Here is a 57,671-nt window from a genome sequence, read left to right on the forward strand (position 1 = left end):
GCGGCTGCCATGCAGGACGCACAAATGCCGCGTAGGACAGGAGTCCGAGAGCGGCTGCCATGCAGGACGCACAAATGCCGCGTAGGACAGGAGTCCGAGAGCGGCCGCAAGGGACGGCCTCCGAGTTGGTCCTGTAATTAGATAGACAGCCCCCCATGCCCGGGTGGCGAAATTGGTAGACGCAAGGGACTTAAAATCCCTCGGGGGAAACTCCGTACCGGTTCGATTCCGGTCCCGGGCACCAATAAAAACAATAACTTATAGAGCTTATAAGTTTGTCCCTTCCCCGTCATATTTTTATGTAGACGCAATGTAGACAGTAGATAACGCGTTCAATTTGCTCTGAACTCTTACAAGAGGATGATGGCATAAAGTCCTCGAGGGGAGCTCCGGACCGGTTCGATTCCGGTCCTGAGCGCCATAAAAACAATATCTTACGAATCTCTATCGCATGCCATGAAAGCGCCTGTAGTTTCGTGCAAGGCATAGCGCTGGCGTCCAACTATGTCTCATTTACTTGGTTTTCAGCTATCTGTACTTCTCATCGAATATCCCCTTTCCAGATTGTGACTCCGTTCTGAGCCTTGTTAGCTTTTAAAAGTTAAAGTTGTGGGCGAGCGTGGCGTTATCATTTGATACAAGGTATTTGTAAAGGTGGCAAAATACCTTTGGTATGATGTATATTTACATCATATGATCCGTTTCGGGGTAATTAACGCTTGTCGACTCTTGAAGAACAACGCCAAAAGTTGGCAGATCTTGCCGAGCATAAGGCAACCCGTACAAATGCTTTTAGCAGGGAGCTGCCGTGCGACTGGAATCCATATGCTATAGAAAATCCTATAACTGGCATTCCGTTCACAGACGAAAGCGCATGGAGTTTAATCGCTAAATTGTTGCGCAGTGATCACAAAGTAAATGTTGTCGAGTTGAAAAAACCTCCTGGGCTTGAAGCCTTGGAATTATTGTATGACGTTGGGCCAAGTGTTTCATTTGTATATATAAAGGTTCATATGGGTGCGAAAGGTAAAGTTATAGGAAGAAGCTTTCATTACAGCACCAAAGGTAGGGAGCGTTAAGAATGGGAAATTTTAGTAATTTACCAGAAGTTGAGATTTGCGAAAGTTGTGGTGAGACCGATGTTTCTGTCGAATTAGTCGATTCTAGATTTGAATATAACCACCATGGAGCTTTGGTAACTTTGGTGGCACGAGTGCCTGTTTATACCTGTGGTGCCTGTGAGTTTCAATATATGGCGGCTGATGCCGAAGATGCTCGACATAACGCAGTTTGCGATTATTTAGAGCTATTACCTCCTAAGGTTGTCAGACAAATCAGAGTTACCATGGGTATGACAATTAGAGAGCTTTCTGCGGTGACCGGTATCGGGTCGGCGAGTTTGTCTCGATGGGAAAATGGCTCGGGAATTCAGAATCGTGCATATGATAACTTGTTGAGACTAGTGAGAGATCCTGCGAACTTACAATTCCTATCCAGCTCTCGAAGTCTGGAAGTCCCGAGCCATGAGCAAGCTCCAAATTTTAGATCTTTGAAAGTAACAGCTTCTGTTATGGATCGCGCTAATGCATTTAGCTTATAAGAGAAATATCTAGAATGTATACGGTAACGTTTTATTCTTTTAAGGGTGGTGTTGGTCGATCTATGGCATTAGCAAATGCTGCCGCAGAGTTGGCTATGCGGGGAAAAAGAGTCCTTGTAGTCGACTTCGATTTAGAGGCCCCAGGTCTTCATACCTTTGGATTCTGTCCAGGTGAACCTATGGCCGGTGGGGTTGTGGATTTCGTAAGTCAATACTTGGAAAGTAATGAGTCTCCTAACGTTAAAAATCACATCATAAAGTGTGAGTTAGACAAACAGTGTGATGGAGAGCTGTTTCTGATGCCGGCGGGCGCACTAGATGAAAATTATTCTTCGAGACTTTCAAAAATTGATTGGTTTGATCTATATGAAAATCGTTCTGGTTATTTGCTAATTGAAGATCTAAAAGCGCAGTGGCTTCAAGAAATAAACCCTGATTATGTTCTTATTGATTCGAGAACTGGACACTCAGACGTGAGCGGGATATGCACAAGGCAATTGCCGAATGCAGTCGTTTTTCTATTTTTCCCAAATGAGCAAAATCTATTCGGATTAAAGAATATTGTATCTCAGGTTGATGCTGAAAATTTATCTAGAACCGATATTTCAAGCAAGATAGAAAAACATTTTGTTAACTCAAATGTTCCCGACTTGGATGATGAGAATAGAATTCTTTCGGATAGACTGGATAATTTCGCTAAATTTCTAAAATATAAAGATCTTACGGCAACGATACATAGATACGACAGCTTAGCTCTTCTTAATCAGGACATATTTACACTTAATCGGCCTCATACCAGATTGGCACAGGAGTACAGGCAGCTAGTAGAAAAGATAGTTTTCAATAATATTGAAGACAGAGACGGTGCTGTCGCATTCTTGAAAGATACTTTAAACTCCAAGAGAAATCTGAAAGAGGGTGGCGATACAGACGTAAGTACAGAGAACAAGTTGGAGAAGATTGCTAACAGGCACGAAAAAGATGCTGAGGTACTCTATATTTATAGCCTAGTCAAAGAAAGACATGGCGATTTTGAGTATGCCCTTGCTCTTATGGAATTAGTTGAGGAAGTTGGAGGTTATAAAGAAATCCCATTGCTAAGGAAAGCGAGACTTCTTATCTCTTCCGCAAGACTAGATGAGGCGGTAGTAGAGATCAGGAGAGTGCTTTCTATCGCAGACGTCGGCTATTCAGAAGTGAGACTTGCAATTAATTTTCTTAACAGGATCGATAGGGCCGAAGTAGACCGAGCTATATTTAGTAGCGCGGCACTTTCACTGGAACCTGAAGGATTTCTTTGGATACTGTCTAATCACTATATGGGATCAGTTTCTGAACTGGTTGTTGCTGAGAAAGCCACTTACAGATATTTCGAGAATAATTCAAGGCTAGAATCTGTAGGCTATGCTTTGTTAAAGTCGAATTTGGCATTAATAGAGATTGGTTTAGGAAAATTTAAAGAAGCGTGTGTTCTAATATCAAAAACAAGACCAACTAAGGTCTCTACGCTAGAAAAATTGTTTAATTACGCAATGGCTGAATGGGGTTTGAATGGGGTGGTGCCATCTGACCTGATTGATTTAAGTCTTCAAAAGCTGTCTACCATAGATTTTTCTAAAGCTACTCCAAATGTGAAGCAGTGTATCTCTTTGTGTTATTGGGTCAGGGGAGACAAAGAAAAAGCCGAGGAAATTCTTGATATAGCTAGGAGGGAGGTGGGCATCTCTTCTCAATTGAATTTTAGTTGTTGGTCTTATACTTATCTTGATAAAAAAGGTTTCATAGATGACTTAAATAAAATGAGTAAGCTTTTCGAGGGTGATGATATTGTTCCAAAATATATATCGACAAAGTAGTGGGTGAATCGCCACCAGTTCTCTAGACACTTTCCAGCCTAATGAAGCGTAACCGAGTAGCATGCCGATGCGCTGGCTGTCGAGATGCCGACCAGCAATACGCTAGTCGGCATCCTGATCAATCAGAAGTTCAGGCGAACTCCCGCTTTCCAACCGTCCGACTCGTCAGCGACGTTGTAACCAACGCCCACGCTGATGACTGGCGTAATGTGATACAGCGCACCAATTTCCAGGCCGGTTCCGTCAGCGCCTTCAAAATCGCTGTAGGTCACATTGCCAGCCAGCTCCAGCTGCGGTGCCAGCAAGTGACGCAGACCAACGCTCAGGTCATAGCCGGTGCCTGAATAACTTCCCAGACCAAAGTTGTTCCCATCAATCTCCCCACGCATCCAACTGGCAGAGAAGGTTGCGTCAGTGACATCGCTCAATCCAGCCCGGTAGCCAAGACCAACGGAATATGTTTGCAGATCCAGTTTGGCGCCGAAAATTTCGTCAGACTCCAGATCCTGAATGCTTGAGATCAGAAAAATGTCATCTGTCAGGGATACAGAAAAATTTGCACCGATGCCGTCTACTTCGAGCCCGTCAGCATCCATAGCTGTGTAACCAACTTCAATGTAATCATAGTTCAACTCTTGTGCTGATAGAGTCGTAGTGCCCAGCGCTGCGGCGATTGCGATTGCAAAAACTGATTTCTTCATAAATCTCCCATTCGATTATATCGAATTATTTTTTTAGTCCATTGTAAGCGGCGCCTGAACAATAAGGCGCCGGGCGGCATTATATGTGCTCCATTAGCAAGAAGCATCTTTTATCGCAACCTGGTTTGCGAGAGACTTTTCCATCGGACGAGTATTCAAATGTCAACTGATCCGGGCTGTCACGGATATCAAATTCATACTGAGGGGGCAGTGTAAATCAGAATATATCGGTGTGGGGTTCCATCTTGTTTAAGCCCCCAACATCCTGCATCCCCGCCACCGCCATGGAATAATCCATCCGTTCTCCGCGCCACCGGGTGATGGCAGTGAACTCATCAATATCCAGGCCCATGTGTTGATGCTGGCGTTCAATCGCCAGACGCTCGGCATCAGTCGTCTGTTCACCAAGCTGCTCACTGAACTGTTTACCAAATTGAGGAAACAGCGCCTGCGGCAATACCTGTTGACCCGGTCGACGAAACTCAATGTTGCCTGAGCCATGATTGATCAGTTCAAAATTCTGTTCATGCACCAATCGATGATGACGTCGGCACAAGAGCACCAGGTTCTCCAGGCGGGTCTCGCCGCCATCGCACCAGTGATGGATGTGGTGCGCGTCAACAAATCGTGTTTCGGTGCAGCCTGGAAAGCGACAGCCACAATCGCGGCGGGTGAGTGCGCGCCGCATCGCTGGTGAGATACTGCGCGTCTTGCGGCCGACATTGAGCACATTGCCTTCTTTGTCTTCCAGCACCGTCAGTAGCCCTGTATCACAGGCCAGTCGGCGGGCGATGGCGGGGGACAGGAAAGGGCCCTGTTCGATGCTGCAGTGGTGAGCGGCGCCCTGGTTGAGTGAATCCTTTTCAATATGGATTACCAGCTGATGGCGCTGTGGCGGTGACAGTGGCGTCAGGTCGCTCGCGCTGTTCAGAAAGCTTTGTTCTGCCAACAGCATCAGTGCATCAGCACGTTTCTGGGGAAAGGAGTCTGCTTCTGGCGTGAGTGAATCCGCAGGCGTATCTGCAGAAACGTTTTGTTCTGACAACGGTGCCTGTTCGGCAGAAAACGTTTCCGCTGAAACGTTTTTCGGGTCGTTTTCAATGTCCTTTTCGATGTCTCTTTCAAGGTTTCTTTCAAAATCGCTTTCAAGGTCATTTTCTTCATCCGATGGTTGCAGCTGCGCAAAAGCCCCATCCAGCGCCTTGATAAACATCGCACCATCCTCAGGTGTTAACCGCCCACGAATCACCAGCATGCCATCGTCGTCGTAGTGCCAGTGCAGCTCCCGACCGGCAAACTGGGCAGCGGCTGTATCCCCATCGGTATTCTTTCCCTGGTTCTGCATCAGCCGTTGTGATCGCTGATATTTGCGCACCAGCATTTCCATATGTTGCGCGGTACCGTGACGGGCAATGTTCAGCAGGTAAGCTTCGTTTTGCGGCGTGGCGCTGCGGGTCATGGCGCGTACCTTGGAGTAACTGATGGCGCCGCTGGCGAACGCCTGATCTATCTGAGGCAACTCTGCCAGACATTTAGCGACCCGCACCTTTTCTCGCGCGGCGCCCAGATCAATGCCGCAATAATAGTTGAGCCAGTGCGCTGGCGACTTGATGCCACCGCCATCGCCCCAGGCGTTGCGTTCAACAAGCGCGGCCAGCAGTTTCAGAAAGCGATGCTGGGCGGCGTTGATATGACCGGCCAGATTGGTGATGGCGGCGACCAGTTCGTCGTCGTTGGATGGAATGTCGGAAGGAATGTCGGCGGCAATGGCAATGCCGGTTTGGGTGGCGCTCTTGATGTTATCGGAGCTACTGGCGTTATTAATATTCATGTCCGTACTCCCGGGAAGCAATGATACTGTTTATACATACAGTATTATAGTCCTGTTACCTCGGATTTTCATGTGTTTTTGCAAGCATAGGTAATTGCTTTTACTGCGAAATTTAGAGTTTTAGGAGTTCAGGAAAAACCCGTGTTGTCAGTCAGCAAATCATCGCGTAAGAGGTTCCACCCAGCTCTCCAGCCTCACCACACAATCACCGGAAGATCTGGTATGCTTTTCCCACAACAGTTGGCAATTAATCAGGCGGTGACAAAGATGGCGAAGATAATCGCACGTTATTTCACGCTCGTATTACTTTGTGCGGGTCTGCTACAGGTCCCATCACACCTTTTTGCGCAGGGCAGCTATCAGGTACCCGGCCCGGAGCTGGTGGCCCTGGTTGACGGGGCACGCACACCGTCCGTGAATCTGTCACCGGACCGGCAGACATTGCTGATCATGGATCTACCCGCACTGCCGTCCATTGCTGAACTGGCCCAGCCGGAACTGCGACTGGCCGGCATGCGTATCAACCCCGATACCAATGGCCCGAGCCGACCGGGCACCATTTCCGGGCTCACCCTGCGTGATCTGGCCACCAGCAACGACAGGCCGGTAAGCGGATTGCCTGCCGACGCACGAATCACCAACGTCAACTGGTCTGCGGACAGTCAACACATTGCCTTTTTGTTGAACACTGACGACGCGCTGGAGCTCTGGGTGGTTGATACCAGCGCAGCGTCAGCGCGCAGGCTCACTGAACGCAGGGTCAATGACACCTACTACAGTGATGCCTACATCTGGGCGCGGGACAGTCAGTCGTTACTGGTAAAGGTGGTGCCAGCGGGTCGTGGCGATGCACCCGCACGTGTTGCGGTGCCAACCGGGCCCACCATTCAGCAGAACATCGGTGCGGCGACACCGGCACGTACCTATCAGGACCTGCTGTCGGACAGCCATGATGAGGCGCTGTTTGACTATTACTTCACCGCCCAGCTGATGGAAATCGCACTGGACGGTTCGGAGCGCCCCGTGGGTGAGCCGGCCGTGTTCCGCACCATCAGTCTGTCACCCGATGGCAACTATCTGCTGGTCAGCCTTACCCAGCGTCCTTATTCCTACAGTGTGCCAGGTTACCGGTTTCCCGAACTGATTCAGGTCTGGGACACAACCGGTAACGCGGTGCGCACCATTGCCGACCTACCGCTGGCAGATCAGGTACCGATCGCTTTTTCTGCCACCACCGAAGGACCGCGTTCATTGACCTGGCGTAATGATGCCCCGGCCACCCTGTTCTGGGTGGAGGCGCTGGACGGCGGTGACCCTACCGTGGACGTACCCATGCGTGACCGGATCTTCTCGCTGCCTGCGCCGTTCACCGCAGAGCCGATGACACACCTGGACCTGGAATACCGCTACTCCGGCCTGCAGTGGAGTGAAGACGGTTATGCCCTGGTCAGTGAGTTCTGGCGCGACACCCGCCACAGCCGAACCTGGAAGCTCAACCCGGATAATCCGGCGGACGCCCTGGACATCGTGTTCGACCTGTCCACCGAGGACCGCTACAACGATCCCGGCTCACCGGATATGCGACGCTCGGCGTTCGGCACCTGGGTGCTTAACACACAGGAAGACGGCGATGTGCTGCTGATGCGTGGTATTGGCGCTACGCCCGAAGGCAACCGGCCCTTCCTGTCGCGCTTCAACATGAGCACAGGGGAGACCACCGAACTGTGGCGCTCACAGTCCCCGCACTACGAGCGCATTTCTGCACTGCTCAATAATGAGGGCACACAATTGCTGACAGTCCGGGAAGCGGTGGACACACAACCGAATTATTTTCAGCGCGACCTGCAAAATGACCAGGTGCAACAGTTAACATACTTCGAGCATCCGACCCCACAACTGCGCAACGTGCACAAGGAATTCATTCAGTACCAGCGCGCCGACGGTGTGCAGCTTTCCGCCACCCTGTACCTGCCGCCCGGGTATGAGCCCGAGAACGACGGCCCGTTGCCCGTGCTGGTGTGGGCATACCCCAGAGAGTTCAGAAGTGCTGATGCGGCAGGGCAGGTTGCCGACTCCCCCTATCGTTTTGCCGCCATGAGTTACTGGGGCCCGCATTTTGCCCTGACCCAGGGGTTTGCCGTGGTGGAGAACGCCACCATGCCGGTGGTCGGTGAAGGTGACGAGGAACCGAACGACACATTTGTGGAACAACTGGTACTGAGCGCCGAGGCGGTGATCGACGAACTGGCTGCACGCGGTGTGGGTGACCCGGAACGGGTTGCCATAGGCGGGCACAGTTATGGTGCCTTCATGACCGCCAACCTGCTGGCACACTCGGATCTGTTCCGCGCCGGTATTGCGCGCAGCGGTGCCTTCAACCGCACACTGACACCTTTCGGATTTCAGGCCGAGCCACGCAACTTCTGGGAGGCCTCTGATCTGTACTACAGCATGTCGCCGTTCATGCATGCCGACAAGATCCGGGATCCCATCCTGTTTATCCACGGCGCTGAAGACAACAACTCCGGTACTTTCCCGATGCAGAGCGAACGCATGTATGCGGCGGTCAGCGGGCTCGGTGGTACGGCAAGGCTGGTCATGCTGCCGGAGGAAAGTCACGGCTACCGGGCACGGGAATCGGTGCTGCACATGTTGTGGGAGCAGGCCGAGTGGATCAATCAGTATGTCCGTGGGCTGGAAGGTTTCCGGCCAGACCAGGAATAACACCCCTTGAATGGTCACCAGTTCTATGGACACTTTCGACACATTCCAGTGTCATAGAACAGCTCTTTTCATACTCGGCTGGCGTCAACAAGCGCACGCACCATTCCAGTCTGATATTCGGCCTCAGAGACGACCGTCGTCGCCTCACAGCCCTCGGCAAGCTCCCGGACCCTGTGCAGCATGTGCATCAGGTGCCGGGCTGATTCCGGGTCCTGGGAGGCCTGTCCCCTTATGCGTTCCACACACAATTTCAGGATGTCGGCGGCGGTCCAGCCGACCTCATCGTAGACACAGCGGCCATCCTTGTCTTTGTCGTGCAGCCGAGGCAGTCCCCGGGCAACGATTTCCTCGAGCACGGCCTCAAGGTGGACCAGCACCCCGTGGGCAGTTGAAGTGTCACTGCGCGCCTGCAACGCGAACACCCCGACGTCTACAAGTTGACTCACGGCGAACATGAGGTCCAGGTCCGGGCTGCGCGTGCGGGCGAGGTTGCACGCTTCAGACAAGGCGTCGAAGTCAACTTCTGCGTTGACCTTGATGGAGGAAACAAGCGCGACAGGGCTGCGCGGGGTGACAAACTCACCGACCCGGCTGCGCAGATGGACAACCCCGCCGACCGGCAGCGCGTTACGCATCCGGTCGATGTCGATGCGCGTAATCCAGCCGGTCCCTGGCGCCAGCACTGTCTGCGCATTGGACGCTGGTGGCGGCACCTCGATAAGTTCAAGCCGTTCCTTGGGGAGGCGGTCGAGCACCTTGAGGGCGTCTTCGGCGAGTCGTCTGACCAGTTCCGGTATTGAGAGGCTCCGCGTAGCATCCTGTATCGCCAGCAGGACACCCGCAATCCCGGCTAGCGCGATCAACACCACCAGCACAATACTCAGAAGAGGAGCGGTCGCCTGTTCGTCGGTGGGCATCCTCAGCAAAATCACCAGCACGGCCACGATGCCCGCCGACATGAACGCCAGCAGATTGCGCTGGAATGGGTCATCCAGAAATATAAACAGCGTGCGTGGCGAGAAGTGCGCAGCCATGATGCCAACCACGACTGTGCGCATCCACAGACCGAACACCGCGACCGTGATCAGACCACTGATCACCGATCCCATCACGATCCGCGCGTCAGCCACAGTGCCCAGCTCGATGGGCGGAGGCGACAGCCACGCTGCGTCCACGGCCAATGCTGCCAGGCCTACGCCCAGGCCAGCGACGATCGCGACGCCAATCGCTGCCGTGATCTCGCTCAGGCGCAGGGAGGTCCAACGCGACTGGGGCCTGCCAAGATTCGTCTGCCTCATACCGTACGCGTTTCCTTGTCAAGATAAGAGCTCACGTACGTTTCGCGCACCATGGTCAAGCCCAACGCGGCCAGCGGCGTTGCCAGCGCCAGTCCGAGTAGTCCGAACAGCACACCCATCAGCAGTTGCATCGAAATGATCAGCGCCGGCGGTAATGATACGCGCTCCTGTTGGATGAGCGGCGTAATGGCATAGCTCTCCAGGGTCTGGACCGCCATGTAAACACCAATAACCATCAACACGGTCGTAGGCCCATCGGAAAACCCCAGAAGAATGGCTGGGATAGCAGCAATGATTGGACCGATATTGGGAATGAAGGCGAGTAGCGCGGCGATCAGGCCCAGAACCGGGGCGAGCGGCACGCCGATCAGCCATAGGCCAAGCCACGTCAACACACCAACCACCGTCATCGCTATCAGCTGGGCGACAAGCCAGTTTTTTAAGGTGTCCGTGGCCTGTTGCAGAACCTCTCGGCCGGCGGGGCGGAAAGAGGGCGCTAGCATGCTGATGAGACCGCCGCGATAGGTACCAGGATCGATCGCCACATAGAGTCCGATGAATATCATGATGACAGCGTTGCCGAGCACGCCGAAGGTCATCGTGACTGCCGTTGCCGCTGTCCCATCACCGCCACTTGAAATTATCGCACCGGGCGTGGCGCGACGCAGTAGCGCTTCCCCCCAGGCATATTCTTCGAGGCGTGCGCGCAGCGACTCGATAGCCGATGGAATCTCCTCAGCCAACTGGTCGAATTGCTCCGCGACCGCCGGTGCGACGGCGAACGCCACGCCGCCCAAGCCACCGAGGATCAGCAGGACAAACAAACCAACGCCCCAACCGCGACCGATGCCCAAGCGCCGGGCCAGCCAATTTCCCCCGCCTCCAAAAAGAACGGCGAACAGCAGTCCCGCGAAGATCACCAGCAGAACGTCCGGAGCGACAATCAGGATCAACGCCAGCGCGAGAAAGAGGACGATGAGAGACATCGCGTGGCGCCTCGGTGGGAGCACTTTAGCGGAGCGCGATTGATCGACATTGTGCATTGGGATATCGGGAGGGCAGCACATAACGTCACTCCTCAGGCAGCGCATAGGCCACCAGCGCATCGCCGATCGGTGTTTGCATGAAATGATGACCACCTGCCATGATCACCACGTATTGACGACCATCATGCTCATAGGTCATCGGGGTGGCCTGCCCGCCCGCGGGCAGGGTATCCTTCCAGATCGTCGCACCGGTCCTGAGATCAATCGCCTTGATGAGATTGTCGGTGGACGCAGCGATAAAAACGAGGCCGCTGGCGGTCACGATCGGCCCGCCGTTATTGGGCGTTCCGATTTCAAACGGTAGCATCGAGGGAATGCCAAACGGCCCATTGCGTCTCGCTGTGCCAAACGGTCGGTCCCACAGGGTCTTGCCGCTCTCTAGGTCGAAGGCGCGGATGCCGCCGTAGGGCGGCTCCTTGCACAAGAGACCGGTACCCGGCATCCGCCAGCCGGCGTTGACATCGATGGCGTACGGTGCGCCCGCTTGCGGCGCGAGCGCATCGTGCGATCCGGCCTCTTGTTCAGCAAGTATTTCGTCAGCGACTTCACGCAGAACCAATCGATTGTAGTTGGGCATGTCGTTGTAATTGGCGACGGCAACACCTCGCGCGGTGTCCACAGCAATACCGCCCCAGTCGGAACCCCCGTTGTAACCGGGGTACTGTATCCAGTGGCGATCGCTCGTCGGCGCCGTGTACATGCCATCATAGGCGGCCCGGCGAAACTGTATGCGGCAAAGCATTTGATCGATCGGCGACATACCCCACATGTCGCGCTCGGTAAGCGGTGTTTTGGCGAGGGTGTGGTAAGCGGAGAACGGTTGTGTCGGTGCGCGCTCCTCAGGCTCCACTCCGCCGCCGGGAGCGGGCTGTTCGAAAACCTCCGTTAGGGGCTCGCCCGTGCGGCGGTCCAGCACATACATATCGCCTTGCTTGCTCGGCAAAATGAGCGCCGGGATTGTGCCTGCGCCATCGGTCGCTGGAAAGTCGATCAGCGTGGCCTGTGAGCCAAGGTCGTAGTCCCAGACGTCGATATTGACGGTGCGAAAATGCCAGGCCGGTTTGCCGGTGTTCACATCGAGCGCAATCAAAGCTGTGGAATACCTGTCTTCGGCTTCAGAGCGCCCAGCACTGAGATAATCGCCCGCCGAATTCCCCATCGGCATATACACGAGACCGAGGGCTTCATCGCCCGAGGCGGTTGTCCACATGTTGGGCGTGCCGCGCGAAAATTCTCCGTCCGTTGGCCGACCGTCGAGATCGGGCCGGTTCATGTCCCACGCCCAGAGATGTTCGCCGGTCACGGCATCAAAGCCTTGCAAAACGCCCGAAGGAGCATCGATGGTGACGCCATCCTTGACTTGATGCCCGGTCACAATCACACCCTGAATGATTGTCGGGGCCGAGGTCATCGACACCATGCCGGGCTCTACCGTTCCCATGCCGATAGTGATGTCGACCTCACCATTGCGACCAAAGTCCGCACAGGGGCGTCCCGTTTTTGCATCGACCGCGACCAGGCGACCATCCAACGTGCCTTCGATGATGCGTGCCGCACAGGCAGGCGTTTGATTGCCTGGCTGACTGGCCTGATTTGCCGATTGATAGTACGCGACGCCGCGGCAAGCGGCAGTATATGGAATATAGTCCTGTGAAACTTTGGGGTCGTAGCGCCATTGCTCCTTCCCACTGCCTGCATGCAGAGAAATAAGGATGTTGGTCGCGGTACACAAATAAAGACTATCGCCGACTTTCAGCGGCGTTGTTTCGGCCCCGTACTTACTGTCGGCAGGATCGCCCTGGGGCATGTCGCCGGTGTGGAACACCCACGCCCGTTCGAGTTGATCGACGTTGTCTGGCGTTATCTGGGTTAACGGCGAGGCACGTCGGGCGGCATAGCTTCCTCCGTAAGCCGGCCAATCAGCGCCGCTCGTGAGTGGTGATGGATCAGCATCCATAGCACCGGCTGCGGGCAGGCTCACTAGCATGCTTTCTTGGCGTGCCGCTCCGCCGTACCATAACCCGGTAGCCACGCCTGCCAGAAGCAGGCCAGAAACGATGCCAAATGCTGTTTTCCAGCCAAACATCGCGCGCTCCAGCACAGGTACCACAAGCACTGCAACGGCCATCAGTAGGGCAAGACCAAACAGGCGGGGAAGCAGTGCCCATACTGATCCGTCTGCTTCCGCAAAGGACCAAAAGAGTGTGCCGACAAACACGGCTGCGTAGACGATAACGCCCAGCATTTTACCGCGAAACAAATAGTAACCGGCAATGGTCAATCCCGTGCCACCGACAACATAATACGGCGATCCGCCGAGCGCCAACAGATAAGCACCACCGATCGCCAGCACACTACCCATTAAAAAAATCACTACGCCCAGGATTTTTGCAAAAACGTTGGTCTGACTGCGTATCTCCTTATTGTTTACCATCTATCCAGTCCTTCAAGCTAAACGCTCGGAATCGAGACCCTCAATTGCCTCTGATCATGAACTCCTCATGAGTTACGCCAGAGGCAGGGTATGACTGACAAGATGATCCAATCACGCGGTCAGGTCTGTGTGATGGCGTACTTAAGGCAATCAATCTGTAACAGATATACTTGTAAAGAACCATCAGCCCCGGCTAGCAGGCTGTTGAAAAACTATCTGCGTTGCCATTGCTTCGTTAAAAACAGGTTCAAAATGCTCATTTACAGCGTGTAAACTCCGCTTTTTCGCCTGTTTTTGCCTCGCACTGGCTGCCTCGAAAACGTTTTTCAACAGCCTGCTAGTCTGATCGCACTGATTCACGTAACTCATCATATTTGCTTTCGGCCTTCTTTTTCGCAGCATCGACACTGCGATCTCTGGTCTCACCAAACATGTCGTCCTCCATCTCTGTCGGCGGAACCAGCGCACCCAGGGCTGCACCGATCGCGATGCCCAGGCTTCCCGCAAGCAGCGGCTGGTCACGGTAAAACTGCACCATACTTTGTCCGACGCTCTGTGCTGACTCCTTCATGTTCCCGGTCGCATCATGTACGCGATCCCCGACGGCTGAGGCCACGTCGTGTGATTTTGCGGCCGTATCACCAAGGGCATCCCCGACGTCACGCCCGTTGCCGGTTTTGAATGAGCGATGTGCCCCCGCCGAACTATTATTGCCAGTTGAGATCATCATCCAGGAGATGCCGATACTGGTGAGTATCATCGGCAATGGATTGTTTTTGACTTGAGTGCCAAGGTTGCGACCCAACTCACCGCCGTGTTCGCGGGCCATGCCCATCGCCTGGTCAATAAGTTCTCCCGGTGACAGTCGGTCTGATAGTTCATTTGCGGTCTTGCCGAGGCGGGTTCTCGCCTGATCGACTTCGCGCTCCAGCCGCTCCGGGCTTTTGTTGTCATCATGATCGTTGTCATGGGGTTGATATTTTTCGCTGTTGCTATTGTCAGTATTGTTAGTATCGCTCATCGGGCTGCCCTCGTTAATGTGTCTTTGTCTTTTTTGGTGGACTCGAGTGTGCGCTCGGGTACCATCGAATTGTCGTTCATTTTCTTTTTCGCGGAACCGACCATCAGCCAGCCGACCAGCAGCGCCGCCGCACCTACCACTAATGCTGCGAGCCACGGCTCCAGGATGTTGCTGAGCCCATACACCGCGCTCATTAACAAAACAACAAGACCTGCCATGGCTACGGCAGCGCCGGTTGCCATGGCACCAATGGCAATCTTCGCTTCAGAGACGGATTCTCCGACCTCAGCTTTTGCCAGTTCAATCTCTTTGCCGAGTAGCGTTGACAAGTCTTTGGTCAGGTGACGAATCAAGTCAGCGATCGACTCGCTATTGTGTTCCTGGTTCGCGACAGGCGATGGCGCGGTCTTAACGCTTTCATGTTCCTGTTTCATAACATACTCCTCCCGTCGCCGTTGGTTTGAGCAGCATTTTTTGCGCTAGATGAGAGAAAACGCGACAACCCAAAACCCAGGGCAACACTACCGAGCATAAACAGCGCGGGATTTTTTTGAGAAAGTCGCTTGGCATCGTTTGCCAGTTCATCGACACTGCGACCTTCAATTTGTCCAGCCATGTTCGACAGGTTACTACTCACCTCGCGGGCATAACGCGCAAGGCCTTCGCGATCGTGATCGTCGAGATTCTCAGCCGCTGCATCAATAGCATCTGACAGCGTGTCGGCTTCCTTCGCGATCCGATGCTGGCCGGACTCGGCTTCCTCCCGTACTTTGTCGCCTGCTTCGAGTTTGATATCATTGACGTCTTCTTCAATTTTCTGTTTTGGTGTTCCGTTTTCAGTATCGTTGGGCTTGCTGCCATTGCTGCCATTGCTGCCGTATTCGGCATTAAGCTTGGATGATGTCATGTTGAGACTCCTTGTGTAGCACATTATTTTGACTTACTTCCATGTTGAGATTTTCAAATTTCCGGGGCTGGGTCTGTACGTTAGCAGACGCAAAAGGATTGCTATCTGAAGTGAGGAAAAGTGACCGCTATGTTCGAAATCCCACTGACAACATGGATCTCCCAGCGTTTAAATAGTTGTCCTGCTCTCAGGGCACCCGAAAAATTCTATTACTCCTTCATGCTGGAGATTTCGATGCTCGATTCCGACTGCCATGCTCTGCTTGCCAATCCACACATACGTTTGTCGGGGTCTGTCGATGAGAACATGTACGATAGTTTTCGGCAGCAACTTGCAGTCTGCAACGCCACCGGGCCGATCGTTATCACCATCACCACGCTGGGTGGTGATCCCGAGATGGCCAGGTTAATGGGCGACGATGTCCGATTACTGCGCGAACAGGGTGGGCGCGAGATGCTGTTCCTTGGCAAGGTCGCGGTTTATTCGGCCGGTGCGACTTTTATGTCGTCCTTTCCGGTCGACTGCCGCTTCCTGACCAAGACGACGCGGTTAATGATTCACGAACGCCAGATGAACAAGAAGTTGGCTGTGAATGGCCCGCTGCGCTCCTGTGTTGCGGCGCTCAAGGCCACGCTACACGAGATTGAGCATTCTATTACTATTGAGGAAGAAGGATTTAGGGCGATCGTTAAAGGCTCCAAGGTGGACTTCACGACGATACGCGACAGGGCGCCCGAAAACTGGTATATCGAATGCCATGAAGCAATCGAGCTCGGTCTCATTCACGACGTGATTTGAGGCGCGTCGGGTCGTCGGGCCGCCTTCTTATCCTTTTGTTCGTGTCGCGCATAACGTGGGAGGAAGGCAGTGCCGGGTCTGGAATTCAAGAGCTGTATCATTATCGGTGCCGGCCCCGCCGGATTAACCGCAGCGCTGTATCTCAACAGGTATCACCGTGACGTGACCGTGCTCGATGCCGGTGACAGTCGCGCGCGCTGGATTCCGCAAAGTCACAACTGTCCCGGGTTTCCCAATGGGCTGAGCGGGAACGAACTGCTGGAACGCCTGCGCACCCAGGCTGTGGAGTACGGAACCAGGGTGACTCGGGCAACGGCGTCGCGGTTGGAACGCGTGAGCGGTGGTTTTCGGGTGACTGACACCAATGGCGTCCACTACCAGGGACGCACTGTGCTGCTGGCGACTGGGATCAAGGACGTGCTGCCATCGCAGCCATGGGTAGAGGAAGCAATCGACTGCGGGGCGATTCGCTTGTGTGCCATCTGCGACGGTTACGAGGTCAGCGACGGTGATCTTGCGGTTTATGGGCCACTTTATACTGCTTTAGAACACGCCAGATTCATGCGCACCTATTCGGCGAGCGTGACGCTAGTGCAGAGTGACGACGAACAAGTGGATGCACGACTGCGCAAGAATCTAAGCGACTGGGGTATCGCGTTTATACAAAAGCCAAAGGAATTGCTATTCGATGGGTTGCGCTGTGGCTTCATAGAAGGGAGCGGTGAACGTCGCAGCTTTGATACCATCTACCCGGTGCTGGGTAGTCGCTCTCAGGCGACGCTGGCCATCGCGCTGGGAGCAAACGTGGATAAGGACAACGAACTGCTGGTGAGCGCGGACCAGATGACGTCAATCGATGGGCTGTATGCAATTGGCGACGTTGTCAGTGCCCTTAATCAGATCTCGGTTGCAGAGGGGCACGCGGCTGTCGCCGCCACCAATATCCATAATGTGTTGCCGCGCAACCTGCGTTAAGCGAAGAGACTGACGCACCCGGCATAGTTAAATAGCACGCAATGTTGGTTTGCGAACGGAATTGGCAGCTTGTGAAGAATATAGTCCCTGGAACATTTTCTTCGGACATTCAATGGTCGTTCGGCGCAGCGTCAATCAGGCTGAACATCATAGCGGCCGGGATGTGTCGATAAAGGGTGAAGCTGACACCAATGATAAATGATCAACACTCGTGTCAGCGACGAGCCCATGGGCGTTTACAGCAGCTCAGCCACGGCGGCATGTTTCATGAACTCCTTGATGGTTGCCATATGCTGATTTTCTTCTGCCAGCGCGGCGCTGAAATCGTCCGCCATATGGTCATGGCCAGCCTCTTTGGCAAGGCCGACCAGTAGTTCCCAGCCCACGTTGTCAGCAGCCTCAGCGATCAGTAATGCGTTCATGGATTGAGCCAGATTGGTACGAGGATCGGTAATAACCTTCATCAAACCTTGCGCAGTGACCCCGGCAAGGTCTGCGCAGGGCGTTTGCGCGGTCGGGTCAGCGCCCAGCTTTTCCATTGCCGCTACCAGCAGGAGGAAGTGCTGATGTTCTTCATCGCGGAATTGCTGAATTACCGGCTCGACATCGGTGGGCCCGGGGATGTTGCCAAGCGCAGCAATTTTCGCCAGCATGGCATCATACAGTCTGACACCCGTGCGCTCGAATGCGAGTCGTTCGGCCATTTTGTCGATCAGAATTTCCGGGTTCTTGCCCATCATTTTCTCAAACGACGTTTTCACCATGCCTTTGACCGAGCCCGGTACGGGTACCGTGCCTATCGGGTCTGCAGCGGAAATGGTCTGTTTCCTCGCCTCAGCTATGGCGGTGGCGTCACCGGGAATATCCGGCGGGAACAGCTCATTGGCTTCCAATTGTTGTTTGATCTCCTCCGGTGACATTTGTGCGCCGGTTTTGTTGTGTCCCATCTTTGCTGATGCACTCATCTTGAATTACCCCCTGTGGATTTGGCCTGTTCGGTTCCTGGCTGCCACTGGTAACCCGCGGAAGCAATATTGGACGGAACCACCGGGTCGTTCATCTGCTTGCGGTATTGCAGCGACGCTTCGCTTTCCTGTTCCTTGGCAACATACTCACTGCCCGAGGTGCGCAGATCTTTCTCTTCCGAGAGTACTTTGCGCACAAAGTCACGCTGACTCTTGAATTCGACCATTTGGGGGACAGTACCCGCCAGGATTTCTGCGGGATCGCGGCGCTCCAGCTTCTTGAATAACTGACAGGCCACATCCAGGTGCCCTAACTCGTAATCCAGAAATTGCTCCCAAAGAGCTTTAATCCTGGGATTGTCTTCCTGTTCTGCACAACTGGCGTAGGCATACACCTCCATAGCTTCATGTATCAGCCACTTTTCGATAAAGGACTCGGAGGGGTCCATCAATGACCCGTACTGGGTGACATGCTGCTCTTCCACAGAGGCGATTTCGGCATAAAGTTGTCGGGCTACCGGATCGCTGAATGTCGGACCAATGATCATATAATAGTCGTGGGTTTGGAACTCTGCTGCGGTGATCATGGCAGCGTGCAATTTGGTCACCAGGGCAGCATCGGCTTTCTGGTAATTCTCCCGCAGGTCGTCCGCGGGCGCACGATGATGTTCCGATGTTGGCCGGCCCGGTACGATATCGGTATACCCTTGCAGGATATTGTTGGAGTCTTTGCCTTCCAGGCGATCCAGCATTGCCGAGTAACGATACAGATGATCGAAATCTTCCAACAGTCCGAAGCGGTAGGTTTGAGCCTGATACGGGTCGGGCTCGGTCTGGGCGACCGCCGCGGTAACTTCGATGGCAACCTGCTCGAAGGCAATGGTCGTTTCCAGCGGCGAATGATCGGCCGAGAGCAGCCAGTTTATCGCAGTCATCTGGTGTTGCTCGACGCGGCGGATCTGTGCCAGTGGAAGCTGCAGCTCCTTATGGAACCGGGAGCCAAAGTGTTTAAGGCGCAGCGCGTCCTGCTCAATGCCCGCCATGAGAATGACTCTGACACGGGTAAACGCGTCGTCATCCAGTTTACTGATCGGGTGACTGGCTATCTGCTGCCAGGAAAACGTCTGTTTATCCAGAGGGCAACCCTTATTGTCGAATATGCCTGTTAGTACGCTCATTCTAATCTCCGCTCATTGATGAGGGTTCGGATTTACATGCGTGATTTTTACAAGGACTCGGCCTGACTTAAAGGCTACTTTTATTCGATTTTTCCTGTCGGTCCGCTACCGCACACTACGCGTAAGTCTCGCTCTTGTAAGTTGTCAGAGACGCTGTTCACAATGAGCGAAAACGTACAGAAAAGGCGAACTCAATGCTCTATCTTGATTAATGCGGGTTGATTAATGCGAGGTTGCGGAACAGTGAGGTGAACCATGAGTAGAAATCAAGCTGATGCCAACATTTATGAAATAGAAGAGGATGATATGCAACAGTGGGATGATCCAACGCCTCATGAAATAAATCAGGCCGACAGCGATGTTGCAAAATTTTCGAAAAAATATCGACGTCAACACGACGATTGGAAAATTAAGGTATTTCAAGCGAAATAAGTAAACGATTTCCGAACAATACAGCTTTTATGTTGCATGTATGTTGCAAAATTCTCAATTCCGCCCGATTCAGCAAGCAACGCGGTTCGAGCCTCTATTGTTGATAAATAGAGATTCAGGTAACGAAATTAAATTGGAGATAACTATGAAAAGCACACTTATAGGCGCAGCGGTTGCGCTGGCCATGGGGCTGAATGTGGCACAACTGCACGCTCAGGGACAGACAACTCAGCCCGGTGTTCCAACCGCAGGGAACACCGTAGACGACGATGCAGATCAATCCAATCGTAACAGAGGAAGCGATGATATGAACCGCAAGACTATTGATGCAGAAGATTTTGTTGAAACCGCGTCGGCAAAAGGTCACGCCGAAATAGAGAATGCACGGATGGCACTGGAGGACGGAAGCCCGGCGGTTCATGCCTTCGCTAACCTTATGATCGAAGATCACAACGCTGCCAACGTCGAACTGCGTCAGATCGCTGAACGCGCTGATATGGAAATGTCAGACGACCCGACCCTGATGGACCAGGCCAAGGCGATGATACTTGAAGTGCGGGATGACTCGTTCGACAAAGCCTATATCGATAATCAGATCAGTGCGCACGAAGAAACAATCGAGTTATTTGAGCGTGCCGCCCGATCTGACCATGCGCAGATCCGAGGTTTTGCACAACAGAAGTTGCCAATTTTGCAGGCGCACCTGCGAATGGCCAATGAGCTTAAGGTGCAACACGATCGCAACAACTGATAGCACTGGCAGGCACCCGTTTTTGGGTGCCCGCCATTAGCCAGACAATGTTTATATGACCACGCCTTTGGACAGTTCTGCCTCCGATCTGGACCCTACTCTGAAACAGTGGCTGGGTGTGGGGAGGGCGTTTGGCGGTGCGGTCATTTTCAGTTTACCGCTGATGATGACCATGGAGATGTGGTGGCTCGGTTTTTACATCGACCCGCTGCGCCTGCTATGCCTGTTGCTTCTGAGCTTTCCCCTACTCGTTGGCGTATCCAGCGTCATCGGTTTTACTGACAGCCGTGCCCTGGTCGACAATGTCATTGATGTATTTGTCGCCTATGCCTTCGGGTTTCTGGTGTCGGGGTTGACACTGTTTTTGTTTAACACACTGAATGTTGACCAGGCCGCCGGCATCAGTTTCAGCACAATCATGCTGCAGACAATCCCAGCCAGCCTGGGTGCGCTACTTGGACGAAGTGAACTGGGCAGTGGCGAACACGACAGAACGGACGAAAAAGGCAGGGGTGATGAGCTAGTTGTGTTGGCAGTGGGAGCCCTGTTTCTTGCTCTTAACGTGGCGCCAACAGAAGAGATCCCGATGATTGCATACCAGATGTCACCATGGCACTTACTCGGCTTGTTCATTATCACCGTTCTGGTGATGCATGTTTTTGTTATTGCCGGCAGTTATTCTGAAGGCAAACGCAGCGAAGGCGTTACCGGCACTGTTACCGGCTATGTTTATTACACCTGCCTGGCCCTTCTGGTTGGTGTGAGTATCAGTGTGTTGATGTTGTGGATTTTTGGCAGATCGGATGGGTTGTCTTTCACTGCGCTTCTGGCCAATACCCTGGTGTTATTGTTTCCAGCCGGTATTGGCGCAGCAGCGGCCCGGCTGATTATCTGAGACTTATGAAATTGACGTCGAACAATGGTATGTCCGATACCCCTCTGTGGGAAAAACTGGTTGGCCTGGTTGGCATGCTGCTGGTTGTGGGTACCATCAGTTTTCTGTTGTGGACAGCGGTCACCAGTGAAGAAGGAGCTCCGGAGTTTGACTTTGAAATTCATCAGATATCGGCTTCGGGCACACGCTTTCTGGTGCTTCTCGACGTTCGCAATACGGGTGATCTGACCGCTTCCGATCTTGGTGTCGAAGCCAGACTGCATACGCGCGAAGGAAGCACTGAAAGCGCCGAGGCTCGCATCGGCTATTTGCCCGCGGGGTCGACCCGCCAGGTGGGTGTGTACTTTGACGCCGATCCGGCGGAGGGTGATCTGGCGTTTCGTGCGCTCGGTTACCAGAAGCCGTGATTAACTAATTCAACTAATTCAGCTAATTCAGCTAATTCAAGTACGGAAACTGACCTGTGTCATGGATTTTTGTTGTTATCGGTCTGGCAATCATTGGCTTCACATTGCTTGATCTTGTCATGACCACACTGACGATGGAGGGCGCGGGACCTGCTTCAAACGTTGTGTCGCACCTGACCTGGAAGTGCTTTCGCCTGGCTGATCGATGGCTGGACAGCCAGTGGTTACGGATGTTGACAGGATCGGTTGTGCTGGTGGTTCTGGTTGTGTTCTGGTTGGCCTGCACCTGGCTGGGTTGGGTGCTGGTGTTTTGTTGGGATGGTATACAACTTATCAATACGGCAACGCAGCAGGAGGCGTCACTGGTAGACCGCATTTATTATGTGGGCTACACCATCACCACCGTGGGTTATGGTGATTTCCGCGTACTCGATACCTTTGGGCGGCTGGTGTCCATTGTGGCCGGTTTTACTGGTCTGTTTTTGCTGACATTGGCGATCACCTACAGTATCCAGGTGTTGACTGCCGTGGTGGAGAAACGACGCCTCGCGCTGCTTCTCGATGCAATGGATCTGAGCAGGCACGAGACCCCGGCGCCACCGGACGAAAGAGCGCAGCGTATAGAGATTGCAGCTGATCAACTGGCCAGCCTTCACGCGGACATGGCCGGGGTGTCACAGAAATACCTTGCCTACCCGGTCATCCACGCCTTTAATGACCGCTCCCCGCGCGTCTGCCTGCCGGTACATATTAGTCGGGTATACACCTTCCTGGCGACGGCCGCTGATAGTCAGGATCTGTCGATGGCAACCAGCGAGCGGCTGGCGGCGACCCGGGCGCTGATACAGGTGCTGATTATCAACGCAATGGCGAGCCACTGGAGTAAAGTCTATGTGGCGAGCAGCGGCTGGGGTGTGTCGACAACGGGTGAAGCTGACACCCGTGATCTTTAACGAGCATGCTAGTCATTGATGCTCAGGACATTCTCGGGAACCTTGGCGCCGACGATCCCGGACTGACCGGTGCCAGGGAAGGTTTCGGCAGACGCGCTGCCAGCGTTGGGAGGTCCGTACAGTTGTTGCACGCCAAGCAGATCGCCGGATTGCAGATCATTGAAGGCCTCGGTGTAACGAAATGCCATCACCTGTCCGGAGGGACCGGGATGGTCCAGACCGATGGCATGACCGATCTCATGAACAAGCGTGTATTGAATGTCGTAAACATCCTCATCACCATCAAATCCGACTTTCCACATTTGCGTGGGGTTCAGGCACACCAGCGCCTGCCGGATCGTGCGCACTTCGTGTTCAGCATCGGTTTTATAGCTGACGTTGGCAAATGCCCGCCCGCGGGGGCGTCCCTGCGTGCCGATTACAATATCCGCGTCCCGGGGGTCGTTGACTTTGTGAAATGACAGTCCCGCAGCTCGCTCCCAGACCCTGAATGCCACTGCAGTCTCGTGCGTCAGCTGTTCCCGGGAGAGGCGCTCACCGACAAGACCTTCGATCGGTGCCAGTTCACGGCAATTGATCGCATCGTCGAAGTGCATTGTTTCCTCGGCAAAGGCATAGCTGACGCTGGCTGGCGTACCGAAGCGATTTTCTCCCCACTTGACCTTGTGGCCATCGAGCTCGAGCAGCAGGTAATTGCGTCGCTCAGCATGGGCCGGCATCAGATAGGTGAATAATACGAAAGCTGCAAGGATGGGTGCTATGACGGGGAAGCGAGCACTCGGGACTAATCGCAAAACAGTCTCCTGACGACGATTCGGTAAAAGCGCGTCGGGGACGATGAATAATAAGATTGTTACAATATTCAAGTGTACCCGGGATTTCGCGCTAAGCTAGCGACTATCTCGGGTGTTGTCAATGATGCTGTTTATATCTACAGTATTGAAGCCCAGTATATCTCAGGAGAAACCCGTCTTGACAGTCAAAAACCTCACCGGCACCGGCCGACTGTTTGCCATCGCCTCATTGATCGAAGCCGCCACCTGGGCCGGTCTGCTGATAGGTATGTTTCTCAAGTACGTTACTGAAACCACCGACCTGGGTGTCTGGTTGTTTGGCCGACTGCATGGCGCTGCCTTTGTGTTCTACGTGGTGGTGACAGTCATCGCGGCCTGGCGTTTGCGTTGGCCATTTTGGGCAACCACGCTGGCCGTCCTCGCCGCGATTCCACCGCTGGTTACCCTGCCATTGGAGATCTGGTTTATGCGCCTGGGCTTGTTGACTCCCAGGCACACTCAGACAATGAGTCGCGACCAGCTGCCATAGGCGCCATTGACCGGACCACGGGGAAAACTGGCGACCATGATAACGGAGGCGGCAATCAGGGTTGCCATTGTTGTCATCAGGGTGCCGTCCAGCACCAGTGCACAGATCATCAACCCCAGCGCCAAAAAGACGTTCAGGTAGCGCAGGGGCCGCGCAATTTCGGCAAGCGCGGTAATGGACGTCGTAATGACCAGTGCGCCTACCAGATGATGAGCGTTGGCCATGTTGCCTTCTGCGCCGAGCAGGGGGCGAGTCAGCATCAGCAGAACACCCGTCGCCACGCAAAGCCACAACCAATAACACAGCCTGACTCCGCCGGTGAACATCTGTTTGAAGATGATCAAGGGGGACTGTTGGAAATTGTCTTCGTTGTTCTCGGTCCGGCTGCCCTCATCGGTGTCACCAAAAAAGAAGGCCCGTAGCACCGAATGCCCGGCCCGTTTTCGTCGCAACAGAAACTGCCCGGTGGCCAGCAGTTCGTCTACCGAGAATGGTATCTGCAGCAGCATCGCGGCAGCAGCCATCAGGCAAAGTGTGCACCAGGTATCGAGCAGAATGGGCTGGATAATGATGAATGAGATGGAAATAGCACCAAGCGGTACAATCAGGATGCCGAACAGCACGGTCAACCAGGGCATGGTGCGCCAGCGCTGTGAAGATCCAATCACACCCACCAGGATTTCCACCAGATACACCAGCGCCCCGGCACCGGCATCCGGCACTGGCCAGGCTTCGGAAATCGAGGAGGTGATGATTTCACCCGTCCCGTTTTCACCATCACCGGGTATTGCCCCGGTGAAGAATGGCTCCCATATCGTGTCCACGTGGCCCAGCTGATAGGCCGCCATGTAGGCGGAAATAAAAAAACCGATGAACGCCAGAATGATAATGGGCAGGCGCTGAAACCAGCTGGAAGGTGAATAGTCCCAGCCCGGCGGAATCGAGGGGCCGGTCATCACTGCCAACGGTGATACCCCGGGCGCAGGCCTGAGCAGTACCGCAAAAGCAACCACCAGAAAGCCCACCAGCGAACCATTAAGATAAGCGGCCGCGCTGGGCGCCCAGAACACCAGCGGCGCGGACATCACCCACAGTCCAACGGCCGCTGTCGCCCAGCGAGCCAGCGGCAGGCGCCAGGACAGTGACAGAAATGCCAGTACTACAATCGCAATGCCGGCAACAATATCGCTGTACACCATGGCCTGGGATTCATAGGCCAGGCGCGGCACTGATGCAATCAGCCAGAACCCAAGCCCGATATTGAACAGGGGCCCCCACAGGTTGCGTGCGTGCTCTTGCTTGTACCAGGTTTCATGACGTTGTCGCATGACTTCCGGTTTGTCCGTTTTTTCTTCCGCGTTTACCAGCCACTCTGGTGCACGGATGCCGTTTTTTTCATACCAGTCGACCGGGTCCTTCTTCAGGTTCTTGACCAGCGTGGCCAGCTTGTCGCCGATGAAGTGTTTGGGTTGCCAGTCCAGAAGGTGTTTGGCATGACTGATGTCCAGCGCGTAATGATCGGAAGCCAGGTCAATCAGGAAGGGGCGTATGAATGGTTTTTCGCCATGGTCAATGGCATCGGGCACCACCGGCTCGGATTTTTCTTCCAGCCAGGCGCCGGCTTTGGCAATCGGTTGTGGCAGCGTTATTGTGCGCCATTCATCTTCTCCGTGAATCAACCGGCCCAGTTCGTCCTGCAACTGACTGTAACTCATGACCTCAGGCTCGCCAGCCAGTATTGTGCAGTCTGTCGGCATGTCGCTGCGACGATCCACGCAGCACTTGAAAAGCGCCAGCATATCGTCCATGTGGATAAAGGATTGACCGGCGTCCGGATTCCCGGAATGCAGGTGAGCTTTCATGTCACGTTCGTAAATGCGGGCTATCTGGTGCGCGAGTGTGGGCACTGCCGTGGTGTCGTCATACAGGCCTGCCAGGTGCAAAAGCGTAAATGGCATACCATTACTGTGCTTGCGAATCACGGCTTCGGCCTGGGCTTTGGATTCGGGATAGGCCCACTTGGGTGCTATGGGCGTACTTTCACTGACCAGCTCTCCGGGTGAAGCGGCTTCGTGAATGAGCATGGTGCCCGAGTAAATAAAACGTTCTACCTCAAAGCCTTTTAAAGCATCGAGTAGCTTTTCTGTGCCCTGGACATTAACTTCATCGTATAGAGGTGACTTGACGCCGGTGAAATCAAAATAGGCAGCAAGGTGGATGACAGCCGCTATTTTTTTGCCGTAACGATCGCCCAGTTCGCGAAACGCCAGTTTCAGGGAATCGGCGGAGGTCAGGTCGCCAACCAGAACAGAATCAGCTGCGTCTCTGTCCAGGCCAACAACCTGGTAGCTACGTTTCAGTTTTTTGGTCAGCGCTGACCCTATATTGCCGCCCGCACCGGTGATCAGGACAAGTGGTTTTTTTTCGTTTTGGCTACTGTTTTGGCTTTGGCTACTGATAAGAACTCCTCCTTTATCGTTGAATTCTCCTTCTTGCAGCGTGCCTATACTATGACTGGATTTTGGCGCCAGGAATTCCTGTAGGTCCTGTATTTTTGTAACACTATGTAAATCCTGACACCTGTTTGTTCAGGATTCGTCTGGTGAGGAATGAAAAATAAAATTACTCGGCCATATCGGCCAGATGCCAGCGATGGATTTGTGTCACTGAACACGACAGACCCAGGTCACGGTCAAAGGTGATGCGGTCGCCCGTTGTCAGACAGGAGCCGCCGCGTGATTCCACCGCGATCTGCATGAAGGCATTGCGCGTGTTGCAACCGCCGGCCAGCGCCAGCCTGTAGTACTCATCGCCGGAGGTTTCGACAATGATGGAGTCGTTATCAAAGTCGTGCCAGCTCTGAATGTTGCGATTGAAACAGATTGAGCGTGTCTCCTCACCCTGCATGCCATTCATGATGGCCGCGCTGGTGCCCGATTCGGACGATGCGCAGGCGGCCAGCGCCAGCGGCACTGCGGCGGCAAGGGCGAGGCGGTGTAGCAAGGTTCCTGTATTCAACATGTTTCATACTCCTTATGGGGTTGCGCGTAACGGGGCTGCTCGTAGACGTTCACTAATAATCCGTAACGATTAATTCGTAAAACTCAGCGTCTTCCTGCGTCACACCGTCGCGTGCGCTGATACTGCCTTTGCTGAGGCGTTTCAGTCCTGCTTTTCTTAACACCTTGCCAGAGGCCGGGTTGCGTGACAAGTGATGTGCATGAATGCGGGTTAATTCACAGGATGTTATTCCAAAACCAATCAGGGTATCTACCGCTTCGCTTGCGTAACCATTGTCCCAGTGCGGTTCACCGATCCAATACCCCAGTTCTGCGTCGCCGTTGTGAATCGTCATCAGGCCAGCGGCGCCGATCAGTTCAGCATTGCTGCGCAGACAGATGGCAAATATCGCCGCGCTGCCACGTTGCCATTCATCGGCATGGCCAGCTATCCAGTTCTCGGCCTCGCCCTCGACGTAAGGGTAGGGGATGTTGGTGGTCATGTTTGCGACGTTCGGGTTGCCGGCCAACAATTGCACCTGCGCTGCGTCCGTGGCTTGAAACGGTCGCAGCAGGAGCCGTTCGGTGGCCAATGAAGGTTGTTCATCCATTACATGGTTTTCCTGGCGATGAGGCCATTGCTGAATATTGTGTGTCTGATTGTACTGGCAGTTTTGTCATCTGTGGTGTTATCGACGAAAGCTTGTGATTGTCGTCACACGAAGCGCTTTTTCCGGTTTCATATATTGACGTGGGAATTATTCCCACGGTAGCATCAGTGTCGCTGGGTAAGGTGCAGATACCGGACCCACGCAGGAGAAGTAACCAGAGAAGTATTCAGGAGAAGTAACATTAACAGGCTGTTTTGTTTTAAGGAGAGAAGGATGTTCAGCTGGAAAAATTTCGCAATTGCTGGTGTGTTCATGGGTTGCAGTCACGCCTTGTGGGCGGAACAGGCGCCGGTGGTTCTGCGCGACAACGTTCTGACTATCCCCGGCGCAGTTGTGGTTGAAGGTGACACGGTCAGTCACTACCGCAATATCGAGCTGACTCAGGATGCCGCCGGCAGATTCACCATTGCGGCCGTGGAAGACGGCAGTCTGGCCAATATTGAGTCGGTGGAGATTCAGCAGGAAGCGGGCAGTGTTGAAGTGCTGGCCAAAGGTTACCGCTCGGCCTGCGTCAGTATCCTGCCGGAAGCGGTGTCCTACCAGGACGGCAAATTTGTCATCGCCATACCCGAGTCGAAGCCCACCTCTGAGGTCTGCATTCTGGCGGTGGTCATGTTTGAGGTTGCCACCACGCTGGATACCGATGATCTGCCTGCAGGTGAGTACACCCTGGTGGTCAACAATGTTAAGAAGGACTTCACATTGTAAGCGTTGAAGATGCAGTGAACGCAGTAGATGTAATAAGAGTTTAGAGAGTTTAGATGTAGTGAGAGTGTAGTGAGGTTGTATTAAGAGTGTAGAAAGCAAGGTAAGTGTTTTGGACAGGGAGCACATGGATGTGCATTTTTTTTCCACCCGCAACAACTGGCAATGCCTGCTTATCATTGGCAGCGGCCTCTTGTCACTGGCAGCGCTCCCTTATCACTGGCAGCGTCCGCGCATGAAAGGTACACTCAATTCTTTTTGTGACGCCCTCGGGTGTCCGCAAGGGAGTTGAGCATGTCACAGCCAAATCAGTACCCTGATACCATTTCCCCGGATTTTAGCGCCCGCGATGCCCTGCCGGGTGTTGATCCATTGCTGGTCCAACGCTGGTCGCCACGCGCTTTTGTCAAAACCCCCGTCAGCGAAGCCGATGTCGAACTGCTGTTTGAAGCGGCCCGCTGGGCACCGTCGTGTTTCAACGCCCAGCCCTGGCAATTCCATGTGTCCACTGACAAGACCTTCGATGATTATCTGAATCTGTTGCTGGAAGGCAACCAGAGCTGGGCAAAAAACGCCTCCCTGCTGGGTTTTGTGGTGGTCAAAAAAACCTTTGCCCATAACGGCAAGGCCAACGCCTACGCCGAGTACGACGCCGGTGCGGCGTGGATGGCGTTAAGCATGCAGGCGCGGCAAATGGGTCTGTATACCCACGGCATGGGTGGTATCAAGCACGACGAGGTAGCCGCTTACCTGAAGCTGGACGACGATCACAAGGTGGTCTGCGGTCTCGCCATTGGCGTAGCCGCCGCGCCGGAAACCCTGCCTGACGAACTGGCGGCCAAGGAAAAACCTTCACCACGTAAACCGCTCAGCGACGTGCTGCGTAGATAACAGCTCAGCCAATAAGGAATCAGCGATGGCGAAAATTCTGCAGGCAGATGACAAAGACCTGGGCGGGTTTACCGTCAGCCGGGTATTGCCGCACCGCGAAAAAAAGATGGTCGGGCCCTTCATCTTTTTTGATCACATTGGTCCGGCAGATTTCCCCGCCGGTGAAGGCATCAATGTACGACCGCATCCGCATATCGGGCTGGCCACCGTGACCTACCTGTTCGAGGGCAGCATCCTGCACCGTGACAGCCTGGGCTCAGTGCAGGAGATTTTCCCCGGTGATGTGAACTGGATGATTGCCGGCAAAGGCATTGTGCATTCGGAGCGCGAAACCCATGAAGTGCGGGCTCAGCAGCATCCTTTGCACGGTCTGCAGCTGTGGGTGGCGTTGCCGCCGGAACACGAAACCGTTGAACCCGATTTTGTGCATGTCAATAAATCCCTGTTGCCAACCATCAACCGGCCCGGTCTGATGATGCGCCTGATCGTGGGCGAGGCCTATGGTCGCAGCTCACCGGTGCGCACGTTTTCGCCCATGTTCTACCTGGATGTGCTGGCCCAGCCAGGCGCGACACTGGAGCACCCGAATCCTGAGCATGAAGCGGCGCTGTTCGTGGAAAGTGGCCGCATCAGAATCGGTGATACCGAATACCAGGCCGGCGACTTCGTGCTGCTGGATGCCGATGATCTTGAGTTTGAAAGTATCGGGCACAGCCGTCTGATGCTGCTGGGGGGCGAAAAATTCACCCGGGTGCCGCATATCAACTGGAATTTTGTGGCTTATGAGCGCAACACGCTGGATGCGGCGCGCAAACGCTGGGACAATGGCGAATTTCCCCGGGTGCCGGGGGATGATGAGGAACACATACCCCTGCCATGAATGTTGTTAAATTGAGTAAGGGCCGCGACAGTTCGCTGTTGCGCCGCCATCCGTGGATTTTCTCCGGCGCCGTGGCGTCGGTCAGCGGTCAGCCTGCCGCCGGTGAAACCGTGGCCATCCAGGACAGCACCGGCAAGGCGCTGGGTTTTGCCGCTTGGTCGCCCGAGTCGCAGATTCGCGCGCGCATGTGGTCGTTTGATTCGGATGCGACTCCGGGTGTGACTCCAGGTGTGATAATCGATGAAGAGTTTATCCACGAACGTTTGCGCCGCGCCATTGCCCGGCGTGCCGGCCTGTTATCGCCGACACGTAGCGCCTGCCGTCTGGTATACGCCGAAGCGGATGATTTCCCCGGTTTGATTGTGGATCGTTACGGCGATTACCTGTCCTGTCAGTTTCTCAGCGCCGGGGCCGAGTTCTGGCGTGACACCATCATTGCGGCACTGGCGCAGCTGTCACCGTGCCTGGGCATTTATGAACGCTCCGATGTCACGGTGCGCAAACACGAAGGGCTGGCGCAGCGCCAGGGCCTGGTCCACGGCCAGGAACCGCCCGAACAGGTGCAGATTCAGGAACAGGATCGCCTGTTCATGGTCAGCATTCAGCATGGCCACAAAACGGGGTACTACCTGGACCAGTACGACAATCGCAGCCTGGTGCAGCGCCTGAGCGCGGGCAAGACTGTGCTTAATTGTTTCTCCTATACCGGTGGTTTTGGTATTGCCGCGCTCAAAGGCGGCGCCGCCCATGTCACCAATGTTGATTCCTCGGCACCGACTCTGGAGCTGGCCGGGCAGAATCTGGCGCTCAACGGGTTTGATACCGACCAGGCCGACCTGGTGCAGGCCAATGTATTTGAGTATCTGCGCGAACTGAAGAGCAAGAACGCACTGTATGATCTGATCGTGCTGGACCCGCCCAAGTTCGCGGAGACCAAGCATCAGTTCAAGAAGGCCGCGCGGGCGTACAAGGATATCGCGCTGCAGGCGGCCCAGTTGCTTAATCCCGGTGGTACGCTGGTCAGTTTTTCCTGCTCCGGCGCCATTGATCCGGCCCTGTTTCAGAAAATTACCGCCGATGCGCTGCTGGATGCAGGGCGCCAGGGACGCATCACCCACTACCTGCATCAGGCCGAAGATCACCCGGTGGCCCTGCCGTTTCCGGAGGCCCTGTATCTGAAAGGCCTGGTGTGTGTGCTTGACTGACCAATTCGGGCTATAATTGCGCGCCATGAACCCAGTGCCTGCCAACAATCCGGAAGAAGCCTATCAACAAGCCGTATCAGGTCTGATTGTTGCCGGGCAACGGCTCTGGCAGCAGGGGTGGTGTCCGGCCACCAGCAGTAATTTTTCCCGGCGTCTGGATGACAAAAGCTGTGCGATCACCGTGTCCGGGCGCGATAAAGGCAACCTGCAGCCGACCGATATCATGCGGGTGGATTTGTCCGGGCGGGCACTGGATGGCAAGAAACCCTCGGCAGAAACCTTGCTGCATACGCAGCTGTACTTGCGTGACCCTGATATAGGTGCGGTTTTGCACACGCATTCGGTGAAAGCAACGTTGGTGTCGATGGATGCCCCGGACACGCTGGAACTCAGCGGTCTGGAGCTGCTCAAAGCTTTTGCCGGTATTACCAGTCACCAGAGCACGCTGCGCATACCGGTGTTTGACAACACGCAGGACATCGCTGCGCTGGCGGTCGAGGTTGATAGCTGGATGAAGCAACATGGCACCGGACATGCATATCTGATTCGGGGTCATGGCCTCTACACCTGGGGCCGCGATTTACCGGAAACCCTGCGCCATCTTGAGGCACTTGAGTTTCTGCTGGACTGGTATTGGCACCACGGGCTGGCGGCACGCCTGCAACAGGATTGAACGAGGACAGAGTATGAGCGCGTTGAAGATTTTTTCGGATTCGGACCCGGCTACCGTGGAGTGGCAGGCAACCGAGCCGGTGAAAATTGCCGAGCAACTGGCCGGCGTCGGTATCCGGTTCGAGAAGTGGCAGGCTGCCGGGTCGGTCAAGGCCGGTGACAGCAGTGATCAGGTCATGGCCGCGTACCAGGCAGACATCGACAAACTGGTGGCGGAAGAAGGGTATCAGACCGTGGATGTGATCAGTCTTGACGCGTCCAACCCGGAGGTCGAAGCCAAGGTGCCGGAACTGCGCCAGAAGTTTCTCAGCGAACATCGTCACAGTGAAGATGAAGTACGCTTCTTTGTTGATGGTCAGGGTTTGTTCAGCCTGCATTTGCAGGACAAGGTGTACGAAGTGCTGTGCCAGAAGGGTGACCTGATTTCAGTACCGGCCAACACGCCACACTGGTTCGACATGGGTCCGAAACCGTCCTTCGTGGCGATCCGGTTCTTTAACAACACCGAAGGCTGGGTTGCCAATTACACCGGCAGCCCGATTGCTGAATCGTTTTCCCGTCTGGAGTCATAATGCAGCCGCTTGCCATTGTTACGGATATAGAAGGCACGACCAGTTCCATCCGCTTCGTTAAAGACGTCCTGTTTGTGTATGCCGAGCAGTTTCTGCCGGATTATATTCGCAAGCACAAGGAAGAACGCGACGTGGCACGTCAGCTGCGCAGCCTGAGTGAAAACACAGGCATTCCACAGAAGAACACCGAAGCGCTGATTGATCAGTTGCGCCTGTGGATGCACGAAGACAAGAAGGTCACAGAGCTCAAAGCCCTGCAGGGCATGGTGTGGGAGATGGGTTACATGCGCGGTGAATACCAGGCGCATGTGTATCCTGACGTACCGCCCAAGCTGCAGCAGTGGCTGGATGAAGGTATCAATCTGTACGTTTATTCGTCCGGTTCGGAGAAAGCACAACGCCTGTTTTTCCGGTACTCAAGTTGCGGCGATCTGCGGCTGATGTTTGCCGGTTATTTCGACACCAGCATCGGTGCAAAACAGGAGGTGCAGTCCTACGTCAACCTGGCCGAGCAGATCGCGTTGCCGCCCAAGGATATTCTGTTCCTGTCAGACATCGAGGCGGAACTGGACGCAGCAGCCGACGCCGGCATCAACACCACCTGGGTGGTACGACCGCAGGAAGGCACCGTAGCATCCAAAAAATCGAAGCACCGCATCGTCAGCAGCTTCGCTGAGCTGTAAAAGAATGGGGACGTAAAAGAATGGGGACGGAGGGAATACTTTTTGATCATTTTGATCAAAAAGTATTCCCTCCGTCCCCTTTCTTTTCCCCCCCAAACTCCAGCAACGCTTCAGGGTTGGCAAGCGCATCCTTGTTGTTTACCGGTCTGCCGTGCAGGGTTTCGCGCACGGCGATCTCGGCGATTTTGCCGCTCAGGGTGCGGGGGATGTCATTGACCTGGCGGATGACGGCGGGCACGTGGCGGGGTGAGGCGCCGTTGCGGATGCTGAGTTTGATATCGCCGATCAGTTGTTCGTCCAGGGTGACGCCCGGCTGCAGGCGCACAAACAGTACAATGCGCACATCCTGATCCCATTCCTGGCCCACAGCCACACTTTCCAGTACCTGCGGCAACTGCTCAACCTGGCGGTAAATCTCTGCGGTGCCGATGCGCACACCACCGGGGTTAAGCACAGTGTCAGAGCGGCCGTAAATGACCCAGCCGCCGTGCGCGGTCTGCTCGGCATAATCACCATGGGTCCAGATATTGTCAAAGCGCGAAAAATAGGCGGCCTGATACTTTTTGTGATCCGGGTCGTGCCAGAATCCCGTGGGCATACTGGGGAAAGACTGCTGGCACACCAGTTCACCTTTCTCCTGAGCCACCGGTTTGCCAGCTTCATTGTAAACTTTTACATCCATGCCCAGGCCCGCGCACTGAATCTCGCCACGGCGTACCGGCAGTATCGGGCTGCCCAGCACAAAACATGAAATGATGTCGGTACCACCGGAAATGGATTGCAGACTGATGTCAGGTTTCACCTGCTGATAGACATAATCAAAACCCTCGGCACTCAGCGGAGAACCGGTGGAAAGCAGGGTGTGCATTTTTGACAGGTCATGTGAGTGCAGCGGTTTGACGCCGGCCTTTTCGGCGGCCGCCAGATACTTGGCCGAAGTGCCAAAAATGCTGACGCCGGTGTCGGCCGCCAGGTCAAACAGCACTGATGGGCGCGGGTGAAAAGGCGAACCGTCGTAGAGCACCAGCGTGGCGCCCGCGGCCAGGCCGCTGACCAGCCAGTTCCACATCATCCAGCCGCAAGTGGTGAAATAGAACAGTACATCGTCGCGCTGCAGATTCAGGTGCAGCTGATGTTCCTTGCGGTGCTGCAGCAGGGTGCCACCGGCGCTGTGCACGATGCACTTGGGTACACCGGTGGTGCCGGAGGAGTACATGATAAACAAGGGGTGCGAAAATGGCAGGGCGGCAAACGTGATGTCGGTAGCGGGCGAGCCAGCGACGGCGTCCTGCCAGTGGACTGTTTCGCAGTCCTGGGGCTCATGGCTGTTTTTGTGCTCATGGCTGTTTTTGCGCTCATGGCTGTTCTTGCGCTCATGGCTGTCCTGGCGCTCATGGCTGTTCTGGCGCTCAGGGCTGTTTCCGCGCTCAGGGCTGCCATAAAGCTCAGGCAACAATACCACGCACTGCAGGGATGGCAAACCGGCCATCAGTTTTTCCAGTACCGCCTGATGCGAATTTACGCGTCCGGCGTAGCAATGACTGGGCACGGCAAACAACATTTTGGGTTCAATCTGGGTGAACCGGTCCAATATGCCATTGACACCAAAGTCCGGCGAACACGAGGACCAGATGGCGCCTATTGACGCGCTGGCCAGCATGGCCACCACGGTTTCGATGCGGTTGGCAGCAAATCCGGCGACACGATCCCCGGCTTGCACACCTTGCGCCAGTAACCACTGTTGCAACAACGACACCTGTTCATACAACCCGGCATAACTCAGTGACTGCCGGTTATTGTGCTCATCACAGAAGATCAGCGCGGTTTTTTCATCACGAAAACGCAGCAGGTTGTCGGCATAATTCAGCGTGTGTTCGGGAAACCACTGATCCAGCCAGAACTGTCGGCCCGGCTTTAAGACTTTGGCCTGCGCCGGGGCATCCACCCTGATTTCGCAAAATGTCATGCAGGCCTGCCAGAACGCTTCACGGTTCTGCACGCTCCAGCGGTGCAGTGCGGCGTAACTGTCGAGCTGCACGCGCTGGGTCTTATTGACCCAACCGATAAAGTCGACCAGATGGCAGGCGCCCGGGGCGGTGCTCTTCAAACTGAAGCGGGCCTGGCTCATCGCGGTATTGTCATTGTTTGCAGACATGGCTGGCGGGTTCCGTTGCTGTTGTTTAATAATGGGGACGGTTATAGACCACGTGCCACCGGTAATCCTGCCAGCGCGACCTTGGATTGATTCTGGCGCCCCAGCTGACTGCAGATCCAGTGGCTGGTGTCGATCAGGCGCGACAGATCAACACCGGTGACCATGCCCAGGCCGTGCAGCAGGTAAATGACATCCTCGGTGGCCATGTTACCACTGGCGCCCTGCGCATAAGGGCAGCCACCCAGCCCGGCCACCGAGGCGTCAATGGTGTTCAGACCCAGTTGCAGACCCGCCACGATATTGGCCAGCGCCTGACCATAGGTGTCATGGAAATGCATGGCCAGTTGCCCGGCACTGGTTTCCTGCAGGCAGCGCGACAGGACCTCATGTACCTGTTGTGGCGTGCCCGTGCCGATGGTATCGCCGATGGATACTTCGTAGCAGCCCAGCGCCATCAGCTCGCGCACGGCCATGGCAACATCGTCTGCCGGCACCTCGCCCTGGTAGGGGCAACCCATGGCGCAGGAGACATATCCCCGTACCGGGATGCCGGCGTCCCTCGCAGCGGCACAAACCTCGGTAAAACGCTGAATACTTTCCCGTATGCTGCAGTTGATATTTTTCTGACTGAACAGTTCAGATGCAGCAGCAAACACGGCAACTTCGTCGGCGCCCGCCTGCACTGCGCGCTCAAAGCCCTGCATGTTCGGAGTCAGGGCACTGTAGCGCACGCCGGGCAGACGTGTAATCCCGGCGAATACCTCGGCAGAATCAGCCATCTGCGGAATCCATTTGGGCGACACAAAGCTGCCGGTCTCGATGCGCTGCAGGCCGGAGGCCGCCAGGCGATCAACCAGCCCCGCCTTGACCGCGGCGCTCAGCTGCGTGGTCTCATTCTGCAGCCCGTCGCGCGGGCCCATCTCCACAATGCTGACCGGGCGACCTTTCAGTTCTGACATCTTCACCGTGGCTGCTTCTCCGCTGCGTTTATCACTTGGCATAACCGGTTTTTTCCTCATCACTGCCGAACTCCATCAACAACTGGTCCGGCTGAACCATCTCATCGGCCTGGCAGTGCACCAGCCTGATGCTGACATCGGCGCTGGCCCGCAGCGTGTGTTCCATTTTCATCGCCTCCATCACCAGCAAAGGCTGGCCGGCGGTAATGTCATCGCCAGCGCTGACAAACACCTTGATAACACGCCCGGGCAGGGGGGCCTTTAATGCCTGCTGCGCCTGTCCCTGCGCGCCGCCCGCAGCCAGGGTATCGATGTTGTTGGCTGCAGACGCCATTGTGCCCGCGTACAGGGGCCGCAGATGATACTGCTGGCTGAACACATGGCGCTGGCCCTGGCTCTGTCGCCAGCCTGCCAGCCCTGCCCATTTATCAGTCCGGGCATCAGCGTCAGGCCTGTCGTGGCGCGTGCTCTGACGGCGCAGCAGTGCCAGCGCGATGCTGTCCTCATGCTGCGCCAGGAACCCGGTGTGCAGATCTGCCTGACGAAAAGCGGCGGTATCCAGCACCGCGCCCAGGAACGCAGCATTGTGACTGATGCCGTCAATGCGCAGGCATGCCAGTGCCTGCGACAGTTTTTCCACGGCTTCAGCGCGGCTGGGTGCCCAGGCAATCAGCTTGCCCAGCATGCTGTCATAGAACACGCTGATGCGATCGCCGCTGCGAAAGCCGGCGTCTACCCGCAATCCGCTCGTCTGTTGCCGGTCATCCTGAATACCAGCACCCGGGGGCCAGTCCAGACGAGTGATCAATCCGGTGGAGGGCAAAAAATCCGGGGCACCTGATTCGGCGTTGATGCGTGCTTCGATGGCCCAGCCCCGCCGTGGCACATCGGCCTGGGCCTGGGTCAGGGTCTGTGTCTGGGTCAGAGGCAGTTTATCGCCACTGGCCACACGCAGTTGCCACTCCACCAGATCCAGGCCGGTAATGGCCTCGGTCACCGGGTGCTCCACCTGCAGGCGGGTGTTCATTTCCAGAAAATAAAACTCGCCGTTCTGGTACAAAAATTCTACTGTGCCGGCACCTGAATAACCAATGCTGGTGGCTGCGCGCACAGCCGCGGCGCCCATGGCCGCGCGCGTGTTTTCATCCAGGCCGGGGGCAGGGGCCTCTTCAATCAGTTTCTGATGACGACGCTGCACCGAACAATCGCGCTCATGCAGGTGAATGCAGTTGCCATGGTCATCAGCGAATACCTGAATCTCAACGTGGCGGGCCTGGGTCAGGTACTTTTCCAGCAATACCCGGTCATCACCAAAGGCCGCCTTTGCTTCACGTTGCACGGCCGCCAGTGCTTCATCAAATTCTTCGTCCGCATTGACCACACGCAGGCCACGGCCACCACCGCCGGACACGGCCTTGAGCAGCACCGGATAACCGGCCTGTGCGGCGGCGCGACGCAACACCTCAACAGCCTGATCGTCGCCATGATAGCCCGGCAACATGGGCACACCGGCCTCGGCCATCAACTGTTTGGCGCGCGACTTGGAACCCATGGCGGCGATGGCATCCGCCGACGGGCCCACAAAACGTATACCGGCCGCTGTGACGGCGCGGGCAAAGTCGCTGTTCTCGGACAAAAAACCGTAACCCGGATGGATGGCATCGGCGCCCCATTGCTCAGCAATCGCCAGAATCTGCTGCTGATCCAGATAACTGTCGCTGGCAGCATTGCCGCTCAGGGCGAAGGCGTGGTCGGCGAGCAGGATATGCAGGGCATTGCGATCAACCGGTGAATAGACCGTGGCACATTCGATACCCAGGCGCTGCGCGGTGCGCAGAATGCGACAGGCAATTTCGCCACGGTTGACGACTAACAGGCGTGACATCATGGTTTCGATTTTCCTGCGTCTGGGGACGGGTCATCAAGCCAGGGCGCGGCCTTTTTGTCGAGAAAGGCCTGCAGTCCGCCCTGGGCTTCAGCGCCGGTGCGCACGCGGGCAATCAGCGCCGCCGTGTAGTCGGTGATCTCGCGCGACGCGGGTACGGGCACAAGATAGTTGATCAGGTTCTTGGTGGTGGTCATGGCGCGCGGTGCGTTGTTCAGCAATTGCATGGCAGTATCCATGACCTCGTTCATCAGGGACCCGGCGGGCACACAGCGGTGCACCAGCCCCGCGTGCATGGCAGCGTCGGCAGCAAAGACTTCGGCGGTCAAAAAATATCGCCGTGCCTGATGCGCGCCAATTCTTGCCACCACGTAAGGGCTGATTACTGCAGGCACCAGGCCGAGGCGTACTTCGCTGACGCAAAAGCGGGTATCATCGGCCGCAATCACAATATCCGAACAGGCCGCCAGGCCCGTGGCACCTGCAAATACATTACCATGCAGGGCAGCGATAACCGGTTTGGGGAACTGGTGCAGCGCCTGCAGCATGGCGGCAAACCGGCAGGCATCATCGACATTCTCTTCGTGGCTGAACTCCACCATCGATTTCATGTAGTTCAGATCGGCGCCGGAACAGAAGCTTTTGCCGCGTCCGGCCAGCACCAGCACCTGTGTTTTGTCATCTTTCGCCAGCGTGCCCAGGGTGTCATGCAATTCGGCAATCAGGGCCTGTGTCATGGCGTTGTGTTTGTGCGGACGGTTTAGCCACAAGACGGTCACACCCGCATGCGGGCGGCTGATTTCCAGTGGCGTGGTGGTGTCAGCGTTGGTAGTCATAAGCATCCTTTATTCTTTTTTTGATTACATCCGGAATATGCCAAATTGTGTGTCCAGCCGGGGCGCGTGTCGTGCTGCGAACAACGACAGGCCGAGCACGGTGCGCGTATCCGTAGGCGCAATGACGCCGTCATCCCATAGCCGGGCACTGGCGTAGTAGGGATGCCCTTCGTGTTCGTACTTTTCCTCAACAGGTGTCTTGAACTGCTGCTCTTCCTCTGCTGTCCATGACTGGCCCTTGGCGGCCAGGGTTTCGGCCCTGATCTGTGCCAGCACGCCGGCTGCCTGCGCACCGCCCATCACCGATATGCGTGCGTTAGGCCAGGTCCACAGGAAGCGCGGGTCATAGGCCCGGCCGCACATGCCGTAGTTGCCGGCGCCAAAACTGCCACCAATCAGCACGGTGATTTTTGGTACGTTGGCAGTGGCCACTGCATTAACCAACTTGGCACCGTTCTTGGCGATACCTTCGTGCTCGTACTTTTTGCCTACCATAAAACCGGTGATGTTCTGCAAAAATACCAGTGGAATATTGCGCTGACAACACAGCTGAATAAAGTGGCTGCCTTTCAGGGCACTTTCGGAGAACAGAATGCCGTTGTTGGCGATAATACCAACGCTTTGTCCCAGAATGTCAGCAAAGCCGCAGACAAGCGTCGCGCCGTACAGAGGTTTGAATTCATCAAACACCGACGCATCCACAATGCGGGCAATGACTTCGCGCACATCATAGGGCTGGCGCACATCGGCAGGCACAATGCCCAGCAATTCATCGCTGTCAAACAGGGGCGGGGCGGCGTTCAGATTCAGCGTCTGCGTCGGCCGGTTCAGGCGCGCAATGCTGCGCCGGATCAATGCCAGGGCGTGCATGTCATTGTCAGCAAGCTGGTCGGCGACACCGGAAATCTGGCTGTGTACATGACCGCCACCCAGTTCTTCGGCGCTGACGACTTCACCGGTGGCGGCTTTCACCAGTGGTGGCCCGCCAAGAAAAATGGTGCCCTGTTCACGCACGATGATCGATTCATCAGCCATCGCGGGCACATAGGCACCACCGGCGGTGCACGAACCCATGACAGCAGCTATTTGTGGGATACCTGCCGCCGACATGCGTGCCTGGTTAAAGAATATTCGGCCAAAATTTTCGCGGTCCGGAAAAACCTCGGCCTGGTGGGGCAGGTTGGCGCCGCCGGAGTCCACCAGATAAATGCAAGGCAGGTGATTCTCGGCGGCGATCTGCTGCGCGCGCAAATGTTTTTTTACCGTCAGGGGATAATAGGTGCCGCCCTTGACCGTGGCATCGTTGGCAACGATCACGCAGCACTGGCCAGAGACCATGCCCAGGCCGCTGATCAGACCCGCGCCCGGAATATCATCGTCATAAACCTGATAGGCCGCCAACGCAGAAAGCTCCAGAAACGGTGAGCCGGTGTCCAGCAGAGCCTCAATGCGTTCACGTGGCAGCAGTTTGCCACGCTGCTGATGGCGCTGGCGGGAGCGCTCGTCGCCGCCCAGCGCCAGTGTTGCCGTCAGCGCCTGCAGCTCATCGCGCAGCGCGGCGTGATGCTGGTAGTTGTGCGCAAAGGCCTCGCTCTGGGGGCTGATGGCGGAAGTTAACCGGCTCACGGGCAGGTCTCCCGGAACAGTTCGCGGCCAATCAGCATGCGGCGGATTTCCTGGGTGCCGGCGCCGATTTCGTACAGCTTGGCATCGCGCAGCAGGCGGCCGGTGGGGTAGTCATTGATATAACCATTGCCACCCAGAATCTGTATCGCTTCCAGCGCCAGTTGTGTGGCCTTGTCGGAGCTGAACAGAATCGCCCCGGCAGCATCCTTGCGCGTGGTTTCACCACGGTCGCAGGCCCGCGCCACTGCGTAGACATAGGCCCGCGCCGCGTTCAGGTTGGTGTACATATCGGCGACTTTGCCCTGGATAAACTGGAAGTTACCGATGGCTTCACCAAACTGTTTGCGGTCGTGAATATAAGGCAGCACAGCGTCCACACAGGCCTGCATGATACCCAGCGGGCCGCCGGAGAGCACCACGCGCTCGTAGTCCAGACCACTCATCAGTACGCGCACACCGCCGTTTTCCGCGCCCAGAATATTGTCTGCGGGCACCTCGCAATCCTGAAACACCAGCTCACAGGTATTGGAGCCGCGCATGCCGAGTTTGTCCAGTTTGGGCGAGCGGCTGAAACCGGGGAAATCACGTTCCACCAGGAAGGCGGTAATGCCGTGGGCGCCGGCATCCGCATCGGTACGGGCATAGATCACATAGACATGCGCATCAGGGCCGTTGGTGATCCACATCTTGCTGCCATTGAGCACATACACATCGCCCTGTTTGCGTGCGCTCAGCTTCATGCTCACCACATCAGAACCGGCATTGTGCTCGCTCATGGCCAGAGCGCCCACATGCTCGCCGCTGATCAGGCCGGGCAGGTAGCGCTGCTTTTGTGCCTCATTGCCATTGCGATAGATCTGATTGACACACAGGTTGGAGTGCGCACCGTAGCTGAGACCGACACTGGCCGAGGCGCGGCTGATTTCTTCGGCCGCAATCACATGGGCCAGATAACCCAGGCCGGATCCACCGTACTCTTCCGACACGGTGATACCCAGCAAACCCAGGTCGCCCATTTTACGCCAGAGCTCGGCGGGGAAGTCATTGCTCTGGTCGATGTCGGCGGCGCGCGGGGCGATTTCTCTGGCGGCAAACTGTTGAATCTGCTGCTGCAGCATCGACAGGGTTTCATCCAGGTCAAAGTTCAGTTGCGGGTAATGCATGGTCTCGGTCTCTTGTTATTCTGTAGAGGTAATCAACAGACCGATTCTAAACCAAAAGTGAATGGATTCACATCATGCGGGGCGCGAGGGTCACCGGGCAGTGCCGGTGGCCCGTTCAGGCGCTGAACTGCTTGACCATTTCGCGCATGGCGGCGATGTCTTTGGCGAGGCGGGTGCTGCTGTCAGCGTTGCTGCGCGAGGCCTCGCTGGTTTTTTCTGATTGCCCCTGAATATTGACGATATTGCGATTGACCTCTTCCGCTACCGCGCTCTGCTCTTCCACGGCCGTGGCTACCTGGAAGGTCATGTTACGAATATCAGATACCGCCTTGCTGATGGAGGTGTAGGACTGCCCGGCCTGCCGGTTGTAACTGACACATTCCTGGGCTTTGCTCTGGGCGTCGGTAATGCTGTCAACGCAGCTGCCGGTGCTGTTCTGGATACGGGAAATGATGTCCTTGATCTCCACCGTGGAGTTCTGCGTGCGTTGCGCCAGCGTACGCACCTCATCGGCAACCACGGCAAAGCCCCGGCCCTGTTCGCCAGCGCGCGCCGCTTCAATGGCCGCGTTCAGGGCCAGCAGATTGGTCTGTTCGGCAATGGCATTGATGACTTCGATGACCGAGCCGATGGCCTTGCTGTCGGTGCCCAGGCCATTGATAAGCTGGGTAATATCATCAATGTTTTCCGCCAGCTGGGTGGTGGCCGACAAACTTTCTTCAATGGAGTGATGACCCTGTTCCACGGAATTGTCAGCCTCTTCGGCTGCGGTTGAGGTGCGCGCCGTGTTACTGGCCACTTCCACGATGGCGCTGGACATCTCGGTGACAGCTGACGACACCGAGGCCAGTTCGTGCTGCTGCTGGTTGATGGCCTGATCCGTGGTGTGCACAGAATCTGTGGCCTGCTTGGCCAGCACGGTCAACCGGTTGGCGGCTTCATCAATGCGTTTGAGAATGGTCTCTGCCTGGGATTTGCGGTATTTCAGGGCCAGCTCAATGCTGCCCAGTTCGTCCTTGCGACCGGTATAGACAGCGCGGGCCAGATCGTCCTCGCCAACGCTGGCACAGCTTTTCAGCAGCGGGTTCATCTGCGCCAGTTTCAGGGCGCAGCCGCCGATACCGGCAGCCGCCGCCAGCAGTGCCAGCCCCATGGCCAGCGGGCCGGACAACAGGCTCAGCGCGGCAATCACCGCAATGGCGCTGCCGGCCTGTATCATCAACAAGGACTGCCGCCAGGACAACAGGGAAGTCATGCGTAAAGAGGCGCCGGTGCGCATTTTTTTGTACAACGACTCGGCATTGTCGACATGCGTTTCGTCCGGCCGCACCCGCACCGACTGATACCCGATGACCTTGCCGTTCTCCAGCACCGGCGTGACATAGGCGTCCACCCAATAGTAATCACCGTTTTTGCACCGGTTCTTCACCATGCCCATCCAGGGCCGGCCCGCCTGGATGTTTGTCCACAAGGCTTTGAAGGCATCTTTGGGCATATCCGGGTGACGCACAATGTTGTGCGTGGCGCCCATCAGTTCCTGCTCGGTGAAGCCTGAGATCTTGACAAATTCCGGATTTGCGTACTTGATTCGGCTCTTCAGGTCGGTGGTGGAAACCAGTTTTTCGGATGCGGAAAATTGTATGCGCTGCGCCATTGCCGGGGGTCTCTTGCGTGTCTGGGCTTGTTTGTCTGGGGAGTCTAACCAGTTAGCGGCGGCCGCGCGCTCAACTTGAGCTTGGCACTGGGCGTCAGGGCAGGGTGTCAGGGCAAGGTGTCAGGGCAGGGCAATCAGGCCGCACCACCCGATGGCAGGCCTGCCTGAAGATACCAGGCAATAAAGTCGTCCGAGCTGCAGGGGCGATGATAATAAAAGCCCTGAATCTGGTCACACTTGTGCTCGCGCAAAAACGCCAGTTGCCGGGCCGTTTCCACACCTTCGGCCACCACGGTCAGGCCCAGTGTTTTGCCCATGGAAATAATGGCCTTGCTGATAGCCTGATCTTCCTTGCTTTGACCCAGGTCACGGATGAATGCGCGGTCGATTTTTAACGTGTCGATAGGGTAGTGACGCAGCTGGCCCAGCGACGAATAACCGGTACCAAAATCATCAATGGCAAAACGTACGCCCATGTCCTTGATGGTGCGCATCAGTTCAATGGCCCGCTCCGGATTCTGCACCACCAGGCTTTCGGTGATTTCCAGCTCCAGCATATTGGCGGCGAAACCGGTGCGTGCGATCACGTCTTTGATATGCTGATGCAGGTCCGGGTGATTAAACTGCCGGGTGGACAGGTTGACGGCCAGGGTCAGCGCGGGCAGGCCTCTTGCCTGCCAGGCCACCAATTGCTGGCAGGCGGTTTCCATAACCCATTCACCAATCGGAATGATCAGGCCATTATCCTCGGCAATCGGGATGAACTGCACCGGTGAAATTTCGCCAAGCTCCGGATGGTTCCAGCGCAGCAGCGCCTCCACACCCACCACCTGATTACTGCTCAGTGTCATTTTGGCCTGGTAATGCAGCGTCAGCTCGCCGCGCTCCAGCGCGTGTCGCAGCTGCAACGACAGTCCGGCCCGTTCCTGCGTATGCTGGTGCAGGTCGGCTGAAAACACCCGGTAACTGTTGCGACCATCGTCCTTGGCGGCATACATCGCGGTGTCGGCGTGTTTCATCAGGCTTTCTTCATCATCGGCGTCGGTGCCGAACAGGCTGATGCCGATGCTGCCACTGACGACGAATTCGTGCTCGTCCAGCGCAATCGGCTGTTTAAACATGGTCAGAATATTCTGCGCAATTTGACCGGCCTGTTGTTTGTCAGCGACCCGGTGCAACAGCACAACAAATTCGTCACCGCCCAATCGTGCCACGATATCACTGTCGCGCAACGGTTTGCGCAGGCGCTGGGCGACCTCGGTCAGCAAGGTGTCGCCGGCATGGTGACCGTAGGTGTCATTGATGGTTTTAAAGCGGTCCAGGTCGATGAACATCACCGCAAAGCGTTGATCTTTATAGCGGCTGGCGGTGCGAATGGCCTGGCGCAGCAGTTCACTGAACATCACCCGGTTGGGCAGTCCGGTCAGTGTGTCATGGGTGGCCAGGTGCTCGATGTGATTGGCGATGCGTTTTTTCTCGGTGATGTCGCGCGAGATGCCGCGATAGCCAGCAAACACGCCATTGCTGTCGACAATGGGTTCACCCGCCAGAGAGAAATGGTAGCGGGTGCCTGTATCGTTAGTGAACGTCAGTTCAAGGTCTTTGAAGGGCTGCTCTTTTTTCATCAGGCGCCGAATCTGACGCCAGTTGTGCGAGTCGGGCCGCGCCCCGGGAACTTCCCACAGATGCTTGCCCAGCAGCGTTGCCACGGCTTTTTTGTTGCTGTTGCCAAGGACACGCCCTTCATATTTGGTGAAGCACAGATTGGCATCCTGCTCCCAGTAAAAATCCGAGGTCAGGTTGGTCAGGCTGCGAAAGCGCGCCTCACTTTCCCGAATCAGCGCCGCCGCCAGGGCCTGCTCCTCGGCGTTGGCAAAGTTGTCCAGAGCAAAGGAAATATTGTCGGCCATGCTTTGCATAACGGCCTGGGTTTCACTGTCAAAGGCATCCTTGACCCTGCTGTAGAACAGCATCACAGCGACTACCTGTTTACGCTGGTACAGCGGAAAGGCGGCGGCGCTGGCCAGGTTCTGAGCTTTCAATTGTTCACGCCAGGGCAGGGCGCGTTCGTCATTCATGTAGTCGTTGCTGATCATGGCAGTGCCATCGCGCAGCGCGCTGCCGGCCAGGCCCCGGCCCAGCGGTGAACTGGACTGTGTGCTTATCTGCAAGGGGCCGGTCTCAAAGGACTCATCACCCATCATCGCCACGCCGCGGAAGTCGCCACTGGTGTCCGGCGTGACAATCATGGTCATGGCAAACAGGGCTTCGTTCACCGCCGCCTTGCACACGTTTTTGTACAGAGCATTGACGCTGTCAGCGCGGATGACGGCTTCATTGATGCGGCTGAGGGTGGAGAATATGTGTTGCAGATGCAGCGTGCGCGTCTCTGCGTTTTTGCGATCGGAGATGTCACGGCTGACACCGATAATGATCCAGCGCCCGTTCAGACATGTGGCGCGGCTGTAAACCTCAATGATGGCCGGTTTGTTGTCCTTGAGAGTGACACGTCGTTCTATCCGGCTGCTGCCACCCTGATTGATCAGGCGATCGTAACGTTCGATCAATTCTTCCGCGGTGAACCCCAGAGCTTCCGAAGGGCCCATGGCCAGCAACTCCTCGCGGGTAAAACCATAGGCGCGGGCAGCCGTGTCGTTGACGTCCAGGAAGTTCAGCGTTTCGCGATCCACCAGATAAATCATGTCCATGGACATATCCATGGCCGCGCGAAAACGCAGCAGGCTGGCTTCGCTTTTGTGTTCGTGGCTCATGTCTATCGCCACGCATTCATACCCGAGGAAATTCTGCTGCTCGTCAAACTGGGGCACACCGCTGACCTGCAGGTAGTAGTTCTGGGTGCTGCCGCTGACACGACACTTGAGCTGGCGGAAGGCCTGCCGGTCACTGATACAGGCTTGATAGCGCTGCCAGTCGGCATCGGCTGAACTGTCCGCGGCGGCCAGGTCAGCCAGTTTTTGCTGATAAAGCAGCTGCGCCGCAGCGGTAGTCTGATCGCTGTAGCTGCTGATGCTGATGCATACGCCGTGCTCGTCTTCCTGCCAGCTTAAGTCGGCACACAGGGCCACCACCTGCTGCAACGAGGCCGGCGGGGTTTTGCGCAGGTCGGACTCTCCCAGGCGGGTGAGGAAATCTGTGGGTTGCATAGTCTCCCAACTACGGTTGGCCGTGATCGAGTCCGGCACATTATTTTTATCTTTATAACAATTTGTTACAAATAGAAAACAGTTATCTCAAAATAGCCCAAAATCAGGCTCAGGACAAGTCCGCGCAGGCCTCGGCCAGCAAAGCCAGGCCTTCGTCGACCTCTTCAGCGCTGATATTCAGCGGAGGTAATAGCCGTATCGAGTTGCCACCGGCCTTGACCGCCAGCAGCCTGTGTTTCGCCATGGCTTTGAGCAGATCAGCGTTGCTGCAGGCGCAACGCAAACCCAGCATCAGCCCCAGCCCGGTGTGACCGGCCAATACCGTGGGGTAACGCGCCGTCAATTCATCAACGCCAGCCCGCAATTGTGTCGCCCGTTCGTTTACGCGGGTCAGGAAACCCGGCCCGGTCAGCACATCCAGTACCGCATTACCCACAGCGGTCGCCAGCGGGTTGCCGCCAAAGGTGCTGCCATGGGTACCGGCGGTCATGACTTCAGCCACATGTTCCCGGGACAGGCAGGCACCAATCGGAAAACCACCGCCCAGGCCTTTGGCCGAGGCCAGCAGATCGGGTTCCACGCCCAGGGCTTCATGCGCAAACAGGTGGCCGGTGCGGCCTATGCCGGATTGTACTTCGTCAAACATTAATAAAATGCCGTGCTGGTCACAGATCTGGCGAACAGCCTGCAAATATTCCACCGGCACTGTGCGGATACCGCCTTCGCCCTGCACCGGCTCCAGAATGATGCCGGCGGTGTTGTCGGTAATGGCCGCGCGCAGTGCGTTCAGGTCACCAAAGGGCACCTGATCAAAGCCTGCATCACCGACCAGGAAGCCCTCTATATGAACCGGGTTCAGACAGGCGGCCACCGGCGCCAGGGTGCGGCCGTGGAAGGACTGGGTCAGTGAAATGATGCGCACCCGTTGTTTGCGGCCGTGGTGGTAGTGATAACGTCGCATCATCTTGAAACCGCATTCCACCGCCTCGGTCCCCGAATTGGCAAAAAACACGCGATCGGCAAAGCTCAGCTCAACCAGGCGTTTGGCCAGTCTTTCGGTGGGCTCAATGCTGAACAGGTTGGAGGTGTGCCACAGGGTATCGGCCTGCTTTTTTAACGCCGCGATCAGGTGTGGGTGGCAATGGCCCAGGCAATTCACCGCGATGCCCATGGTGAAGTCCACGTAACGTTCATTGTCGGCGGTGTAAAGATAGACGCCCTGGCCGCGTGCGAATTGCAGTTCCGGGTGGCCGTAGTTGGCCATAAGTGCTGAGCTCATTGATTATTCCTGGCGTTGGTGGAAGCGGTGATATGTTATTCTAGCAGGGTGTTTCTTTGAATATATCGGATTGGGAGTATTTTATGTTGTTTCTGGACAAGACCAAAGTGCCGACCGCAGATCAGGCCCTGCCCGGGCGTGACACACCGATCCGTATAAGCGGCGAACATTTTGTCAACGGCAACCCCATGATGCCGCCGTTGCCCGCCGGGCTGGAGGAAGCCGTATTCGGCCTGGGTTGTTTCTGGGGCGCGGAACGGGTGTTCTGGAAACTGCCCGGGGTCTTCAGCACGGCCGTGGGGTATGCCGGCGGTTTTACGCCGAACCCGACCTACGAAGAAGTGTGCAGTGGCGCCACCGGTCATACGGAGGTGGTGCGAGTGTATTTTGATCCGGATAAAGTGTCCTACGCGGCATTACTGAGGGAATTCTGGGCGTCGCACAACCCGACTCAGGGCATGCAGCAGGGCAATGATCGGGGCACGCAGTACCGCTCGGCGATTTACACGGTGTCAGGTGACCAGGCCCGGGAGGCGCAACAAAGTCGCGATGACGCCCAGTTGCGGCTTGAAGAGGCGGGACTGGACACGATCACTACAGAAATCTGTCCGTTGGCCGAATTCTATTACGCCGAGGAATATCATCAGCAGTATCTGGCAAAGAATCCGCAGGGGTATTGCGGGATACGGGGTCTGCCCTGCCTGATCTGATTGCAGAAATCATAAGCAAGAATGAGGCAGCACTGGCCAGACTGGCGTTCGCTGAATGCCCTCAAGCCTATTGATTTGGAGCCCAGCATGGGATTTGACATAAACAGCAAGCATAGTGCCAAGGCAACGACCACAGTGCAGCGCCTGGTGAGGGACGGTTTCATCGCCCTTGCTCTGACGTTGACCGTGGTCACACCCTCTGTGGGGCAGACTGCGGACGAACTGCGCGCCATGGCTCAGGCTCAACTGGGCGCTTTGGAGCCTGTGACTGAGAGGGAAGTGGCGTCACCTGCAGTCGATCTGGGCAGAAAATTATTCTGGGACAGTCGCCTGTCATCTGACGGCAATACGGCCTGTGCCAGTTGCCACTATCAGCAGGCCTGGGGCTCTGACAGCCGTCAACGGTCGATGACTGCCCGCGGTGAGCCTACAGGTATGCATTCCATGACCGTGTTCAATACCCAGGTGGCAGCGGCGGGCCTGCGCTGGTTTGGTGACCGTCCATCGGGCGCCGCGCAGGCGATAGGCTCCATCACGGGCTCCATGGGTTTTGAGTCTCGAGAGGACATCTTGCCGGTCATGGCAGAGCATGGTTATGAAGAAGGGTTTCAACAAGCCTTCCCTGACGATTCAGATTATTTTTCAGTAGATAATTACGGAGAAGCACTGGAAGCCTATCAGCGTGCTTTGCGCACGCCTGCGCCCTTTGACGCATGGTTGAACGGTGATGACAGTGCAATGTCCGACAAGCAAAGCCAGGGGCTGCGGCGCTTTCTCACCCTGGGCTGCGGCAGTTGTCATAACGGGGTGTTGCTGGGCGGGGGCTCCCTGCAGCGGTTCGGCACGCTCGCGGACTACTGGGAGCATACAGGCGTGCAGGATCCGCATCCTGGCCTGATGGCATCAACGGGCAGAGAGGAGGATCGCTATCGCTTCCGCGTGCCTTCCTTGCGCAACGTGGCGAAAACGCCTCCCTATTTCCATGATGGCTCGGTAGATCAGCTGGAATCGGCCGTGAACATCATGGCAACCATCCAATTGGGACAAACCCTGGATGATGAATCTCTGGATGAGCTGGGAGCTTTTCTGGAAGCGCTCACGGGCGATATTCCGGCATATTTTTCTCCCCCCGAGGGAGTTCCTTTTGAATTGCCCGAAGGTGTTAAGCAGGCGCCATTTGGACGGAGCGGTGGTTAAAACGGAAGCTGAATGTCATACATGTGACATTTATTTTTCAATTTTGTGACATTGCCGTACAATACGCGCTTTTTCCGGGACCAGGAGAACTGCCCCATGCCCCGACTCCGTGTCATATCGATTGCCGCACTGCCGGTTATGTCATTGCTGTCCAGCACCACACTGGCGCAAATTGATCCACCACAGTTCTACGGCCGCATCAACGCAAACATTCAACAGGACCGATACGACGATGAGAGTAACACGTCGCTGGTTACCAACAATTCGCGCATCGGTGTACGGGGCGGCGAATCGATAGGCGAGGGTTATGAAGCGGTCTATCAGCTGGAGTACAAGGTGTCTCCGGAAGACGAGTCCACATTTTCCCAACGCAACAGCTTTATCGGTGTGCGCAGTGACTGGGGCATGGTCTCGGCAGGTTATTTCGATACGCCTTTTAAACGTGCTCAGGGCGATGTAGACGTGTTTAATGACCTGGTCGGGGATATCACCCAGGCCCTGACAGTGCATGAGCGGCGCGAGTCGAATTCCATCATGTATACAAGCCCCGATAGCTGGGGGCCGCTTACGAGCCACGTGGCCTATATCGCGCATGATGATCGCAGCCGCTCCGATGGCGTGTCAGCGATGCTGGCCTACGAAAACAATAACCTGTATACCGCGATTGCGGTCAACAGTAATGTACAACAGGACGACGAAGAGGCCGTGCGCGCAGTAGCGGTCTACACCCTCGGACGATGGCAGTTTGGCGCCCTGGCGGAAACCTCCGATCGGGTACAGACCGGCAGCAACAGCGGCTGGTTGCTCTCCACCACCTACCGTCTGGATGAGAACTGGACGCTAAAGGCGCAGGGCGGCCAATCGGATATTCGTTTTCAGGACGGGGAATCCTACGATATCGGTGCCGACTATCGGATCAACAGCCGCTTCACACTGTTCGGGTTCCTGACACAAAACCGGGGCGAGGCGATTGGCATCCGACGCTACGGTGGATTGGGGGCAACGCTGAACTTTTGAGAAAAAGAATGGGAAAAAGAATGGGAAAAAGAATGGGGACGGAGGAGATTCTTTCGCGGGCGAAAGAATCTCCTCCGTCCCCATTCTTTTTCCCCTCCGTCCCCATTCTTTTTTCTTTTCGTCTAAGCTTAGGATATGAGGCAATATCCTGAGTTTGAGCACCATGGCGCCGTCACGGGCGTAACCGGCAGCTGTCACCGCTATCTGGCGGCGCCTGATCTGCATTTTCTGGTCGATTGCGGGCTGTTTCAGGGGCGTGATGCGCAGGGCGATGCGTTGACGCAGCATCAGATCGAGTTTGATATCTCGGCGGTGCGGGCGCTGCTGGTCACGCATGTGCACATTGACCACATCGGGCGGCTGCCGTATCTGCTGGCGGCTGGTTTCACCGGACCGATTTATTGCAGTGAGCCATCGGCGCGATTGTTGCCGCTGGTGATTGAAGACGCATTAAAAGTCGGGTTCACGGGCGATGCGGCGTTAATTCAGCGCTTTCTCGACACGGTGGGCCAGCAACTGGCGCCACTGCCGTATCAGCAGTGGCGCAGCATCGCCGATACGCCCGATGTTGAGGTTGCCATGCGCCTGCAACGTGCCGGGCACATCCTGGGCTCTGCCTACATCGAGCTGGAAACGCACTACAAAACTGACGGCCGGCGTCATCGCACGGTTTATTCAGGCGACCTCGGTGCACCGCATGCGCCGCTGCTGCCGGCACCCGAGCCTCCCGAACGCGCTGATACCCTGGTCATTGAAAGCACCTACGGCAACCGCCTGCACGAGAACCGTGAAACCCGTCGCCAGCGTCTGAAGGATGTGCTTGGCCATGCATTGCAGAACCGGGGCACGGTGATGATTCCGGCGTTCAGCATCGGCCGCACCCAGGAGTTGTTGTATGAGCTGGAGAGTCTGGTTCACGAAGGCAAACAGGCTGGGGATGCGGACTGGGCGGACCTGCAGGTCATTGTCGATTCACCGCTGGCGGCCAGGTTTACCGCTGTGTACCGCGAGCTCAAACCGTTCTGGGATGCCGAAGCGCTGGGGCGGGTGCATGCCGGGCGTCATCCGCTGGATTTTGATGGCCTGTACACGGTCGACTCGCATGAAGAACACCTGCAGACCGTTGCCTACCTCGCCAAAACCCGCCAGCCCGCCGTGGTCATTGCTGCTAGCGGCATGGCGGCGGGCGGGCGTATCGTCAACTACCTGAAAGCCATGTTGCCCGACCCAGTGCACGATGTGTTGTTTGTGGGGTATCAGGCCAGCGGCACCCTGGGCCGGCAACTGCAGCGCCTGTCACCCGGCCCGGATGCCGTGGTCAGCATCGATGGCGAGCAGGTCGCCGTGCGCTGTCCGATCACCAGCATTGGTGGTTACAGCGCGCATGCCGATCAGCAGGATCTGCTCGACTTTGTGTCTGGCATGCAGCAGTGGCCGGAGCAGATTCGTATTGTGCACGGGGAGCGCAGGGCGCGGGAGACCTTGCGTGACGAGTTTGCGGCGCTGGCTGCAAAGGCGGGTGCGGCTGTGGAGATTGTGTTACCGGCGTAAAGCGGAAAAAGAATGGGGACGGAGGCAATACTTTTGCGAGCAAAAGTATTGCCTCCGTCCCCATTCTTTTTCCCGCCCCCATTCTTTCCTTCCGGGTGTACGCTGCAGGCAAAAATCGGCTACACTTCCATCCTTCGACAGAACAACAGACAACGGACCGTTGGCAGACCCCTAAATGCGCTTAAAAAGTATCAAGCTGGCTGGCTTTAAATCCTTCGTTGACCCCACCACCGTCAACTTTCCGAGCAATCTGGCAGCGGTTGTTGGCCCCAACGGTTGCGGCAAATCCAACATCATCGACGCGGTGCGCTGGGTGATGGGCGAAAGCTCGGCCAAGAACCTGCGCGGCGAGAACATGACCGACGTTATTTTTAACGGCTCGGGCAATCGCAAACCGGTGGGACAGGCCAGCATCGAGCTGATCTTTGATAACAGCGAAAACCGCATCAAAGGTGAATACGCCAGCTTCGCGGAAATCTCCATCAAGCGCAAAGTCTCCCGCGACGGTCAGAACATCTATATGCTCAACGGCACCAAGTGCCGCCGCCGTGACATCACCGATATTTTCCTGGGCACCGGCCTGGGGCCGCGCAGTTATTCCATCATCGAACAGGGCATGGTCTCCCGCCTCATCGAGTCCAAACCGGAAGAGCTGCGCGTCTTTATTGAAGAGGCCGCCGGCATCTCCAAGTACAAGGAACGCCGCCGCGATACCGAAAACCGCATCAAGCGTACGCGCGAAAACATGGAGCGTCTGACCGACATCCGTGACGAATTGGGACGGCAGCTGCAGCACCTTCATCGGCAGTCTCAGGCAGCAGAAAAATACAAAGAATACAAAGCACAGGAGCGTGATCTTAAAGCACAATATGACGCTTTGCGTTGGCGCGCGCTGGACACCGAGGTGCAGGGCAAACAGAAAATCATCCAGGATCTGGAGATGCAGATCGAGGCGGTGGTCACCGATCAGCGCAGTCTGGACACGCGCCACGAGGAGCTGCTGCTCAACCACACCGACCTCAACGATCAGCTCAGTGAGGTGCAGGGCAAGTACTACAGCCTGGGTGGCGACATCGCCCGCATCGAGCAATCCATTGAGCATCACATCGAGCGCATGAAGCAGTTGCGCCAGGATCTGGAAGAGAACAAGCGCAGCTTCGATCAGTCACAAAGTGAAGCCCAGGTGGACGTGCAAAAGCTGTCCGCGCTGGAGGACGAACTGGCGACGCTGAGCCCGGAGCTGGAGCTGGCCGAGCACGCGCAGGAAGAATCCGCCATCAAGCTGGAAGACGCCGAAGAGCAGATGCAGACCTGGCAGCAGAACTGGGATGAGTTCAGTCAGCGCTCGGAAGAGCCGCGGCAGCTGGCCGAGGTTGAGCAGTCGCGCATTCAGCAGCTGGAAAAGATCGTGGAGCGCGGCATTGAACGCCGTGGCCGCTTGCGAGAGGAGCGTCAGGCGCTGGGGGAAAACCCGGAGCAGGATGCCATCGACGAGCTGTCGGTGCAGATCACCACCATGGAAGATCAGTTGGACAACCAGCAGTCGCGAAACTCCGAGTTGGCCGCGCAGATTGAGCAGGAGCGCGGCAAGGGGCAGCAAGTAGGGCAGGAGCTGGACCAGGCGCGCAGCGAGCTGCAACGCCAGAAAGGTCAGTTTGCCTCGCTGGAAGCCCTGCAAAAATCCGCGCTGGGCCAGACCGACGACAAACTCAACCGCTGGCTGACTGACAAATCGCTGGACCAGGGCAGCCGCCTGGGTGAACGCATCAAAGTAGCCGCAGGCTGGGAACAGGCCGTCGAAGCCGTGCTCGGCGACACCCTGCAGGCCGTGTGCGTGGAAGACCTGGACAGCGTTGCGGCGGCGTTGGGCGAACTGCCCTCGGGCATGCTGTCATTGCTGGAAACGGCAGGCGGAAAGAATGGGGACGGAGAAAGAATGGGGACGGGAAAGAATGGGGACGGAGGAGATACTTTCGCGAGCGAAAGTATCTCCTCCGTCCCCATTCTTTCCGCCTCCGTCCCCATTCTTTCTCCGCTCAGCGACAAAATCACCGGCAGCGTCGACATGGGCTCCCTGCTGCAAGGCATCTACATCGCTGAGTCGCTGGAAGAAGCGCTGGCCAACCGCAAGTCCCTGGCCAATGGGGATTCAGTGGTCACCAGCCAGGGTCTGTGGCTGGGCCGAAACTGGATCCGGGTGCGCAAATCTGTCGATGCCAGCGAAGGGCTGCTGGCGCGCAAAGGCGAGATGAGCCGTCTGGCCGAGCAGATGGAGATTCTGCAGCAGCAGAGCGATGAGTTGGTGGAGGCGCAACAGGCCAGCCGCGAGGCACTGCGCGATCTGGAGAGCGAGCGTGAAGAGGTGCAGCGTCAGATCGCCCAGGTCAGCCGTGAGTACAGCGAACTCAAATCGCGTCTCAGCGCCAAGATCATGAAGGAAGAACAGACCACCCAGCGTCGCCAGCGTCTGCAACACGAACTGGAAGAGCTGGAAAAACAGCTCGAGGTGGAGCAGGAAAACATCGCCCGCTCGCGCGAGAATCTGCAGAACGCGCTGGATGCCATGGAGCAGGACATTGAGCGCCGCGAAACCCTGATGCAGCAGCGCGACTCTTTGCGCGGGAGCCTGGATCAGGTGCGTCAGCAGGCCCGTCATGACAAGGATCATGCCCATCAACTGAGCGTGCGCGAACAACTGCTGCGCTCGCAGATCAATTCCCTGCGTGACACCATGTCGCGGATGAACACCCAGGTGCTGCGCGCCAAAGAGCGCATCGAATCGATCGAGAAGCAGCTCAACGAATCCGACATGCCCTTGGAAGGCAAACGCGCCGAGCTGGAGAACCTGCTGCAGGGCCGCCTGGAAGTGGAAGACAAAATGAACGCCGCCAAGGCTGCGGCCGATGACAACGAACACAAACTGCGCGCGCTGGAGCAGGAACGCGCGGGTTTTGAGCGCAAGGCCGGCGGGCTGCGTGAACAGTTGATGGAGAACCGTCTGAAAACCGAGGGCGATCTGGTCAAACGTGAGGCGTTGTCCGAACAATTAAAGGAAGCCCGTTACGACCTGGATACGGTGCTGGCCAATCTGCCTGAAGACCTGACCCAGCAGAGCTGTGAGGATGAGCTGGAAACCATCGGCACGCGCATCCAGCGTCTGGGGGCCATCAACCTGGCGGCGATCGAGGAATATCAGCAGCAATCCGAGCGCAAAGTGTATCTGGACGCGCAGCATGATGATCTGGAGCGCGCGCTGCTGACACTGGAAAACGCCATCCGCAAGATCGACCGGGAAACGCGAACCCGCTTCAAAGAGACCTTTGACAAGATCAACACCGGTTTGCAGGAGCTCTTCCCCAAGGTCTTCGGCGGCGGCCACGCATATCTGGACATGACCGGCGAGGATCTGCTGGATACCGGCGTGGCGATCATGGCGCGGCCCCCGGGCAAGCGCAACAGCACCATCCACCTGTTATCCGGTGGCGAGAAGGCGATGACCGCGATTGCGCTGGTGTTTTCCATATTCCGGCTCAATCCCTCGCCATTCTGTATGCTTGACGAGGTGGACGCGCCCCTTGATGATGCGAACGTAGGGCGTTATGGTCGGTTGGTGAAAGAAATGTCCGAATCGGTGCAGTTTATTTTTATCACGCATAATAAACTCACCATGGAAATCGCCAACCAGCTGCTGGGTGTTACCATGCACGAACCGGGCGTCTCGCGCATCGTGACCGTGGACATAGAAGAGGCCGCCGAACTCGCCGCGATGTGACCGCCAGGGCCAGCGGGAAGGATGGGGACTGGGAAGAATGGGGACGGAGGAGATACTTTCGCCCGCGAAAGTATCTCCTCCGTCCCCATTCTTCCCAGTCCCCATAAACGCCCTATAAGCACTTAATTTTTAAAGGAAAAAGACAATAATGGGTTTGCGGGAATTGCTGATTCTGGTTCTGATTCTGGCCATCGTGGTGGTGGTCCTGCGTGGCCTGTTTGTCGCCTTGCGCTCCCGCCGTGGGCAAATCAAAATCGCGCTGGAAAAGAACATCCCGGAATACGACCTGGAAGAGATCGAGATGCGCGAATTGCCCAACGGCGGCGCGCGCAAGGTTGAGCGCTCTTTCGCCGAGGTTTTGCGCCAGAATTCAGTGCATGCGGCCAACGCCACTGCGTCCGGCAAACCCTCGACCCTGCGCCGGGGTGCGACGGGGCTGAAAACCAACCTTTCCCGCCATTCCGCGAACCGCGCTGCCGTGGCCAGCACGCCGACGGCTGAGCTGTCTGCCGGGCCCCTGTTTGATTCGCCGGACAGTGAATCTGATTCAGTGCCTGACACGACGCTGCCTGACGAGCCGACATTTGATTCGTCCCCGATCGACGACACGCCCCCGGATACTGCGCCTGTAGATGAATCACTGGCGTCCGGCGATACGCGTCCGGACCCGGTCGAGGAAGATGAGCCGTTGTTCAACGAAGAGCCCATGCTGGATACAATTTCTGACGTAGATGATGCCGACGATTTTGAGGACGATGAGGTCTACGATTTTGGTGAACAGTCTGATCCGGTATTTGACATGGCGTCATCGCGTGACGATGGCGCGGAGTTGTCCACGAAGCTGAGTTCGGATAATGATGATAGCGATGAGCTCGATGATGTCCTGGATACGCTTTTGCACCCGGCTGCTGCAGACGACTCTGCCGCGAACGCTGACCCTGACGAGCCAGAGCCAGAACCGGAATACGAGCCCGAACCGGAATACGAGCCTGAGCCCGAGTATGAACCTGTGCCCGAGATTGAGCCAGAACCAGAACCAGAACCAGAACCAGAGCCAGAGCCAGAGCCAGAGCCAGAGTACGAGCCTGAACCTGAACCTGAAGAACCCGTAAGTTACGAACACACGTCACACACGGACGACGACATGCCCGATTTTGACAACGAATACGAAGCCGACCCGGAACCGCAGCCCGGTGACAATGATTCATTCACGGCGCACAAGGATGATGATTACGACGTGCTGTTTGACAACGATGACAGCGAACGAGAGCAGCGCCTGGCGGAGCTGGACGCGCAGCAGGAAAAGGCGTCCAGGGGATTCATGAGCTGG

48 protein-coding genes and 1 tRNA gene (1 of these 49 only partly in view) are annotated in these 57,671 nt (G+C 56.1%); 26 read left to right on the forward strand and 23 right to left on the reverse strand.

What is annotated here, in order from left to right:
- The first annotated feature begins 157 nt into the window (after positions 1-157).
- The 4 genes from WD071_RS14720 (at position 158) to WD071_RS14735 (ending at position 3,456) form a co-directional block, all read left to right on the forward strand.
- Positions 158-244: transfer RNA gene (locus tag WD071_RS14720), tRNA-Leu, on the forward strand.
- A gap of 475 nt (positions 245-719) precedes the next feature.
- Complete coding sequence (locus WD071_RS14725) at positions 720-1,079, forward strand: hypothetical protein (RefSeq protein ID WP_368049151.1); 360 nt, start codon at positions 720-722, stop codon at positions 1,077-1,079.
- A 2-nt stretch (positions 1,080-1,081) separates the two neighbouring features.
- The gene (locus WD071_RS14730) at positions 1,082-1,600 is read left to right on the forward strand and encodes a type II TA system antitoxin MqsA family protein (RefSeq protein ID WP_368049152.1); all 519 of its coding nucleotides are present in this window, start codon (positions 1,082-1,084) and stop codon (positions 1,598-1,600) included.
- A gap of 14 nt (positions 1,601-1,614) precedes the next feature.
- Positions 1,615-3,456, forward strand: coding sequence for an AAA family ATPase (locus tag WD071_RS14735; protein WP_368049153.1), 1,842 nt, complete (start codon positions 1,615-1,617; stop codon positions 3,454-3,456).
- Positions 3,457-3,578: 122 nt separating this feature from the next.
- Here WD071_RS14735 and WD071_RS14740 read toward each other — a convergent pair whose 3' ends face one another.
- Both WD071_RS14740 and WD071_RS14745 read right to left on the reverse strand, forming a co-directional pair.
- On the reverse strand, positions 3,579-4,157 hold the full coding sequence (locus WD071_RS14740; protein WP_368049154.1) for an outer membrane beta-barrel protein: 579 nt from the start codon (positions 4,155-4,157) through the stop codon (positions 3,579-3,581).
- A 217-nt stretch (positions 4,158-4,374) separates the two neighbouring features.
- Entirely contained in the window at positions 4,375-5,988 is a 1,614-nt protein-coding gene (locus WD071_RS14745; protein WP_368049155.1) for a DUF222 domain-containing protein, read from the reverse strand.
- Positions 5,989-6,255: 267 nt separating this feature from the next.
- Here WD071_RS14745 and WD071_RS14750 point away from each other — a divergent pair, with 267 nt between their 5' ends.
- Entirely contained in the window at positions 6,256-8,712 is a 2,457-nt protein-coding gene (locus tag WD071_RS14750) for a prolyl oligopeptidase family serine peptidase (protein ID WP_368049156.1), read from the forward strand.
- Positions 8,713-8,780: 68 nt separating this feature from the next.
- On the opposite strand, the gene WD071_RS14755 is transcribed toward WD071_RS14750, so the two are convergent.
- From WD071_RS14755 to WD071_RS14780, 6 genes are all read right to left on the reverse strand, one after another.
- On the reverse strand, positions 8,781-10,010 hold the full coding sequence (locus tag WD071_RS14755) for a DUF2254 family protein (protein ID WP_368049157.1): 1,230 nt from the start codon (positions 10,008-10,010) through the stop codon (positions 8,781-8,783).
- Complete coding sequence (locus WD071_RS14760) at positions 10,007-10,996, reverse strand: AI-2E family transporter (protein ID WP_368049158.1); 990 nt, start codon at positions 10,994-10,996, stop codon at positions 10,007-10,009. Before WD071_RS14760 ends, WD071_RS14755 begins: the two co-directional genes overlap by 4 nt.
- An 85-nt stretch (positions 10,997-11,081) precedes the next feature.
- Positions 11,082-13,490 carry a membrane-bound PQQ-dependent dehydrogenase, glucose/quinate/shikimate family gene (locus tag WD071_RS14765; protein ID WP_368049159.1) on the reverse strand — a complete coding sequence of 803 codons (2,409 nt, stop codon included), beginning with the start codon at positions 13,488-13,490 and terminating at the stop codon, positions 11,082-11,084.
- Between the two features lie 337 nt (positions 13,491-13,827).
- On the reverse strand, positions 13,828-14,511 hold the full coding sequence (locus WD071_RS14770; protein WP_368049160.1) for a DUF3618 domain-containing protein: 684 nt from the start codon (positions 14,509-14,511) through the stop codon (positions 13,828-13,830).
- Complete coding sequence (locus WD071_RS14775) at positions 14,508-14,945, reverse strand: phage holin family protein (protein ID WP_368049161.1); 438 nt, start codon at positions 14,943-14,945, stop codon at positions 14,508-14,510. The genes WD071_RS14770 and WD071_RS14775 overlap by 4 nt, the downstream gene beginning before the upstream one ends.
- On the reverse strand, positions 14,942-15,418 hold the full coding sequence (locus WD071_RS14780) for a hypothetical protein (protein WP_368049162.1): 477 nt from the start codon (positions 15,416-15,418) through the stop codon (positions 14,942-14,944). The genes WD071_RS14775 and WD071_RS14780 overlap by 4 nt, the downstream gene beginning before the upstream one ends.
- A 129-nt stretch (positions 15,419-15,547) precedes the next feature.
- Here WD071_RS14780 and WD071_RS14785 point away from each other — a divergent pair, with 129 nt between their 5' ends.
- Together WD071_RS14785 and WD071_RS14790 are read left to right on the forward strand one after the other, a co-directional pair.
- Entirely contained in the window at positions 15,548-16,216 is a 669-nt protein-coding gene (locus tag WD071_RS14785) for an ATP-dependent Clp protease proteolytic subunit (RefSeq protein ID WP_368049163.1), read from the forward strand.
- A 69-nt stretch (positions 16,217-16,285) separates the two neighbouring features.
- A complete protein-coding gene (locus WD071_RS14790; protein ID WP_368049164.1) occupies positions 16,286-17,191 on the forward strand; it encodes an NAD(P)/FAD-dependent oxidoreductase in 906 nt (301 codons plus the stop codon).
- A gap of 236 nt (positions 17,192-17,427) precedes the next feature.
- On the opposite strand, the gene WD071_RS14795 is transcribed toward WD071_RS14790, so the two are convergent.
- Both WD071_RS14795 and WD071_RS14800 read right to left on the reverse strand, forming a co-directional pair.
- A complete protein-coding gene (locus WD071_RS14795) occupies positions 17,428-18,156 on the reverse strand; it encodes a ferritin Dps family protein (RefSeq protein WP_368049165.1) in 729 nt (242 codons plus the stop codon).
- Complete coding sequence (locus tag WD071_RS14800) at positions 18,153-19,334, reverse strand: hypothetical protein (protein ID WP_368049166.1); 1,182 nt, start codon at positions 19,332-19,334, stop codon at positions 18,153-18,155. Before WD071_RS14800 ends, WD071_RS14795 begins: the two co-directional genes overlap by 4 nt.
- A gap of 255 nt (positions 19,335-19,589) precedes the next feature.
- Between WD071_RS14800 and WD071_RS14805 the strand changes: the two genes are divergently transcribed.
- From WD071_RS14805 to WD071_RS14825, 5 genes are all read left to right on the forward strand, one after another.
- Entirely contained in the window at positions 19,590-19,766 is a 177-nt protein-coding gene (locus WD071_RS14805) for a hypothetical protein (RefSeq protein WP_368049167.1), read from the forward strand.
- 145 nt (positions 19,767-19,911) lie between these two features.
- The gene (locus WD071_RS14810) at positions 19,912-20,517 is read left to right on the forward strand and encodes a DUF4142 domain-containing protein (RefSeq protein WP_368049168.1); all 606 of its coding nucleotides are present in this window, start codon (positions 19,912-19,914) and stop codon (positions 20,515-20,517) included.
- A 55-nt stretch (positions 20,518-20,572) separates the two neighbouring features.
- Entirely contained in the window at positions 20,573-21,412 is an 840-nt protein-coding gene (locus WD071_RS14815; protein WP_368049169.1) for a TIGR02587 family membrane protein, read from the forward strand.
- Positions 21,413-21,441: 29 nt separating this feature from the next.
- A complete protein-coding gene (locus tag WD071_RS14820) occupies positions 21,442-21,819 on the forward strand; it encodes a hypothetical protein (RefSeq protein ID WP_368049170.1) in 378 nt (125 codons plus the stop codon).
- Between the two features lie 56 nt (positions 21,820-21,875).
- On the forward strand, positions 21,876-22,772 hold the full coding sequence (locus WD071_RS14825; protein ID WP_368049171.1) for a potassium channel family protein: 897 nt from the start codon (positions 21,876-21,878) through the stop codon (positions 22,770-22,772).
- 8 nt (positions 22,773-22,780) lie between these two features.
- Here the strand turns inward: WD071_RS14825 and WD071_RS14830 are convergent, their stop codons facing one another.
- Positions 22,781-23,566 carry a matrixin family metalloprotease gene (locus WD071_RS14830; RefSeq protein ID WP_368049172.1) on the reverse strand — a complete coding sequence of 262 codons (786 nt, stop codon included), beginning with the start codon at positions 23,564-23,566 and terminating at the stop codon, positions 22,781-22,783.
- A gap of 178 nt (positions 23,567-23,744) precedes the next feature.
- On the opposite strand from WD071_RS14830, the gene WD071_RS14835 reads away from it, so the two are divergent.
- Positions 23,745-24,095 carry a DUF3817 domain-containing protein gene (locus WD071_RS14835; RefSeq protein ID WP_368049173.1) on the forward strand — a complete coding sequence of 117 codons (351 nt, stop codon included), beginning with the start codon at positions 23,745-23,747 and terminating at the stop codon, positions 24,093-24,095.
- On the opposite strand, the gene WD071_RS14840 is transcribed toward WD071_RS14835, so the two are convergent.
- From WD071_RS14840 to WD071_RS14850, 3 genes are all read right to left on the reverse strand, one after another.
- The gene (locus WD071_RS14840; RefSeq protein WP_368049224.1) at positions 24,065-26,647 is read right to left on the reverse strand and encodes a vitamin K epoxide reductase family protein; all 2,583 of its coding nucleotides are present in this window, start codon (positions 26,645-26,647) and stop codon (positions 24,065-24,067) included. The two genes, WD071_RS14835 and WD071_RS14840, sit on opposite strands and share 31 nt — an antisense overlap.
- Before the next feature lie 70 nt (positions 26,648-26,717).
- The gene (locus tag WD071_RS14845) at positions 26,718-27,116 is read right to left on the reverse strand and encodes a DUF6491 family protein (RefSeq protein ID WP_368049174.1); all 399 of its coding nucleotides are present in this window, start codon (positions 27,114-27,116) and stop codon (positions 26,718-26,720) included.
- A 52-nt stretch (positions 27,117-27,168) separates the two neighbouring features.
- Positions 27,169-27,705 (reverse strand): GNAT family N-acetyltransferase, encoded by a 537-nt coding sequence (locus WD071_RS14850; RefSeq protein ID WP_368049175.1) that lies wholly within the window; start codon positions 27,703-27,705, stop codon positions 27,169-27,171.
- Positions 27,706-27,978: 273 nt separating this feature from the next.
- On the opposite strand from WD071_RS14850, the gene WD071_RS14855 reads away from it, so the two are divergent.
- The 7 genes from WD071_RS14855 to mtnC all read left to right on the forward strand — a co-directional run bounded on the left by WD071_RS14855 (position 27,979) and on the right by mtnC (position 33,373).
- Positions 27,979-28,473, forward strand: a complete 495-nt coding sequence (locus WD071_RS14855) for a hypothetical protein (protein ID WP_368049176.1) — start codon at positions 27,979-27,981, stop codon at positions 28,471-28,473.
- Positions 28,474-28,764: 291 nt separating this feature from the next.
- Positions 28,765-29,361 (forward strand): nitroreductase family protein, encoded by a 597-nt coding sequence (locus tag WD071_RS14860; RefSeq protein WP_368049177.1) that lies wholly within the window; start codon positions 28,765-28,767, stop codon positions 29,359-29,361.
- Positions 29,362-29,386: 25 nt separating this feature from the next.
- Complete coding sequence (locus WD071_RS14865; protein WP_368049178.1) at positions 29,387-30,241, forward strand: pirin family protein; 855 nt, start codon at positions 29,387-29,389, stop codon at positions 30,239-30,241.
- The gene (locus WD071_RS14870; RefSeq protein ID WP_368049179.1) at positions 30,238-31,446 is read left to right on the forward strand and encodes a class I SAM-dependent rRNA methyltransferase; all 1,209 of its coding nucleotides are present in this window, start codon (positions 30,238-30,240) and stop codon (positions 31,444-31,446) included. The genes WD071_RS14865 and WD071_RS14870 overlap by 4 nt, the downstream gene beginning before the upstream one ends.
- A 25-nt stretch (positions 31,447-31,471) precedes the next feature.
- Positions 31,472-32,119, forward strand: a complete 648-nt coding sequence (locus tag WD071_RS14875) for a methylthioribulose 1-phosphate dehydratase (RefSeq protein ID WP_368049180.1) — start codon at positions 31,472-31,474, stop codon at positions 32,117-32,119.
- A 13-nt stretch (positions 32,120-32,132) separates the two neighbouring features.
- Positions 32,133-32,690, forward strand: a complete 558-nt coding sequence (locus WD071_RS14880) for an acireductone dioxygenase (protein ID WP_368049181.1) — start codon at positions 32,133-32,135, stop codon at positions 32,688-32,690.
- Positions 32,690-33,373: an acireductone synthase gene (mtnC, locus tag WD071_RS14885; protein WP_368049182.1), complete on the forward strand. Its 684-nt coding sequence runs from the start codon at positions 32,690-32,692 to the stop codon at positions 33,371-33,373. The genes WD071_RS14880 and mtnC overlap by 1 nt, the downstream gene beginning before the upstream one ends.
- 55 nt (positions 33,374-33,428) lie before the next feature.
- Here the strand turns inward: mtnC and WD071_RS14890 are convergent, their stop codons facing one another.
- The 9 genes from WD071_RS14890 to WD071_RS14930 all read right to left on the reverse strand — a co-directional run bounded on the left by WD071_RS14890 (position 33,429) and on the right by WD071_RS14930 (position 48,094).
- Positions 33,429-35,528: an acetoacetate--CoA ligase gene (locus tag WD071_RS14890; protein WP_368049183.1), complete on the reverse strand. Its 2,100-nt coding sequence runs from the start codon at positions 35,526-35,528 to the stop codon at positions 33,429-33,431.
- Between the two features lie 41 nt (positions 35,529-35,569).
- Positions 35,570-36,529: a hydroxymethylglutaryl-CoA lyase gene (locus tag WD071_RS14895; RefSeq protein WP_368049184.1), complete on the reverse strand. Its 960-nt coding sequence runs from the start codon at positions 36,527-36,529 to the stop codon at positions 35,570-35,572.
- On the reverse strand, positions 36,519-38,375 hold the full coding sequence (locus WD071_RS14900) for a biotin carboxylase N-terminal domain-containing protein (protein WP_368049185.1): 1,857 nt from the start codon (positions 38,373-38,375) through the stop codon (positions 36,519-36,521). The genes WD071_RS14895 and WD071_RS14900 overlap by 11 nt, the downstream gene beginning before the upstream one ends.
- The gene (locus WD071_RS14905; RefSeq protein ID WP_368049186.1) at positions 38,372-39,208 is read right to left on the reverse strand and encodes an enoyl-CoA hydratase-related protein; all 837 of its coding nucleotides are present in this window, start codon (positions 39,206-39,208) and stop codon (positions 38,372-38,374) included. The genes WD071_RS14900 and WD071_RS14905 overlap by 4 nt, the downstream gene beginning before the upstream one ends.
- A 24-nt stretch (positions 39,209-39,232) precedes the next feature.
- A complete protein-coding gene (locus WD071_RS14910) occupies positions 39,233-40,834 on the reverse strand; it encodes a carboxyl transferase domain-containing protein (protein WP_368049187.1) in 1,602 nt (533 codons plus the stop codon).
- Entirely contained in the window at positions 40,831-41,997 is a 1,167-nt protein-coding gene (locus tag WD071_RS14915) for an isovaleryl-CoA dehydrogenase (RefSeq protein ID WP_368049188.1), read from the reverse strand. The genes WD071_RS14910 and WD071_RS14915 overlap by 4 nt, the downstream gene beginning before the upstream one ends.
- Positions 41,998-42,112: 115 nt before the next feature.
- Positions 42,113-43,651 (reverse strand): PAS domain-containing methyl-accepting chemotaxis protein, encoded by a 1,539-nt coding sequence (locus WD071_RS14920; protein ID WP_368049189.1) that lies wholly within the window; start codon positions 43,649-43,651, stop codon positions 42,113-42,115.
- A 134-nt stretch (positions 43,652-43,785) separates the two neighbouring features.
- The gene (locus WD071_RS14925) at positions 43,786-46,815 is read right to left on the reverse strand and encodes an EAL domain-containing protein (protein WP_368049190.1); all 3,030 of its coding nucleotides are present in this window, start codon (positions 46,813-46,815) and stop codon (positions 43,786-43,788) included.
- Between the two features lie 109 nt (positions 46,816-46,924).
- The gene (locus WD071_RS14930) at positions 46,925-48,094 is read right to left on the reverse strand and encodes an aspartate aminotransferase family protein (RefSeq protein ID WP_368049191.1); all 1,170 of its coding nucleotides are present in this window, start codon (positions 48,092-48,094) and stop codon (positions 46,925-46,927) included.
- Positions 48,095-48,177: 83 nt separating this feature from the next.
- Here WD071_RS14930 and msrA point away from each other — a divergent pair, with 83 nt between their 5' ends.
- The 6 genes from msrA to zipA all read left to right on the forward strand — a co-directional run.
- Positions 48,178-48,804, forward strand: a complete 627-nt coding sequence (gene msrA / locus WD071_RS14935; protein WP_368049192.1) for a peptide-methionine (S)-S-oxide reductase MsrA — start codon at positions 48,178-48,180, stop codon at positions 48,802-48,804.
- A gap of 87 nt (positions 48,805-48,891) precedes the next feature.
- Entirely contained in the window at positions 48,892-50,001 is a 1,110-nt protein-coding gene (locus tag WD071_RS14940; RefSeq protein ID WP_368049193.1) for a cytochrome-c peroxidase, read from the forward strand.
- Positions 50,002-50,097: 96 nt separating this feature from the next.
- Complete coding sequence (locus WD071_RS14945; RefSeq protein ID WP_368049194.1) at positions 50,098-51,018, forward strand: porin; 921 nt, start codon at positions 50,098-50,100, stop codon at positions 51,016-51,018.
- 135 nt (positions 51,019-51,153) lie between these two features.
- A complete protein-coding gene (locus tag WD071_RS14950) occupies positions 51,154-52,569 on the forward strand; it encodes an MBL fold metallo-hydrolase RNA specificity domain-containing protein (protein ID WP_368049195.1) in 1,416 nt (471 codons plus the stop codon).
- 175 nt (positions 52,570-52,744) lie between these two features.
- On the forward strand, positions 52,745-56,341 hold the full coding sequence (gene smc / locus WD071_RS14955) for a chromosome segregation protein SMC (protein WP_368049196.1): 3,597 nt from the start codon (positions 52,745-52,747) through the stop codon (positions 56,339-56,341).
- Between the two features lie 148 nt (positions 56,342-56,489).
- Positions 56,490-57,671, forward strand: the 5' portion of a protein-coding gene (gene zipA / locus WD071_RS14960; protein ID WP_368049197.1) for a cell division protein ZipA. The gene runs 816 nt beyond the window's last position; 1,182 of the gene's 1,998 nt are visible here — the first part of the coding sequence; the start codon lies at positions 56,490-56,492; its stop codon lies off the right edge, out of view.

The sequence above is a fragment of the Pseudohongiella sp. genome (assembly GCF_040877505.1).
GTDB lineage: Bacteria > Pseudomonadota > Gammaproteobacteria > Pseudomonadales > Pseudohongiellaceae > Pseudohongiella.

Bases quoted from the DNA above. Each gene is read 5' to 3' on its own strand.
- WD071_RS14755 (WP_368049157.1), bottom strand. From the start codon at position 10,010: ATGAGGCAGACGAATCTTGGCAGGCCCCAGTCGCGTTGGACCTCCCTG.
- WD071_RS14760 (WP_368049158.1), bottom strand. From the start codon at position 10,996: ATGTCTCTCATCGTCCTCTTTCTCGCGCTGGCGTTGATCCTGATTGTC.
- WD071_RS14880 (WP_368049181.1), top strand. From the start codon at position 32,133: ATGAGCGCGTTGAAGATTTTTTCGGATTCGGACCCGGCTACCGTGGAG.
- WD071_RS14930 (WP_368049191.1), bottom strand. From the start codon at position 48,094: ATGAGCTCAGCACTTATGGCCAACTACGGCCACCCGGAACTGCAATTC.
- WD071_RS14810 (WP_368049168.1), top strand. From the start codon at position 19,912: ATGAAAAGCACACTTATAGGCGCAGCGGTTGCGCTGGCCATGGGGCTG.
- WD071_RS14800 (WP_368049166.1), bottom strand. From the start codon at position 19,334: ATGAGCGTACTAACAGGCATATTCGACAATAAGGGTTGCCCTCTGGAT.
- WD071_RS14740 (WP_368049154.1), bottom strand. From the start codon at position 4,157: ATGAAGAAATCAGTTTTTGCAATCGCAATCGCCGCAGCGCTGGGCACT.
- WD071_RS14845 (WP_368049174.1), bottom strand. From the start codon at position 27,116: ATGTTGAATACAGGAACCTTGCTACACCGCCTCGCCCTTGCCGCCGCA.
- WD071_RS14780 (WP_368049162.1), bottom strand. From the start codon at position 15,418: ATGACATCATCCAAGCTTAATGCCGAATACGGCAGCAATGGCAGCAAT.
- WD071_RS14950 (WP_368049195.1), top strand. From the start codon at position 51,154: ATGAGGCAATATCCTGAGTTTGAGCACCATGGCGCCGTCACGGGCGTA.
- WD071_RS14905 (WP_368049186.1), bottom strand. From the start codon at position 39,208: ATGACTACCAACGCTGACACCACCACGCCACTGGAAATCAGCCGCCCG.
- WD071_RS14820 (WP_368049170.1), top strand. From the start codon at position 21,442: ATGTCCGATACCCCTCTGTGGGAAAAACTGGTTGGCCTGGTTGGCATG.
- WD071_RS14775 (WP_368049161.1), bottom strand. From the start codon at position 14,945: ATGAAACAGGAACATGAAAGCGTTAAGACCGCGCCATCGCCTGTCGCG.
- WD071_RS14815 (WP_368049169.1), top strand. From the start codon at position 20,573: ATGACCACGCCTTTGGACAGTTCTGCCTCCGATCTGGACCCTACTCTG.
- WD071_RS14805 (WP_368049167.1), top strand. From the start codon at position 19,590: ATGAGTAGAAATCAAGCTGATGCCAACATTTATGAAATAGAAGAGGAT.
- WD071_RS14795 (WP_368049165.1), bottom strand. From the start codon at position 18,156: ATGAGTGCATCAGCAAAGATGGGACACAACAAAACCGGCGCACAAATG.
- WD071_RS14900 (WP_368049185.1), bottom strand. From the start codon at position 38,375: ATGATGTCACGCCTGTTAGTCGTCAACCGTGGCGAAATTGCCTGTCGC.
- WD071_RS14890 (WP_368049183.1), bottom strand. From the start codon at position 35,528: ATGTCTGCAAACAATGACAATACCGCGATGAGCCAGGCCCGCTTCAGT.
- msrA (WP_368049192.1), top strand. From the start codon at position 48,178: ATGTTGTTTCTGGACAAGACCAAAGTGCCGACCGCAGATCAGGCCCTG.
- WD071_RS14925 (WP_368049190.1), bottom strand. From the start codon at position 46,815: ATGCAACCCACAGATTTCCTCACCCGCCTGGGAGAGTCCGACCTGCGC.
- WD071_RS14915 (WP_368049188.1), bottom strand. From the start codon at position 41,997: ATGCATTACCCGCAACTGAACTTTGACCTGGATGAAACCCTGTCGATG.
- WD071_RS14770 (WP_368049160.1), bottom strand. From the start codon at position 14,511: ATGAGCGATACTAACAATACTGACAATAGCAACAGCGAAAAATATCAA.
- WD071_RS14940 (WP_368049193.1), top strand. From the start codon at position 48,892: ATGGGATTTGACATAAACAGCAAGCATAGTGCCAAGGCAACGACCACA.
- WD071_RS14765 (WP_368049159.1), bottom strand. From the start codon at position 13,490: ATGGTAAACAATAAGGAGATACGCAGTCAGACCAACGTTTTTGCAAAA.
- WD071_RS14785 (WP_368049163.1), top strand. From the start codon at position 15,548: ATGTTCGAAATCCCACTGACAACATGGATCTCCCAGCGTTTAAATAGT.
- WD071_RS14920 (WP_368049189.1), bottom strand. From the start codon at position 43,651: ATGGCGCAGCGCATACAATTTTCCGCATCCGAAAAACTGGTTTCCACC.
- WD071_RS14855 (WP_368049176.1), top strand. From the start codon at position 27,979: ATGTTCAGCTGGAAAAATTTCGCAATTGCTGGTGTGTTCATGGGTTGC.
- WD071_RS14945 (WP_368049194.1), top strand. From the start codon at position 50,098: ATGCCCCGACTCCGTGTCATATCGATTGCCGCACTGCCGGTTATGTCA.
- WD071_RS14735 (WP_368049153.1), top strand. From the start codon at position 1,615: ATGTATACGGTAACGTTTTATTCTTTTAAGGGTGGTGTTGGTCGATCT.
- WD071_RS14875 (WP_368049180.1), top strand. From the start codon at position 31,472: ATGAACCCAGTGCCTGCCAACAATCCGGAAGAAGCCTATCAACAAGCC.
- WD071_RS14860 (WP_368049177.1), top strand. From the start codon at position 28,765: ATGTCACAGCCAAATCAGTACCCTGATACCATTTCCCCGGATTTTAGC.
- smc (WP_368049196.1), top strand. From the start codon at position 52,745: ATGCGCTTAAAAAGTATCAAGCTGGCTGGCTTTAAATCCTTCGTTGAC.
- WD071_RS14850 (WP_368049175.1), bottom strand. From the start codon at position 27,705: ATGGATGAACAACCTTCATTGGCCACCGAACGGCTCCTGCTGCGACCG.
- WD071_RS14895 (WP_368049184.1), bottom strand. From the start codon at position 36,529: ATGCCAAGTGATAAACGCAGCGGAGAAGCAGCCACGGTGAAGATGTCA.
- WD071_RS14870 (WP_368049179.1), top strand. From the start codon at position 30,238: ATGAATGTTGTTAAATTGAGTAAGGGCCGCGACAGTTCGCTGTTGCGC.
- mtnC (WP_368049182.1), top strand. From the start codon at position 32,690: ATGCAGCCGCTTGCCATTGTTACGGATATAGAAGGCACGACCAGTTCC.
- WD071_RS14750 (WP_368049156.1), top strand. From the start codon at position 6,256: ATGGCGAAGATAATCGCACGTTATTTCACGCTCGTATTACTTTGTGCG.
- WD071_RS14745 (WP_368049155.1), bottom strand. From the start codon at position 5,988: ATGAATATTAATAACGCCAGTAGCTCCGATAACATCAAGAGCGCCACC.
- WD071_RS14865 (WP_368049178.1), top strand. From the start codon at position 29,387: ATGGCGAAAATTCTGCAGGCAGATGACAAAGACCTGGGCGGGTTTACC.
- WD071_RS14730 (WP_368049152.1), top strand. From the start codon at position 1,082: ATGGGAAATTTTAGTAATTTACCAGAAGTTGAGATTTGCGAAAGTTGT.